Annotated in this window: 41 protein-coding genes (2 of these 41 cut by a window edge); 20 read left to right on the plus strand and 21 right to left on the minus strand. The window is 51.2% G+C overall.

Annotated elements, in window-relative coordinates; all coding sequences use genetic code 11:
• A protein-coding gene (locus FYJ73_RS04210) for a S41 family peptidase (RefSeq protein WP_206081682.1) crosses the window boundary here: on the plus strand, positions 1–278 show its final stretch. It extends 2,968 nt beyond the left edge of the window; 278 of the gene's 3,246 nt are visible here — the last part of the coding sequence; the start codon falls outside the window, past its left edge; the stop codon is at positions 276–278.
• Between the two features lie 92 nt (positions 279–370).
• Here the strand turns inward: FYJ73_RS04210 and FYJ73_RS04215 are convergent, their stop codons facing one another.
• Complete coding sequence (locus FYJ73_RS04215; protein WP_154533460.1) at positions 371–955, minus strand: hypothetical protein; 585 nt, start codon at positions 953–955, stop codon at positions 371–373.
• Between the two features lie 350 nt (positions 956–1,305).
• Between FYJ73_RS04215 and FYJ73_RS04220 the strand changes: the two genes are divergently transcribed.
• A complete protein-coding gene (locus tag FYJ73_RS04220) occupies positions 1,306–2,373 on the plus strand; it encodes an ATP-grasp domain-containing protein (RefSeq protein ID WP_154533461.1) in 1,068 nt (355 codons plus the stop codon).
• A 397-nt stretch (positions 2,374–2,770) separates the two neighbouring features.
• Here FYJ73_RS04220 and FYJ73_RS04225 read toward each other — a convergent pair whose 3' ends face one another.
• From FYJ73_RS04225 to lon, 5 genes are all read right to left on the minus strand, one after another.
• Positions 2,771–4,213: a C69 family dipeptidase gene (locus tag FYJ73_RS04225; RefSeq protein ID WP_154533462.1), complete on the minus strand. Its 1,443-nt coding sequence runs from the start codon at positions 4,211–4,213 to the stop codon at positions 2,771–2,773.
• A 41-nt stretch (positions 4,214–4,254) separates the two neighbouring features.
• Entirely contained in the window at positions 4,255–6,021 is a 1,767-nt protein-coding gene (locus FYJ73_RS04230) for a DEAD/DEAH box helicase (RefSeq protein WP_154533463.1), read from the minus strand.
• Between the two features lie 109 nt (positions 6,022–6,130).
• Entirely contained in the window at positions 6,131–7,414 is a 1,284-nt protein-coding gene (locus FYJ73_RS04235; protein WP_154533464.1) for an LptF/LptG family permease, read from the minus strand.
• 11 nt (positions 7,415–7,425) lie between these two features.
• Positions 7,426–8,553 (minus strand): tRNA guanosine(34) transglycosylase Tgt, encoded by a 1,128-nt coding sequence (gene tgt / locus FYJ73_RS04240; RefSeq protein WP_154533465.1) that lies wholly within the window; start codon positions 8,551–8,553, stop codon positions 7,426–7,428.
• A gap of 8 nt (positions 8,554–8,561) precedes the next feature.
• Positions 8,562–11,054 carry an endopeptidase La gene (gene lon, locus FYJ73_RS04245; protein ID WP_154533466.1) on the minus strand — a complete coding sequence of 831 codons (2,493 nt, stop codon included), beginning with the start codon at positions 11,052–11,054 and terminating at the stop codon, positions 8,562–8,564.
• A gap of 194 nt (positions 11,055–11,248) precedes the next feature.
• On the opposite strand from lon, the gene FYJ73_RS04250 reads away from it, so the two are divergent.
• Entirely contained in the window at positions 11,249–11,965 is a 717-nt protein-coding gene (locus FYJ73_RS04250) for a tRNA1(Val) (adenine(37)-N6)-methyltransferase (protein WP_154533467.1), read from the plus strand.
• Between the two features lie 376 nt (positions 11,966–12,341).
• Here FYJ73_RS04250 and FYJ73_RS04255 read toward each other — a convergent pair whose 3' ends face one another.
• Positions 12,342–13,388, minus strand: a complete 1,047-nt coding sequence (locus FYJ73_RS04255) for a YegS/Rv2252/BmrU family lipid kinase (RefSeq protein WP_154533468.1) — start codon at positions 13,386–13,388, stop codon at positions 12,342–12,344.
• 162 nt (positions 13,389–13,550) lie between these two features.
• Between FYJ73_RS04255 and spt the strand changes: the two genes are divergently transcribed.
• Positions 13,551–14,741, plus strand: coding sequence for a serine palmitoyltransferase (spt, locus tag FYJ73_RS04260; RefSeq protein WP_154533469.1), 1,191 nt, complete (start codon positions 13,551–13,553; stop codon positions 14,739–14,741).
• 763 nt (positions 14,742–15,504) lie between these two features.
• On the opposite strand, the gene FYJ73_RS04265 is transcribed toward spt, so the two are convergent.
• Positions 15,505–16,842, minus strand: a complete 1,338-nt coding sequence (locus FYJ73_RS04265) for an NADP-specific glutamate dehydrogenase (RefSeq protein WP_154533470.1) — start codon at positions 16,840–16,842, stop codon at positions 15,505–15,507.
• Positions 16,843–17,449: 607 nt separating this feature from the next.
• Here FYJ73_RS04265 and nrdD point away from each other — a divergent pair.
• From nrdD to FYJ73_RS04310, 9 genes are all read left to right on the plus strand, one after another.
• Positions 17,450–19,615 (plus strand): anaerobic ribonucleoside-triphosphate reductase, encoded by a 2,166-nt coding sequence (gene nrdD / locus FYJ73_RS04270; protein WP_154533471.1) that lies wholly within the window; start codon positions 17,450–17,452, stop codon positions 19,613–19,615.
• A 3-nt stretch (positions 19,616–19,618) separates the two neighbouring features.
• Complete coding sequence (gene nrdG, locus FYJ73_RS04275; RefSeq protein WP_154533472.1) at positions 19,619–20,080, plus strand: anaerobic ribonucleoside-triphosphate reductase activating protein; 462 nt, start codon at positions 19,619–19,621, stop codon at positions 20,078–20,080.
• 293 nt (positions 20,081–20,373) lie between these two features.
• Positions 20,374–21,633 (plus strand): DUF2264 domain-containing protein, encoded by a 1,260-nt coding sequence (locus FYJ73_RS04280; RefSeq protein WP_154533473.1) that lies wholly within the window; start codon positions 20,374–20,376, stop codon positions 21,631–21,633.
• 52 nt (positions 21,634–21,685) lie between these two features.
• Entirely contained in the window at positions 21,686–22,966 is a 1,281-nt protein-coding gene (locus FYJ73_RS04285; RefSeq protein ID WP_154533474.1) for a glycoside hydrolase family 88 protein, read from the plus strand.
• A gap of 12 nt (positions 22,967–22,978) precedes the next feature.
• On the plus strand, positions 22,979–24,766 hold the full coding sequence (locus FYJ73_RS04290; RefSeq protein WP_154533475.1) for a hypothetical protein: 1,788 nt from the start codon (positions 22,979–22,981) through the stop codon (positions 24,764–24,766).
• A gap of 108 nt (positions 24,767–24,874) precedes the next feature.
• On the plus strand, positions 24,875–25,669 hold the full coding sequence (locus FYJ73_RS04295; RefSeq protein WP_154533476.1) for a gluconate 5-dehydrogenase: 795 nt from the start codon (positions 24,875–24,877) through the stop codon (positions 25,667–25,669).
• Positions 25,670–25,678: 9 nt separating this feature from the next.
• Positions 25,679–27,049, plus strand: coding sequence for a PTS galactitol transporter subunit IIC (locus FYJ73_RS04300; protein ID WP_154533477.1), 1,371 nt, complete (start codon positions 25,679–25,681; stop codon positions 27,047–27,049).
• Between the two features lie 85 nt (positions 27,050–27,134).
• Positions 27,135–28,112 carry a 5-dehydro-4-deoxy-D-glucuronate isomerase gene (kduI, locus tag FYJ73_RS04305; RefSeq protein ID WP_154533526.1) on the plus strand — a complete coding sequence of 326 codons (978 nt, stop codon included), beginning with the start codon at positions 27,135–27,137 and terminating at the stop codon, positions 28,110–28,112.
• A 76-nt stretch (positions 28,113–28,188) separates the two neighbouring features.
• Positions 28,189–29,382, plus strand: coding sequence for a DUF4861 family protein (locus tag FYJ73_RS04310; protein ID WP_154533478.1), 1,194 nt, complete (start codon positions 28,189–28,191; stop codon positions 29,380–29,382).
• Positions 29,383–29,560: 178 nt separating this feature from the next.
• On the opposite strand, the gene FYJ73_RS04315 is transcribed toward FYJ73_RS04310, so the two are convergent.
• The 4 genes from FYJ73_RS04315 to dapF all read right to left on the minus strand — a co-directional run bounded on the left by FYJ73_RS04315 (position 29,561) and on the right by dapF (position 34,946).
• Positions 29,561–31,750: a glutamine synthetase III family protein gene (locus FYJ73_RS04315; RefSeq protein WP_154533479.1), complete on the minus strand. Its 2,190-nt coding sequence runs from the start codon at positions 31,748–31,750 to the stop codon at positions 29,561–29,563.
• 110 nt (positions 31,751–31,860) lie between these two features.
• A complete protein-coding gene (locus FYJ73_RS04320; protein WP_336509571.1) occupies positions 31,861–32,544 on the minus strand; it encodes a hypothetical protein in 684 nt (227 codons plus the stop codon).
• 207 nt (positions 32,545–32,751) lie between these two features.
• Entirely contained in the window at positions 32,752–33,990 is a 1,239-nt protein-coding gene (locus tag FYJ73_RS04325; protein WP_154533480.1) for an LL-diaminopimelate aminotransferase, read from the minus strand.
• A 71-nt stretch (positions 33,991–34,061) separates the two neighbouring features.
• On the minus strand, positions 34,062–34,946 hold the full coding sequence (dapF, locus tag FYJ73_RS04330; RefSeq protein ID WP_154533481.1) for a diaminopimelate epimerase: 885 nt from the start codon (positions 34,944–34,946) through the stop codon (positions 34,062–34,064).
• 326 nt (positions 34,947–35,272) lie between these two features.
• Here dapF and FYJ73_RS04335 point away from each other — a divergent pair, with 326 nt between their 5' ends.
• From FYJ73_RS04335 to asnB, 4 genes are all read left to right on the plus strand, one after another.
• The gene (locus FYJ73_RS04335) at positions 35,273–35,629 is read left to right on the plus strand and encodes a P-II family nitrogen regulator (protein ID WP_154533482.1); all 357 of its coding nucleotides are present in this window, start codon (positions 35,273–35,275) and stop codon (positions 35,627–35,629) included.
• Positions 35,630–35,722: 93 nt separating this feature from the next.
• A complete protein-coding gene (locus FYJ73_RS04340; RefSeq protein ID WP_154533483.1) occupies positions 35,723–36,991 on the plus strand; it encodes an ammonium transporter in 1,269 nt (422 codons plus the stop codon).
• Positions 36,992–37,205: 214 nt separating this feature from the next.
• On the plus strand, positions 37,206–38,444 hold the full coding sequence (locus FYJ73_RS04345) for an ammonium transporter (protein ID WP_154533484.1): 1,239 nt from the start codon (positions 37,206–37,208) through the stop codon (positions 38,442–38,444).
• Positions 38,445–38,541: 97 nt separating this feature from the next.
• Positions 38,542–40,263 carry an asparagine synthase B gene (gene asnB / locus FYJ73_RS04350; RefSeq protein ID WP_154533485.1) on the plus strand — a complete coding sequence of 574 codons (1,722 nt, stop codon included), beginning with the start codon at positions 38,542–38,544 and terminating at the stop codon, positions 40,261–40,263.
• Between the two features lie 151 nt (positions 40,264–40,414).
• Here asnB and FYJ73_RS04355 read toward each other — a convergent pair whose 3' ends face one another.
• Complete coding sequence (locus FYJ73_RS04355; RefSeq protein WP_154533486.1) at positions 40,415–41,950, minus strand: CCA tRNA nucleotidyltransferase; 1,536 nt, start codon at positions 41,948–41,950, stop codon at positions 40,415–40,417.
• A gap of 1,273 nt (positions 41,951–43,223) precedes the next feature.
• Between FYJ73_RS04355 and FYJ73_RS04360 the strand changes: the two genes are divergently transcribed.
• A complete protein-coding gene (locus tag FYJ73_RS04360) occupies positions 43,224–43,931 on the plus strand; it encodes an SIMPL domain-containing protein (protein ID WP_154533487.1) in 708 nt (235 codons plus the stop codon).
• A 639-nt stretch (positions 43,932–44,570) separates the two neighbouring features.
• On the plus strand, positions 44,571–45,770 hold the full coding sequence (gene pncB / locus FYJ73_RS04365) for a nicotinate phosphoribosyltransferase (protein WP_154533488.1): 1,200 nt from the start codon (positions 44,571–44,573) through the stop codon (positions 45,768–45,770).
• A gap of 274 nt (positions 45,771–46,044) precedes the next feature.
• On the opposite strand, the gene FYJ73_RS04370 is transcribed toward pncB, so the two are convergent.
• Genes FYJ73_RS04370 through FYJ73_RS04390 form a run of 5 tightly spaced genes read right to left on the minus strand, consistent with a single transcriptional unit; the run spans position 46,045 to position 53,709 of the window.
• A complete protein-coding gene (locus FYJ73_RS04370; protein ID WP_154533489.1) occupies positions 46,045–46,350 on the minus strand; it encodes a hypothetical protein in 306 nt (101 codons plus the stop codon).
• Positions 46,351–46,392: 42 nt separating this feature from the next.
• The gene (locus FYJ73_RS04375) at positions 46,393–47,946 is read right to left on the minus strand and encodes a PKD-like family lipoprotein (RefSeq protein ID WP_154533490.1); all 1,554 of its coding nucleotides are present in this window, start codon (positions 47,944–47,946) and stop codon (positions 46,393–46,395) included.
• A gap of 45 nt (positions 47,947–47,991) precedes the next feature.
• The gene (locus FYJ73_RS04380; protein ID WP_154533491.1) at positions 47,992–48,759 is read right to left on the minus strand and encodes a DUF4843 domain-containing protein; all 768 of its coding nucleotides are present in this window, start codon (positions 48,757–48,759) and stop codon (positions 47,992–47,994) included.
• Between the two features lie 8 nt (positions 48,760–48,767).
• Positions 48,768–50,333 carry a RagB/SusD family nutrient uptake outer membrane protein gene (locus FYJ73_RS04385; protein ID WP_154533492.1) on the minus strand — a complete coding sequence of 522 codons (1,566 nt, stop codon included), beginning with the start codon at positions 50,331–50,333 and terminating at the stop codon, positions 48,768–48,770.
• A 40-nt stretch (positions 50,334–50,373) separates the two neighbouring features.
• Complete coding sequence (locus FYJ73_RS04390) at positions 50,374–53,709, minus strand: SusC/RagA family TonB-linked outer membrane protein (RefSeq protein WP_154533493.1); 3,336 nt, start codon at positions 53,707–53,709, stop codon at positions 50,374–50,376.
• A 251-nt stretch (positions 53,710–53,960) separates the two neighbouring features.
• Between FYJ73_RS04390 and FYJ73_RS04395 the strand changes: the two genes are divergently transcribed.
• Positions 53,961–54,875 carry a glycosyltransferase family protein gene (locus FYJ73_RS04395; protein ID WP_154533494.1) on the plus strand — a complete coding sequence of 305 codons (915 nt, stop codon included), beginning with the start codon at positions 53,961–53,963 and terminating at the stop codon, positions 54,873–54,875.
• A gap of 201 nt (positions 54,876–55,076) precedes the next feature.
• Here FYJ73_RS04395 and lpxA read toward each other — a convergent pair whose 3' ends face one another.
• From lpxA to FYJ73_RS04410, 3 genes are all read right to left on the minus strand, one after another.
• Positions 55,077–55,853, minus strand: coding sequence for an acyl-ACP--UDP-N-acetylglucosamine O-acyltransferase (gene lpxA, locus FYJ73_RS04400; protein ID WP_154533495.1), 777 nt, complete (start codon positions 55,851–55,853; stop codon positions 55,077–55,079).
• Positions 55,854–55,914: 61 nt separating this feature from the next.
• Positions 55,915–57,306 (minus strand): efflux transporter outer membrane subunit, encoded by a 1,392-nt coding sequence (locus tag FYJ73_RS04405; protein ID WP_154533496.1) that lies wholly within the window; start codon positions 57,304–57,306, stop codon positions 55,915–55,917.
• A 22-nt stretch (positions 57,307–57,328) separates the two neighbouring features.
• On the minus strand, positions 57,329–57,671 hold the end of the coding sequence (locus tag FYJ73_RS04410; protein ID WP_154533497.1) for an efflux RND transporter permease subunit. 2,930 nt of this gene lie beyond the right edge of the window; the window shows 343 of its 3,273 coding nt (coding positions 2,931–3,273); the start codon falls outside the window, past its right edge — the gene reads right to left on this strand; its stop codon occupies positions 57,329–57,331.

Consider the following 57,671-nt stretch of genomic DNA (forward strand, 5'->3'; position numbering starts at 1 on the left):
GCAATGGTCACGGATTCCCCTTTGTATATAAGACCTTAGGCATTGGTAAACTCATCGGCGCGCCGGTGGCAGGTACGATGACGGCTGTCTGGTGGGAGACGTTGATGGACCGTAGCCTCGTCTTCGGCATTCCACAGGTAGGCTGCCGGGATATGAATGGGCAATATGGTGAGAACCATCAACTCGATCCCGATGTGGAAGTCTATAACACCCCTGAAGACTATCTCAACGGAGACGATGAACAGCTTGAGAAAGCTGTGGCGACAATGATGAAATAAAGGTTTCGCCTCTGGTCAGAATGTACTGACCAATCACGGGTATCGAGGAGTATGTCTCCACGACACCCGTGATTTTTTGACCTATAGGTCTATTATTTATGATAGATACTCATTGCATCTGTTGCATCTATATGGCTTGTTTTGCATAAAAGAGAAGAGATGGCTTCTAACGGCAGTTCTGTTCGTGGCATAAAGTTCTTTGAACACATATATTGCACAAGGCTAAAAATCATCTGTCTGGCTTCAGGATATTGTGTCTTTGCCAAGAGATTCATTGAAGTCAGAAGAAGGCGTCCTCTCCCAACTTTACCCTCAAAAGCGTAAGCCAATCTACGGTTGTTGGCAAAGTTGTCGATGCCCTTGATGATGGCATCGGATGGAGACAATTGCAATGAATCGATTACCATGACCTTGGCTTGCTTCACTAAGCGCCACCACTGCCAGTTGGAATGCGCTTCCGTTGGAAATGCCGCCAGGGCAGGACTTTGCGGATTGCAGAGAATGCCCATTGTACCTGCCTGCTTAGGGAAATGTACCGGACTCCAAAATACCGGAACAAACTTTCCCTCTATCCCATTGATTTGTTCTGGCCTGGGTGAAAGGAGCACGTCGCGTCCTTGTTGTAAGGCGTTGAGAGCATCTGATATATTATCCGTGACCAACACATGATCAGCCATTGCTATCTTGCCGATTTCTTTAGGTTTCTCCCATGGCAGAAGGTATTTGTCATAATCCGCCCATGTAGAATCTTGCTACGTAGCTCTCTGGTGAGAGGTCATGTATCTGTTGCGGTTCACCGTCGAAATAGTTCGTTTTGTTGGATTTAGTCTCCGAATAGAATTCGCTTCTATATAACTAAAAATCTACAGTTATATCAACAACTTGTTATCGCCAAAGGGCGATATGGCAGCTGAATAGTTACTCCTCGTTCAATAAGTATAAAAATATCTCAAAACATAGCAATAAAATCATGATATTGCGCTAATATTTGTATCTTTGCATTTAACAAATACAAAGAAACGAGACAATGATTCATATATTCAATCCTGAACATGACATAGCGTTAGGTGCGCATGTCGAGCAGTTTACCGCTCCTCATGCCGCCCGTCAGTTGCGCCACGACTTAGGTTTCTTGCCTATGATATGGGCAGAGGACGGCGACAAAGTCATCGTTGAAGACATAGAAGCGGCGCAGGAGGCTTTTCGGCATTTGGGATTGAAAGCTAAGGGAACATGGCACAGCTGGCACGATCTCTCCAGTGTGCTGGATACGCGTCAGCCTGATGAGATTGCGCCTTGGGGCTGGGATCAGGCTCTTTTTCACCGCATGGTGAAGGTTGGGGTATCACCTGCTCTTCTGCCTCTGTCCCACCGGTTGGATACAATCCGCCGAATGAGCCATCGCCAATGGGCTGCAGAACATGTGCTGCCCTCCATGCGTCTTCTGCCCAATACGGTGGGAGAGGCTACCGCGGTGAGCAATGTCAGGCAACTGACGGCTTTGCTCCATGATCATGGTCGCGTGGTGATGAAGGCTCCATGGAGCTGCAGTGGCAGAGGCATCAGGTATGTAGACGGACAGAATCCTGAATCGTTCGGCATTCAGTTGCGCAACTGGGCACAGAATGTGATTACTCGGCAGGGTTGTATCATGTTGGAGCCCTATTATAATAAGGTGGCTGATTTTGCCATGGAGTTCATTTCCGACGGTCGTGGCACTGTGCGCTATTGCGGCTTGTCGGTCTTTGACACACGAAGCGGTGCTTACTCGGGCAGCGTGCTTGACACCGAAGAAGAGAAAACAGCACGGCTGGGAGCCTGGATCAGCCCGGCACTGCTCCTCATGATCAAGGAGCAGTTGACGATGGTCCTCAGCAAAAGACTTGGCAGCAGCTATCGAGGGCCCTTGGGAGTGGATATGATGGTGGTCAGCGTCGACAATCAGCTGATGGTGCATCCCTGCGTGGAGTTGAATCTCAGACTCACCATGGGTCACGTAGCTTTGGCTCTGACGCGTCGCCTCGCCGTGACGCCGAAGCTCATGAGCATCGTATACACGGATAAGTATAGGTTGAAGGTGGGAGCCCCCATCTAACTCTGGCCCCTCTCTAACTCCCCCCAAGGGGGGAGAAAAGCAATAAGCCCCCCTCTAACTCCCCCCAAGGGGGGAGAAAAGCAATACCCCAAAGAAGCCCCCCTCTAACTCCCCCCAATGGGTGAGAAAAGCAATACCCCAAAGAAGCCCCCCACTAACTCCCCCCAAGGGGGAGAAAAGCAATACCCTAAAGAAGCCCCCCTCTAACTCCCCCCAAGGGGGGAGAAAGGCAATACCCCAAAGAAGCCCCTCTCTAACTCCCCCCAAGGGGGAGAAAAGCAATACCCCAAAGCTACCGTAGTGGTGACTTTGGGGTATTTGCTTATTATATAATGATGGATGTTGACTTATTCATCATTCAACATTCAACATTCATCATTCAACATTCATCATTCGTTTACGCACCGTGGAACAGATATTCCTTTTGCGTGTCGATGGCGATGCGTGTAAAGAGCTCGTTGACGAGCTGGTCAGCAACCTCAAGGGCGTGGTTGAAGAGTTGGTCGCTGAAAGCCTGCAACATGTCGTGAGCTTCCATCGGCCGCTCCTTATAGATGGCGAGATAGCGCTCCTCAAACTCTTTCTGCCGCTGATCGTTCTCAGCTTCGAGCTTGGCATAGGTTTCCTTGATCAGCGGTGCGTAGGCGTTGTAGTTGACCATGCCCAGTGTCATCACCTTGCGGAAGCGCCAGTAAGCAGAGGCTGAGTCGCAGTGATTGTCACCAATGCTATAGGCTTTCGGGAAAGAAGAGATGCCCTGATAGATAGGCAGGAACACGCCGAGGTCGGCCATGCCGTTGGCTACGTAAGTGATGCAACCGATTTCTTTCGGCAGCCACGGGCGCACCTGCAAGAGGTGAGTCTGTGTGGTGCGGAAGATCGACACGGGACGGAAAGGCTCCTTGCCGTTGTTGTGGAGATAAGGATCATGGTCCGTGCCGTCGTAATGGAAGCGGAAGGCATTGCGCAGACGGGCAATGGTGATCGGCTTTTCGGGCTCTGCGAAGACGGGAAACGTGTTTTTGGTCACATCCTGCTTCATGCCTGGGGTGAAGATTCCCTGCAGTCCCCATACACGTGGATAGTTATAGGTGGTATCGTCTTTGTCGTCCTTGGAGTAAGCCTCGTGGAAGTCAAACTCACCCTTTGAAGGGTCGTACAGTCCATGCTCCTGTGCGAACTCGATGAGATCCTTCGACGCGATATAGTTCTCCTTGTCGTTGGGATCATATTTGCGGAAACGGCTCTGGTTTCCCGTCACGAAGTACTTGTCGTTAGGCATACGGCAAGCCAGGAAACGGTGCCCGCAGCAGTTCTCGAGATACCAAGTCTCCTTATTATCGATGAATCCGATGCCGAAACCCTCAGCGGAACCATATTTCTCGATCAGCGCGCCGAGTCGCTCCACGCCCTCGCGTGCTGAGTGGATATAGGGCAGCACGATGTTGTAAGTGCAGTTCTCAGCGAGTCCATCCTTGACGTATGGATCAAACTCCAGTGCCTTGGGACTGCTGAAGATCGTCTCTGTGCTGCTCTCGCCGATACCCAGAGAGTTGAAGCCAGCGCTTCCCCACTCGTGATGGTATTGATAGTCGGGCAGGGCGGTATAGCCCAGCCGCTTCTTGGGCAACGGGCAGCGGAAGCCACTGTCGTCAGCGACAAACTCCTCAGGACCGTTGTCGGTATCGGGGAAGACCAGCCAGTTCTTGCAGCGCATGGCGTCGAAGTCCTCGGAACGGGCATAGATGTGTGATCCATCACCTGTGGCCTTGCAACCCACGACAATAGTCGTGCACTCCGAGGTCAAGTGACCCTTGATTTCCTTTTCTTTCTTTTCCATAGTCTTTGATGATTATAAGATCGTATGATATTTGTGATATCTTATTTCTTGCGACCCAGCGAGCGAAGCCATTTCAGCGGATGGCGCAGCACGCTGCCGATGCCCTTGCTCTGTGTCGGGGCAGACTGAGTTGCCGGTTGCTGCTGTGGACGTTTTTTCGACTTGGGTCTGTTGCCTTGTGCACCCTTCTTTCTGTAGTCCTGTGCATTGCCGTTTTGCGGATTGCGACCCTCGTCCTTCTGGCCACGCTGCCGGCGGTTGTTGCGTTTGCGTTCCTGAGCCTGACGCTCCTCGCCGCCACGGTTTCCGCCATTGCGTGTCTCGTTGTTGCGTTCGTTGCCGTTGCGACTGTTGTCATTGCGGCTGTCGGCGTTGCGGCTGTCCGTGTTGCGGTTGTTGCGGTTGCCCTTGTTGAGGGTCTGCTCGTTGTCAGCTCTGCTGTCGGTCATCGGGTTTTGCTCATTGGTCTGCACCTCCGCATTGTTGCGGTTGCCACGCTGCCGGCGGTTGTTACGACGGCCGTCGCCCTGTACGCCCTGTGCGCCCTGCTGGTTCTGTGCATTGCGGTTGGCACGCTTGGTGTCTTTGTGTGCAGTATGATCCCGGTCTTTGCGTCGACGGCTCTTCGCCGAAGTCTTGCCATCGCGTTTTGATATCGTGTACTCCGGACCTTCGCCGCATCCTTCGGGCAACGGGTTTTTCTTGATGTCCTTGTCGAGGAACTTCTCTATCTGATGGAAGGCATACATGTCGTCTTCGTTGACCAGCGTGATCGCAACACCGTCGCGGTCAGCGCGTGCCGTACGGCCGATGCGATGGACATAGTCTTCGGCATCGTGGGGAACGTCGTAGTTGATCACCATGGCGATGTCATCGATGTCAATGCCGCGTGCCAGGATGTCCGTAGCCACCAAGACGTCGATCTGTCCGCTCTTGAACTTGAACATCATATCGTCGCGCTCTGCCTGATCAAGATCAGAGTGCATCTCACCGCTGTTGATATGCAGACGGGTGAGTGCCTGGTTGATGTGCTTGACCTTTTGCTTGCTTCCCGAGAAGATGATGACGCGCTTGAGGTCACCGGCCTTGAAGATGTCCTCAATGATTTTGAGTTTCTGTGTTTCATAACAGATATAGGCGCTCTGCTGAATCTTCTCCGCAGGCTTGCTCACAGCCAGTTTCACCTCCACAGGATCCTTCAGAAGGCTCTGCGCCAGCTTTTCGATGTCCTTAGGCATCGTAGCTGAGAACATGATCGTCTGGCAAGTCTTGGGCAGCTGTGAGGCAATCTTCATGATGTCGTCAGAGAATCCCATGTCGAGCATACGGTCGGCCTCGTCGAGTACGAAAAAGCTTACCTTGCTCAGATCGACGTTGCCCAAGCTGATGTGGGAGATGAGTCGTCCCGGTGTGGCAATGACCACGTCGACTCCCGACTTCATACTCTTAAGCTCCTGGTCGTAGCGGTTGCCGTCATTGCCGCCGTAGACAGCTACACTGCTCACGTCAGGTGTATAATAGGCAAAGCCCTGCATGGCCTGGTCGATCTGCTGGGCGAGCTCGCGTGTGGGCGACATGATGACGCAATTGACGGCATTGTCAGGGTATCCGCCGTCGTCGAGTTTGGAAAGGATCGGCAGCAGGTAGGCTGCTGTCTTGCCGGTTCCGGTCTGTGCCACGCCAAGCACGTCGCGTCCGCTGAGGATTTCGGGTATACACTTCTCCTGCACAGGCGTGCACTCCTCGAAGCGCATGTCGTAGAGAGCGTCAAGGACGTTATCGCTTAAGTCTAATTCTTCAAATCTCATTATATATGCTTCTTTTTATCGTTTAATATAAATAAGGTGTATCACCTTACATGTTATTCTGAACAGTCTGTTATATATTATTTATGATTTATACACTATACATTACTCATCAATTCGGTGCCTGGCGATAACAGATCAGTGCGATGACGATGAAGATCAGATTGGGCATCCATGCGGCCAGGACGGGCGGGAAGCCCGCGTTGACGGCAAAAGAGGCCGACACTGTCTGCAGCATGATGTAGGTAAAGCTCAGTGCCAGACCGATACCTAAGTACATGCCCATGCCGCCTTTGCGTTTTCTGGCGGAAAGCGAGGCACCGATGATCGTCAGGATGAACGAGGCAAAGGACGAGGCGATACGTTTGTGATATTCCACCTCGTACTGCACCACATTGCCCGAACCGCGATTGATCTGTTTGGAGATGTAGTCTCGCAGTGCCGGCGAGGTGAAAGTCTCCTGCTGTCCTTTGGAATAGACGAGATCCATCGGTTCCATCTGTATGATCGTGTCCTTGGTCGCACCGGTGGTAATGTGCTCGCGCAAGCCCTTGAGCTGGCGGATCTTCCAGTTGCTAAGCTTCCAATGGAACTTGCTGTCAGAGATGGTGTCGTACTGCACCGTCATAGCGGTGAGGTGAGAGATGAGCTTCTTGTCCTTGAAACGGTCGAGACAGAAGCCATAGCCCTGCTTTTGCGTATCGTCGTAGTGCTGGATGTAGGCGATTACACCCGGCCCCACCTGCAACTGTACATTGTCGGCGGCGGTCTGCTTCTTCTTGTTCTTGTACATCGTCTCGAAGTTCTGACGTATCACGGTACCGTGGGGTATGACATAAGCCGAGAGATAGTACGACAGTCCCGCCAGCAGCACACACGTGAACATGTAGGGTCTGAGCAGCCGCTTGAACGAGATGCCCGTGGCCAACATGGCGATGATCTCGGAGTTGCCGGCCATCTTCGACGTGAAGAAGATCACGGCAATGAAGACAAACAACGCACTGAAGAGGTTGGCGAAGTAGGGGATGAAGTTGGCATAATAGTCAAAGACGATGGCCCGCAACGGTGCATGATACTGGGTAAACTTCGCCAGGTTCTCATTGACATCAAAGACAATGGAGATGGAGATGATCAGTGCGATGGAGAAGAAATAGGTGCCGATGAACTTGCGGATGATATACCAGTCGATCTTCTTGATATATCTGAAGGGATTGATATACTTCAATACCCGGAGGAAACGGAAGAGATGTCCGATCCACTTCAATATACGTTGCAGCAAACGGGTGTGGCGGGCTATCCAGCCAAAGCCTTTGTGCAGCCACGCCGGATGTCGGCTCATCCAGCGTGCTGCCTTGTAGCGTCGGCGGTGCTTGCGTATCTTGCTAAAACTTTTCATGGTTGCGATAATCAAATTCTTCTGCCCAGCTGGTCTATTACTGACCGCTTCCACTGCACAAAGTCGCCCTGCTCGATATGCTGACGGGCATCGGTGACAAGACGGAGATAGAAAGCCAGATTGTGGATGCTGGCTATCTGCATGGCCAACAACTCGCCGGCCTTGAACAGATGGTGGAGATAAGCCTTGGTATAGACTCTGTCCGTCTCACAGCCGTCCGGATCGATAGGGGAGAAGTCCATCTCCCATTTCTTGTTGCGCATGTTCATGGTGCCTTCATAAGTGAAGAGCATGGCATTGCGGCCGTTGCGCGTCGGCATGACACAGTCGAACATGTCCACACCGCGCTCTATGGCCTCAAGGATGTTTTGTGGTGTTCCTACGCCCATGAGATAGCGGGGCTTGTCCTTGGGCAGGATTTCGTTGACCACCTCGATCATCTCATACATCACCTCGGTAGGCTCGCCGACAGCCAGTCCGCCAATGGCGTTGCCGTCAGCATCCTTGTCAGCAACAAACTTCGCGGCTTCCTGGCGCAGGTCTTTATACGTACAGCCCTGCACGATCGGGAAGAGGCTCTGGTGATAGCCATAGAGGGGCTCGGTCTCGTTGAACCGCTTGATGCACCGGTCGAGCCAGCGCTGTGTCATGGCGAGACTCTTCTTGGCATAAGCATAGTCGCTTTGGCCGGGAGGGCACTCGTCGAGTGCCATCATGATGTCGGCGCCGATGACACGCTCGGTGTCCATCACGTTCTCAGGAGTAAAGAAGTGCTTGGAGCCGTCGATATGCGAGCGAAACTCACAGCCTTCCTCTCTGAGTTTGCGAATGCCCGTCAGCGAGAACACTTGGAAGCCGCCGCTGTCGGTCAGGATGGGGCGCTCCCATCCATTGAAGCCGTGCAGTCCGCCTGCGGCACGCAGCACTTCCAGCCCCGGACGAAGGTAGAGATGATAGGTGTTGCCCAAGATGATCTGTGCCTTGACCTGTTCGCGAAGCTCACGAAAGTGCACACCTTTGACCGAGCCACACGTTCCCACGGGCATGAAGATCGGGGTCTTGATCTGTCCGTGGTCCGTGGTGATGAGTCCAGTACGTGCGTCACTGGCGTTGTCGGTATGTTGAAGTTCAAATGTCATACTGATGTTTATTCGTCTTTCTTCTTGTTGTTGCTGTCGCCGTCTTCCTCGGGGATGGACAGGTCGACGGGGTTGGCCACGATCTCGTCGGTGAGGGCGAAGTCCCAGACATCCTGTACGTTCTCGACATAGTGGAACGCTACGCCCTTGCGATACTTCTCGGGAATCTCCTCAATGTCTTTCTTGTTGTCGCGGCACATGACGATGTCGGTGATGCCGGCACGTTTGGCAGCGAGGATTTTCTCTTTGATGCCACCCACGGGCAGCACTTTTCCACGCAGCGTGATTTCGCCCGTCATGGCAGTGTTCTTGCGTACCTTGCGCTGAGTGACGGCCGATGCGATCGACGTGGCAATGGTGATACCGGCCGAGGGGCCGTCCTTCGGCGTAGCGCCTTCGGGCACATGGATATGGATATTCCAGTTGTCAAAGATGCGATAGTCTATGTTCAGCGTGTCGCAATGAGCTTTGACATATTGCAGGGCGATGATGGCACTTTCCTTCATCACGTCGCCAAGGTTACCCGTCAGCGTGAGCTTGCCACCCTTGCCTTTGGACAGAGAGGTCTCGATGAAAAGAATCTCACCGCCCACGCTTGTCCAGGCCAGTCCCGTGACGACACCGGCATAGTCGTTGCCCTGGTAGATGTCGCGGTAAAAAGGTGGATTGCCCAGCAGTTCCTGCAGAGCGGCTGGAGTGATGGTGGTATATTCGAGCTTACCGTCCATGGCCTTTTTGAAGGCCAGTTTGCGCAGTGCCTTGTTGATCTGCTTTTCCAGCTGTCGCACGCCACTTTCCCGGGTATACGACTCGATAATTTTCTCCAGTGCCTGCTTGGTGAACTTCACCGGCGGGTCGATGGTGTCAAGGCCCGTATTCTTCAGTTCGCGCGGTACCAGATGGCGCTTGGCAATCTCTGTCTTTTCCTCCGTGATGTAGCCCGACACCTCAATGATCTCCATACGGTCGAGCAGCGGGCGTGGGATCGTATTGAGGTCGTTGGCAGTGGCAATGAACAGCACCTTGGAGAGATCGTAGTCTACATCCAGGAAGTTGTCGTGGAAGGCATTGTTCTGCTCAGGATCGAGCACCTCCAGAAGGGCTGATGCCGGGTCGCCGTTGATGGTATTCTGGGTCACTTTGTCGATCTCGTCGAGAATAAACACGGGGTTGGATGAACCTGCTTTCTGAATGCTTTTGATGATACGACCGGGCATGGCACCGACATACGTACGGCGGTGACCACGGATCTCACTCTCGTCGTGGAGTCCGCCCAGTGACATGCGCACGTACTTCCGCTTCATGGCTGCCGCAATGCTCTTGCCCAACGAGGTCTTGCCGACTCCCGGTGGACCGTAGAGACAGATGATCGGCGACTTCAAGTCACCGCGCAACTGCAGCACAGCGAGGTATTCCAGAATGCGCTCCTTGACCTTTTCCATGCCATAGTGGTCGTGGTCGAGGATGCGACGGGCACGTTTCAGGTCGAGGTTATCCTCGGTATATTCACCCCAGGGCAGGCCTACGAGCTGCTCAAGATAGTTGACCTGCACACTGTATTCCGGACTTTGTGGGTTCAACATGTCGAGTTTGTCAAGCTCCTTTTTGAAGAGTTTGGCCACCTCGGCGGACCATTTCTTGTTCTTGGCTTTCTCCTCCAGCTCATGCTTCTCAGTAGAACCGCCGTCTGAGCCAAGCTCTTCGCGGATGTTCTTCATCTGCTGCTGCAGGAAGTATTCCTTTTGCTGCTCGTCCAGATCCATATGTGTCTTTTGACGGATCTGGTTCTTCAGCTCATTGAGCTGGATATCGCGGTTCTCCAGTTTCAGCACTTCCACAAGTCGCTGAAAGACATCATTGACCTGCAACAATTTGATTTTGTCTCGCACAGAGAACGGCAGGTTGGTACATGCATAGTTGATACGCATGGTGTCGTCCCTCAAATTGTTCATCGGCACCGATAAGTCATCAGGAATCTCATCACTGACATGGACGAGTCTCTCTGTGGTAGATTGCAAATCAGCTATCAGGGTCTTATACTCGTCTTTATGTTTTTCCTTGTTATCAGGATAATGTTCGGGAATACCCTTCACAATACCCGTATAATAGGGTTTGTAGCTTGTGATCTTTTCAAGTTCACACCGTCCGAGTGCCTGAAAGATGGCTGTGATGTTATCGGCTGCCGGCAACTCGATCATCTTCACCAATCGCGCATAGACTCCGATATTGTAGAGATCTGACAATTTGGGCGAGTCGACATCGGCTTCACGCTGACAGAAAATGGCACAAATTGTACCATCATTGGCCTTGTCAAGCATTCTGGCCAAATTGAGACTGGTTTTTCTTCCTAACAGTATGGGCACCATAACACCAGGAAAGAGCACCATGTTGCGCGTCGCCAGCAGGGGTACTTCGTCCGGGGCTTGGGTGTAGAAGATGTTAGTGGTGTCGCCTTCGAAGTCAGCGAACATCTGGATGGTTGTATTTTGATTCTTATTCATGAATATTTTGTTCCTTGTTTCAAGCTGTATGAAGGATTGTCTACTACTTTTAATTTGCAAAGTTACAAAAATTATACCATATAGATTGAGTCTATTGGATAAAAAACACTAAACTGAGACAAACATTTGACCAACAATCAGCTAACAATCGTCTTTTCAGCAAAATAATTCGCTTAATTAAGCGTTTAAGCATTATGAGTCATAAAGAAAAAGAAGGGTTTCAGTTCCGACAGTTTTTCGTAGGACAACAACACTGTGCCATGAAGGTAGGTACAGACGGTGTGTTGTTGGGTGCATGGGCTAAAGGAGGAACACATATCCTTGACATCGGGACAGGAACGGGCGTCGTCGCGCTGATGATGGCACAGCGGTTTCCGTCCGCCAACATCGATGCCATTGAAATCGACCGTGAGGCGGCCGGGCAGGCGGCTGACAATGTGAGGTGCTCTCCTTTCGCTGACAGAGTCACCGTGACACACGCGGCTCTGCAAGATTTCCGTCCGTCAAGGTCTTACGACAGCATTGTCTGCAATCCTCCTTATTTTCTCAACAGTCTGAAAGCGCCGGAGGCTTCTCGCGCGATGGCACGTCATGCGGGGGAGAAGAGCCTGACGTTTCGGGACATCTTTGCTTTTGCAAAGGTATACGCTACCGATTCCGCTACTGTCAATGTTGTTGCTCCGACGCTCTCTCTGGAGGCTTTGGAGACTGAAGCTTATCTGCTGGGATTCAGAAAAGCCCATGAACTGCTATTGCGAACGACGCCACGAAAACTCCCCTCACGTGTGCTGGTCTCCTTCAGCCGCTCATTCCACAGTCCTTCCGAGCACTCCGAGCAGTGTCTGATGAATGCCGACGGCAGCAGAAGTGCCTGGTATCAACAGCTCACCGCAGACTTCTATGTCAAATAGAGTCTCTTTTTGAGAATAGGGAATCTACTACATAAAATAAATACAGCTCATGTACGGGAGAATTCTCACCTATATATAATAAGGTGTAGCGCCAACTGTTCTGCAAAAGAACTTTGAGGTTACCTTTTTACCCCCAGAATTTGAAAATTGAGAAAATTCTATCGGCTGGAATTAAAAAGGATTATTAGAACGAAAGTGTCTTTGCGGCTTATGTCCTCAAATTCTTATCAATTCACCAAGATGTACATGAAATTCTCTCATTCTCAAATTCTTGAGAACAAAGAATCTTTTAGGGAATACGACTCTTGAAGCATTTTACTCCCCTCTCCTTGGGAGAGGGGTAAGGGGGTGAGGCTGGGGTGGGGTGAGGCTCCAGTTATTTAATATTATTGATCGTCTTCCCAAATTTCTTTTGCAACAGTTTTGTCAATGCGATACCTCTGCGCGTCTGCTTGACGAGATCGTCGTGAAGCCCCGAGAGGTCATTAAAGAGATCTGCCGCACTCGATTGCAGGAGATTGGGGCTGCGCAAGCGTTTGTCGCCATTGGGGTTGACGATGATGCGGATGCCTTTTTCCTCGACATGCACATCAATGTCCTTGCCTGTCATCGCCGGATCGCCATCGTAGTGAATCACGCCGGGCTCCTCACGGTGAATGGTGAGGTGTTTGGTGCGAAAAGTCTTGATGCGAGAGCTTTTGTTGAGCGTCTTGCTGAACATGTCGATAGCAATCTGCGGAGCCTCAATGACGTTGAAAGGCTCCATGATCACCACGTCCATCAGTCCGTCGCTCATCGACGCTTGCGGAGCAATATAGGCGTTGTTGCCATATTGCGAGGCGTTGGCGCAGGTGATCAGAAAGGCTTTGTAGCTCTGCGTACCCGTGTCGTCTTTTAATATATAGGTCTCCGGCTTATATTTCAAGCCTTCCTCCAGCACTTTCTGCACGTAGGTCACCGGCCCACGCTTTCCTGCTTCGGCGAACTTCTGGCTGACAAAAGCATCAAAGCCCATGCCACAGGTACAGAAAAACGGCATGTCGTTGATCACGCAGTAATCGAGATCATGGATCACAAAGTCGTTGATGATGCCGAGGCTCTTCTTGATGTCGCGTGGTATGAGCAAGTGCCGGGCCAGTCCGTTTCCCGATCCGCAAGGGATGATACCCAGTGCCGTACGGGTATGAACCAAGCTACGTGCCACCTCATTCACAGTACCGTCACCACCAACAGCCACCACAGCATCCACGCCGCGATCACTGGCTGCTTTGGCCAACGATGTGGCATCACCGGGACCTTGCGTCATTTGAATATCGATGTCAAACAAGTCATGATTAATGTTATGAGTAATAAACTCAGGAATAACCCGTTTGCTCGTCGTCCCGGAAATGGGGTTGATGATGAACAGTATTTTCTTTTTCATAAGGGCAAATTTATGTAATATAAATGAAATCAAAGAAGAAAAGATCAATAAAAATTGCAAAATCTGATGATTTCTGCGCAAAAAGCACTGATTGTGCCATAAATTTTGTAACTTTGCAGCCTAAGTATAAACAACGTAGTGTTATCTACACCTATTTAAATAATGGGACAGTTACAAGAAAGATACAAGAACTACCGTGTACCACAGCAGTACATGGAGGAAGGCGTATATCCTTATTTCCGTGAAATTACCAGCAAACAAGGCCCGGAAGTGACCATGGAAGGTCATCAGGTGCTGATGTTTGGAAGTAACGCCTACACAGGTCTGACAGGCGACGATCGTGTGATTGCTGCCGCCGAAAAGGCTCTTCTCAAGTATGGTTCCGGTTGCGCAGGCAGCCGTTTCCTCAATGGTACCCTTGACATCCACGTACAGTTGGAGAAAGAGCTGGCAGAGTTTGAGCACAAAGACGCTGCTCTCTGCTTCTCTACAGGTTTCTCTGTCAATGCCGGAGTCATTCCCCAGTTGGTCGGTCGTGGTGACTATGTCATCTGCGATGACCGCGATCACGCTTCCATCGTTGACGGTCGTCGTCTGAGTTTCGCTACTCAGCTCCACTACAAGCACAACGACATGGAGGACTTGGAGCGCGTTTTGAAGAAGTTGCCCCACGAGGCTGTGAAGCTGATTGTCGTTGATGGTGTCTTCTCCATGGAAGGCGACTTGGCTAAATTGCCGGAGATCGTGGAACTGAAACATAAATACAACTGTTCGATCATGGTCGACGAGGCTCATGGTCTCGGTGTCTTCGGTGAGCAGGGCCGTGGTGTCTGCCATCACTTTGGCCTGCAGGATGAGGTAGACGTCATCATGGGTACGTTCTCCAAGAGTCTTGCTTCCATCGGTGGCTTTGTGGCTTCAGACTGGGATACTATCAACTATCTGCGTCACACTTCCCGCACCTATATCTTCTCCGCCAGTGACACGCCGGCCGCAACAGCCGCTGCTATTGAGGCTCTGCACATCATCCAGGAGGAGCCAGAGCGTATCCAGCACCTGTGGGATGTGACCAACTATGCGCTGAAACGCTTCCGCGAGGAGGGCTTCGAGATTGGCGAGACCGAGAGTCCTATCATTCCGCTGTATGTCCGCGACAGCTACAAGACATTCCTCGTCACCAAGCTGGCCTTTGACCGTGGCGTATTTATCAATCCCGTCATTCCGCCAGCATGTGCTCCGCAGGATACTCTGGTGCGCTTCGCACTGATGGCTACTCACAGCAAAGAGCAGGTAGAGCGCGGTGTAGAGATCCTCAAGCAGATCTTTGTCGAGCAAGGTATCATCAAGGATTAAACCGTTTTCATCCCACCGTTTAGTTTAAGGCTACGCTTTAAACGGGGGATAGGTGACGAGTGCACCAAAGCAAACAGTATTACAGAGCATATCTTAGCCCCGTCAGGATGTACTGACGGGGCTGATGCTTTTTAGTAGTATATCTACTTTCGAGAAGCTACTTATACATCAAAATACAAATAGCACTATTGATTTTGATAATATTTTATTCTTTGACTTGTTATATAAAGTGACATTTTTCCGCGCTTATAATCGCGATTTTACCCAGCATCACTCCAAGACGCCCCAATTTTCGCCATTTTTGCTATATTTTTATAACTGCCAGATAATCAGGAACATATACGGGAAATATTGATTTGTACTATCGAGTCACATTCACTCAACCAGCTCTCTACCACTAAAACGCCTATAAAAACACTACTTTTACCTTGTCATCTCACTTGTTTGACCCAGTCATCTCAGTTGTTTCTCACGATCAAACAAGTGTTTTCTACAGGTCATCTAACTGTTTTCTTCGTGACTCTCTCCCATTTAGACACATCAAAACCTGTTTTGACCACGTTTGATCTTCATTTTCTTTCTAGATTACAACCCAACGGTGAAAGGATTTTGTAAACTAATTTAAAAAGAGATGTGAAGTCTTTTATACATTAACATGTACAGCGGAAAGAGAAAACATTTCCGGGTCATATATAAAGAAAACGTCCCCTCATGGATATTAACCATGAAGAGACGCTTGATTTGTTCTGTTAGTTAGAATCTCTTATACGATGCCCTGAGCCATCATAGCCTTGGCTACTTTCAGGAATCCGGCGACGTTGGCACCCTTGACATAGTTGACATAACCGTCGGCCTCGGTGCCATACTTCACGCACTCGGCATGGATGGAGTTCATGATGCTGTGGAGCTTCTCGTCGACTTCCTCGCGGCTCCACTTCAGTCGCTCGGAGTTCTGTGTCATCTCCAATCCGGATACAGCCACGCCTCCGGCGTTGCTGGCCTTGCCCGGGCAGTAGAGGATCTTGCTGTCCTGGAAGACTTTCACAGCCTCAGGCGTTGACGGCATGTTGGCACCTTCGCTCACAGCGATGACACCATTGGCGACCAGTGTCTTGGCAGCCTCGCCGTCGATCTCGTTCTGCGTAGCGCACGGTGTGGCGATGTCGGCTTTCTCGCCCCAAGGCTTGGCACCGGCTACGTATTTGGCCGTCGGATACTCCTCGACATACTCCTTGATACGTCCGCGCTCGATGTTCTTCAGTTCCATGATGTAGGCCAGTTTCTTCTCGTCGATGCCGTCGGGATCGTAGATGTATCCGTCGGAGTCGGAGCAGGTCATCGGGGTGGCACCGAGCTGCAGGAGCTTCTCCATGGTGTACTGAGCCACGTTTCCGGCACCTGAGACAAGCACTTTCTTGCCCTTGAGGTCGATGCCCTTTGTGGCGAGCATGTCCTGAAGGAAGTAGACATTGCCGTAGCCGGTAGCCTCAGGACGGATCAGCGAGCCGCCAAACTCCTGGCCCTTGCCTGTGAGGATGCCAACAAACTGATGAGTGAGTGCCTTGTACTGGCCAAACATATAGCCGACCTCGCGTCCGCCCACACCGATGTCGCCGGCAGGCACGTCGCAGTCCGGACCGATATAGTTCCACAGTTCACGCATGAAAGCCTGGCAGAAGCGCATCACCTCGGCATTGGACTTGCCACGGGGTGAGAAGTCTGAACCGCCCTTTGCGCCACCCATGGGTAACGTGGTGAGTGAGTTCTTGAAAGTCTGCTCAAAGGCGAGGAACTTCAGAATGCTGACATTCACCGACGCATGGAAGCGCAAGCCACCTTTGTAAGGGCCGATGGCATTGTTGTGCTGGATGCGATAGCCCATGTTGGTCTGCACGTTGCCCTTGTCGTCAACCCAGTTGACGCGGAACTGAATGATACGGTCGGGGATGCACAACCGCTCAATGAGATTGGCGCGGTCAAACTCCGGATGTTTGTTGTACTCTTCCTCGATGGTACCGAGTACCTGGCTGACGGCCTGGATATACTCGGGCTGGTTGGGGAAACGTTGCTCCAAGCGAGCTACTACTTCTGTTGCTTTCATAATCTGGTTGTTTTCTTTATTGGATGTTTAAGTTTGCTCTCTTCTATATATAATAATGTGTATGTGCATGTATCTCCATGCAACTATTTCTTTATCTTTTGCAAAGGTATACCTTTTCTGTGAAAAAACCAACAAATAGACAAAATATTTATCGCAAAACACCAAATTTGTAACTTTATCCCCTTTTCATGCCTGCGAACAAAGACGGTTTTTTATGACTGCCGTCCACCCTAAGATGAACCTGTATCGCACTTTGTCATAAACTCCAAGAAAGGAAAGTCGTAAGTAGATGAATATCAATTCTTAGTTAGACTCCACTCATGTGACGGTTGAATAAGATGTAAAAAACGGCTCATTAAATTACGTGAAATGGGGAAGAATTATCTGTGTTGAACCATACAATCTCGTTTTTTTTTGCTTAACTTTGCACATGAAAAGTTGGAAACTATGGAAAACTTTATCTGCTCGAAAAGAAGAAATAATTTTCTTTTTTGGAAAACATTTGCAAGAGAGAAAACAAAAAAGTTTCCCATTTTAGTCAACGATCATGAAGACAAACAAAAAAAAGAAAACATTCTAAAACCATTTAGATAAAGCTATTAAAGGCATGGAAATGAACAACTTCGCCATTACCAAGCGTGACGGCTCAAAAGAAGCTTTCTCGCTCGACAAGATCATGAATGCGATCCTCAAAGCATTCAATTCGGTCAATGAACCGATCAATCTCGGAGCTATCTCCAAAATCCTCAGCCATCTCGACATTCAGGACGGCGTGAAAGTGGAGGACATCCAAAACCAAGTCGAGGAAGCACTCATGAGAGAGGGCTACTATCGTGTCGCAAAATCGTTTATCATCTACCGTCAGGAGCATAAGGAGGACCGTGAGGTGCTCGACAAGATGAAGTTCCTCTCGGACTATATGCAGGCCGAAAACGCTGCCACAGGCTCTAAATTCGACGCCAACGCCAACGTGGAGCATAAGAATATCGCCACTCTTGCCGGTGAACTGCCAAAGAAAAACTTCATCCGGCTGAACCGACGGCTGCTGGTTGAGCGCATCAAGAAGATGTATGGCAAGGAGCTCGCCGACGAATATATCGACAAGCTCACACACCACTTTATATATAAGAACGACGAGACCAACCTGGCCAACTACTGTGCCTCGATCACGATGTACCCCTGGCTCATCGGCGGCACGACCAGCATCGGCGGCAACTCCACGGCACCGACAAACCTCAAGAGCTTCTGCGGCGGATTCATCAACATGGTGTTCATGGTCAGCAGCATGCTCGCCGGTGCCTGCGCCACACCGGAATTCCTGATGTATATGAACTACTTCATACAGAAGGAATACGGCAAAGACTACTATAAGCACGCCGATGATGTCGTGGATCTCAGCCTGAAGAAGCGCACGATCGACAAGATCATCACCGACTGCTTTGAGCAGATCGTCTACTCGCTCAACCAGCCCACCGGTGCCCGCAACTATCAGGCGGTGTTCTGGAACATCAGCTACTACGACAAATATTACTTCGACTCTATCTTCGGCAACTTCTACTTCCCCGACGGCACGCAGCCCGACTGGGACGGGCTCAACTGGTTGCAGAAGCGCTTCATGAAGTGGTTTAACCAAGAACGCACCAAGACGGTGCTCACCTTCCCCGTGGAGACCATGGCCATGCTGACCGAGGACGGCGACTGCAAGGACAAGGAGTGGGCTGACTTCGCGGCAGAGATGTATGCCGAGGGACACAGTTTCTTCACCTATCTGAGCGACAATGCCGACTCGTTGAGCTCGTGCTGCCGACTGCGCAACGAGATCCAGGACAACGGTTTCAGCTATACGCTCGGTGCCGGTGGCGTCTCTACTGGTTCCAAGAGCGTGCTGACGATCAACCTCAACCGCTGCATACAGTATGGTGTGAACCACGATGGCGACTACCATGCCTTCCTCTCTCATGTCATCGACCTCTGTCATAAGGTGCAACTCGCCTACAACGAGAATCTCAAGGAGTTGCAGGCACACGGCATGCTGCCGCTCTTCGATGCCGGATATATCAACATCAACCGGCAGTATCTCACCATTGGCATCAACGGACTCGTGGAGGCTGCTGAGTTCATGGGCCTGCAGATCACGCCAAACGACGACTATAAGCATTTCGTGCAGGACATCTTGGGAATGATAGAAAAGTACAACAAACAGTACCGCAGCAAGGAGGTGATGTTCAACTGCGAGATGATCCCGGCAGAGAACGTCGGTGTCAAGCACGCCAAGTGGGACCGCGAGGACGGCTATTTCGTGCCGCGCGACTGCTACAACAGCTATTTCTATGTGGTGGAAGACGACTCGCTGAGCATCCTCGACAAGTTCAAGCTCCATGGCGCTCCCTATATCGAGCACCTCACCGGCGGCTCCGCACTGCACATGAACCTCGACGAGCATCTCTCCCAGAAGCAGTATCGTCAGCTTTTCCGCGTGGCCGCTCACGAGGGCTGCAACTATTTCACCTATAACATCCCCAATACCGTCTGCAACGACTGCGGTCATATCGACAAGCGTTACCTCAAGGAGTGCCCGGTCTGCCACTCCAAGAATGTCGACTATCTGACGCGTATCATCGGCTACCTCAAGCGCGTGAGCAACTTCTCCGAGGCCCGCCAGTCCGAGGCCCACCGTCGCTTCTACGCGGGCATCGACCGCCTGCCGAAGACACAGACCTTTGCCCTCGGCGAGCGAAGCAAGGCACATCAAACAGTAAAGGAGGAGAAGTAAGCAATGCTGAAGTACGTCAATACCGACATCGTGTTTCAGGAGATCCCGGACGAGACGACGCTGGCCATCAACATCTCACGGTGTCCGTGCCACTGTCCGGGATGCCACAGCAGCTATCTCGCCCAGGACTTCGGCAACCCGCTCTCCACCGATGCCCTCGATCAGCTGATTGCTGACAACGACGGACTCGTGACGTGTGTCTGTCTGATGGGAGGTGACGCTGAGCCGCAGTCGGTCAACCACCTCGCCGCCCACGTCCGGGAGAAGCATCCGGGGATGAGAGTGGGATGGTACAGCGGCCGTCTGCGCATCGACCATGCCATCGACAAGCACAACTTCGACTACATCAAGGTGGGGCCCTACATCAAGCATCTCGGACCGCTCAACTGTCGCACGACCAACCAACGACTCTATCATGTCGTCGGCAACCAGCTTCACGACATCACCGCCTCTTTTTGGAAGTAAGCGAAAAGGTCGAGACTAAAGGCGGAAGCCTTTCTGCCGTCTGGCACCATCGCGTTTTTTATCCTATCCGCAACCATTGGCTCTGCTTGGTTGCGGATTTGTCGTTGATAGAGGATGAGGATCTAATTTGGCGCAAACGTGGACAAAAGGACCAACTACGAGGACGCAATTGCTGACGAGTAAAGCATTATAAAGGATAGCCGGAACGCTGAAATAATGATTATTGCACTAAAAAAGTCATTTTTTCGCCGTCCGGCTATCTTTTTTTTTCTATCTTTGCAAAAACAAACATTATGAAGAAAACACTTTATCTATTACTTTTTGCCTTCATCGTATTAACGATACCCGCAAATGCTAAGAAAAAGACTGTGATCTCTGACCGCCAGTGGTGGGCAGGGCAGGCTTATAAGATGGCACAGCCCGTGCTGGAGAATATGGCGAAGGGCGAATTGCAAAAGAATATGCAGATGGAGTTCTCGCCGAGCTTTGACAACCGTAACCGCAAGGTGGCCTATATGGAATGCTTCGGCCGTCTCATGGCCGGCATCGCTCCATGGCTGGCTTTGCCCGATGACAACACGGAAGAGGGTAAGATGCGCAAGCAGTTGAGGGAATGGGCCCTCCAAAGCTACAAGAATGCCGTAGACCCAAAGAACCCCGATTATCTCTGTTGGGGCATCGGCGGACAAAATCTCGTTGATGCCGCTTACATCGCTGAGAGCTTTCTGCGTGCTTACGACGCGCTGTGGATGCCGCTGGACAAGCAAACCAAAGAGGAATACTTCAAAGAGTTCAAGAAACTACGGAAGATAGATCCACCCTATACCAATTGGCTCCTTTTCTCTTCTACAATCGAGAGCTTCATGGCCAAAGCCGGCGGGGACTACGACCAATACCGTGTCAACTCCGCCATCCGTAAGATGGAGGAATGGTATACGGGTGACGGATGGTACAGCGACGGGCCTGACTTCACCTTCAACTATTACAGTAGTTATGTCTTCCATCCAATGTATCTCGAAACGCTTCAGGCTATGGTAGATGCCAAGGCTAACACGCGTCTCGACTATCAGAAATACTATAACCGCGAGCTGAGCCGTTGCCAAAAGTTCTCTATCATCTTGGAGCGATTCATCTCTCCTGAAGGTACATTCCCCGTTTTCGGACGCAGCATTCCTTATCGCAACGCAGCCATGCAGCCATTGGCTTTATTGGCTTGGTACAAGCAGTTGCCCAAAGAACTCACCAACGGACAGGTGCGTGCAGCACTGACAAAGGTCATGCACCGCATGTGGGACAAGGGTGACAACTACAACGAGAAAGGTTTCCTTAACATTGGATTCTGTGGCCATCAGCCGCAGGTGGCAGACTGGTATACCAACAATGGCAGTGAGTATATGGCTTCACTGTGCTTCATGCCGCTCGGTCTGCCTGCCAATGATGCCTTTTGGACGGATGCCGCCCAACCTTGGACACAGGTGAAAGCTTGGAACGGACAAGACTTCCCGAAGGATCATCTGTGGAAGGATCAGATTCAGACACACGACAAGTGGTAAACTTTCTCGTATAAGAAAACCTACTATCATCAACCTATCTCAATCAAAAGACATGATAACGATCAAGAACAAATACCTCTGGATGGTGCTGATCGCCTTGATGCCTCTATTATCTTTGCAAGCTCAGTATCGTACTGAACGCAAAGCAAAAGCCAAGGCCACTACTGAGCAGAAGGCGAAAACACTCAATCAGATTTTTAAGGTCAACGACTACTGGCAAAAGAATCATACACCGGAGGCGACTGCTTTTTGGAATGTAGCCGCTTATCACACCGGAAACATGGAGGTTTGTAAATGGCTGACGCAAGAGCTGAGCAGCAATAAAAAACTGTCTGCGAAAAGGCGTAAACTGTTGACAGATAAGCTCAACGCATACCTTGCCTATAGTCTGCGGTGGGCGGAGCATAACCAATGGAAAGGAGCGACTGAGGCTGATACGGCTAAGTGGCTCTATAAAAAATACGGAGAAGACCAACAGCATGTGCTCTTCGGTGACTGGCAGATCTGTTTCCAGACCTACATCGACTTATATAATATGTTTCAAGTCCAGCAAGAAAGCAAGGGACAGACTCTCACAAAGATGGAGATCAGCAGCCCTGACTTGATGACGGCAAGAGCTAAGGAGGTGATGGGATACGTTGTCTCACACTCTGCTCACGACTATTGGTGGTGGGCTGACGCCTTGTATATGGTCATGCCCGTGATGATGAAGATGTACAAGCTCACGGGTGACGTGCGCTATCTCGACAAGCTCTACGATAATATCTGCTATTCCGACAGCATCATGCTGGACAAGGAGACAGGTCTTTACTTCCGCGACGGCAAGTATATCTATCCGATGCATAAGACCAACAGCGGCAAGAAAGACTTCTGGGCGCGCGGCGACGGCTGGGTGCTCGCGGGATTGGCTAAGGTGCTGCAGGACATGCCGAAGAGCTATCGCCACTACGATTTCTTCTTGAAGAAATATCAGCGGCTTGCTCTCGCTGTAGCAAAGATACAACAACCGGAAGGCTATTGGACCCGCTCGATGATGGATCCTCAGCAAGCACCAGGTCCCGAGACCAGCGGAACTGCGTTCTTCACCTATGGCATGGAATGGGGCGTGAACCACGGACTGCTCAATGCCAAGACTTTCAAGCCCGTGATTCGTCGTGCTCAAAACTATTTGACGACGGTCGCTCTTCAGTCTGACGGCAGTGTCGGATACGTACAGCCTATTGGGGAGCGTGCCATTCCTGGGCAGCATGTCGACAAAGACAGCCAGGCCGACTTTGGCGTTGGTGCCTTCTTGTTAGCGGCTACGGAGTCACTGCGTAGTCAAAACCGATAAAAGGAAACGTCTATGTCCATCGTTCTTCTCTCCATCCTTTCAATGCTGTCTGCGTTCATGCAATACGTGCGGAACGACTATCAGCCACTCGACAACCAGTATGCTGTGTTCAAAGGTGAGCACACGGGGGCTGCCGACGAACGAGGCGTGCGCACCAATGCCGACTTGAGCATGGTGGCAGCATTCATGGGAGAAGACTCGATGGCTCTGAAAACACTTGCCTTTGCAGTGCATACGCACAAGGCAGTACGTAAGCGTCCCTGTCTTGATGGCCGCTACTGGGGGTCTGTCTCAGCGAAGGATCATCAGTGGGAGAGCAGCCTTTGGGCAATGTCTGTGGCTTACTCTGCCTATTTCCAGTGGCAGAGATTGCCAGACTCTTTGAAGACTGACATCTACCACTTGCTGAAAGCAGAGTGCAACTACGAGTTGGAGCGGGATATCCCGACGGGTTATATTGGTGACACCAAGGCAGAGGAAAATGGTTGGGAAGTAGATGTGCTTGCAGCTACGCTCGGTCTTTTCCCCGATGATCCGCTGGCTTCGCAATGGTTCCAACGGATGCGTGCCTTCGCCGTCAACAGCTATTCCCATCCTACCGACGCTTTGGATACGACAGTGATCGACCCAGACTATGACGCTACACGCGTTTGTGATCTTTACAAGGGACCGAATCTCTATCCCGACTGGACGCTTCAAAACCACGATTTCTTCCATACTTCGTATCAGAATGTAGTCATCCAGGAACTCGGTGAGGCAGCATTGGCACTGCGGCTTTTCCAAGGTAAACGCCAGCGATGGACTTCGCGCGCTTTGCTCCACAATTGTGACAAGGTAACAGAGAACGTCCTCAACTGGCTCACTCTGCCCGACGGAGAGCAAGCCATGCCCAACGGCAATGACTGGAGCCTCTTCCTCTATGACCAAGTGACGAGCTACGCTACGATGGCCTGTATGCAAAGAAATGCCGACGCCCTCTATTTCGAGCGGCAATGCTTAAAGCGTATAGCACAAAGACAGCAGACCACCGATGATGGTTCTTTCCTTTTGAGACCGGATGTAGGTGCCCGTCGCATGGGCGTACAGGCTCATCGGCTGCTGATGACCGAGATGATGCACCGGCTTTGGCCTACAGAAGGCATGAGTCCGACGCGCTGGACAGACTTTGAGCGTCGTTACCATGGCAGCAAACTCTTCCCCTGTCAGCAAATCGTACGTACGCTCACTCCCCGCTGTTTCGCTTGCTTCTCGTTCAGCAAAGGCAAGAAAAGCTACACAGGATACCTCGCACCTATCCATGATGACATGACCGACAATCTCGTCATCCCCTACAGGCAATACAACACCGGCAATATTATTGGTTATTATCAACCTACAACAGGAAAGCCAAATGCTCGACTCGTCGGTGAGCCAACGATAGACATCAAAGGAGATTACTTCATCGTGAAGGCGACGCTGGCAGAAAATGACAGTTCCATTGTCCGTAGATTCACACTGCGTAGCAGAGCCGACGGGCTGGAATACAGCGATAATGTAAAAATGAAAACGGCAGACAGACTCAAAGACTATACCGGACTGCTCGCCATCTCCACAGACGAGTTTACGGGACGAAATCATCAGGTAGACTTCCAACCCGGACTGACACGTATCGACAATCAGCTCACCGTTCAATCTGATAGCCGTGTCAATGCACAATGGACAAAAGAGACGATAGAAAACTCCATCCGTTCCAAACGACTTGCTCCTTATGTGGCGGGGAAGCCCCAAACGCGACACCATATTATATATAGAATAGATTAGGGATTGGGTAAGATGAATATAGTATTTGAGTGGACTCGTACGTATTATATATTAGACAAAGAATGATCGATTCAAAAATATAACATTAACATAGAAAGGAATAAGAACATGATCAACTTTTCATTGCAAGGAAAAGTGGCACTCGTCACAGGTGCTGCTTATGGTATCGGAATGGCCATCGCAGAGGCTTACGCTGAAGCTGGTGCAAAGATTGCTTTCAACTGCCGCAGCCAGCACCATCTCGATCAGGCTATGGCTGACTATAAGGCCAAAGGCATTGAGGCTTTGGGCTATATCTGTGATGTGACCAAGGAAGACGACGTTAAGAAGATGGTTGCAGACATCGAGCAGAAGTTTGGAACCATCGACATTCTGGTCAACAACGCCGGTATCATCAAGCGAATCCCTATGACAGAGATGAGTGCTGAAGAGTTTCGCCAGGTCATCGACATCGATCTGACTGCACCTTTCATCGTTTCCAAAGCTGTCATCCCCGGCATGATCAAGAAGGGACATGGCAAGATCATCAACATCTGCTCAATGATGAGTGAGCTCGGCCGTGAGACGGTCTCCGCCTATGCAGCCGCTAAGGGTGGTCTGAAAATGCTGACACGTAACATTTGTTCTGAGTATGGCGAATACAACATTCAGTGCAATGGTATCGGTCCGGGCTATATTGCCACACCACAGACAGCACCTTTGCGTGAGCGTCAGGCCGACGGCAGTCGTCATCCTTTCGACCAGTTCATCGTGTCTAAGACGCCTGCTGGCCGATGGGGTACAGTTGAGGACCTGCAAGGTCCAGCTGTGTTCCTGGCATCCGATGCCTCTGATTTTGTCAACGGACATATTCTCTATGTCGACGGCGGCATCCTCGCCTACATCGGTAAACAGCCTAAGTAAGTCTGAACCATGGATGTCTTTAGCTATATTATCAGCTTAGGCGCATCGGTCATGATGCCGATCATCTTCACGGTGATCGGCTTGTGTATCGGCATGAAGTTCGGGCAGGCCCTCAAATCCGGACTCTATGTGGGTGTCGGCTTTGTGGGGCTGGGTGTGGTCACAGCCTTGCTGACTACCAACTTCAACGATCCGCTGAAAGCTATTTGTGACCTTTATCACCTCCAGCTCAACGTCTTCGACATGGGCTGGCCGGCTGCTGCTTCTGTTGCCTACAACACAGCTGTGGGAGCACTCATCATTCCGATCTGCCTGGGTATCAATGTGCTCATGTTGCTGACAAAGACAACAAGTACGCTCAACATTGACTTGTGGAACTACTGGCACTATGCTTTCATTGGTGCCGTGGCTTATTTTGTCATGGGTGAGAGCCTCGCCTGGGGCTATTTTGCCGCTATTGTGTGTTACATCATCACGTTGGTTCTTGCAGATATCACTGCCACGAAGTTCCAAAAGTACTATGATCTCGAGGGCATCAGCATTCCGCAACCATTCTGTCAGAGTTTTATGCCCTTTGCTGTCGTCATCAATAAAGCTCTCGACAAGATTCCGGGATTCTCCCGTCTCGACGTAGACGCAGAAGGTCTCAAGCGCAAGTTCGGTGTCTTCGGCGAGCCTTTGCTCCTCGGTGTCATCGTCGGTATTCTCATCGGAGTGGCAGCTCATTTCGACGTAAAGATGGTCTTGACTTTAGGCGTGACCATGGGTGCTGTCATGGAACTCATTCCCCGCATCACCAAACTGTTCATAGACGGCTTGAAGCCTATCTCTGTCAAGGCACAAGAGATGGTTGACAAGCGACTCCACGGACGTAAGGTGCACATCGGTATGAGCCCCGCGCTAGTCATCGGACACCCGACCACACTCGTTGTCTCGATTCTGTTGATCCCCACCGTGCTTGTCGTCTCCGTCATTCTGCCGGGCAATCAGTTCCTTCCGTTAGCCTCCTTGGCCGGTATGTTCTATCTCTTCCCGATCGTCCTGCCCTATACTAAGGGCAACGTAGTGAAGACATTTATCATCGGTCTTGTGGCTTTGATATTCGGCTTGTACTTTGTCACCGACATGGCACCTGACTTCACACTGGCAGCCAATGCTGTCTTTGAGGCCACCAAGGACAAAGCAGCGCAGATTCCTCAAGGTTTCACAGGAGGAGCGCTCGATTTCGCCTCGTCGCTCATCGGCTGGGTGATCTACAAGCTCACGTGCTATGTCCGCTATGTTGGTCCGGCCTCTCTGGTGTTGCTTACCTTAGCCCTGATGGTCTATAACCATAAGCAGATCGTCAAAAATGAAAAGTTGGCAAACAGCAACAAGTAAAGTTGGAAACAACAATATATAATAAGGTGTGTCAATCCATAAGAATGGCACATGTTCAATACTGTATTTGGAATAAGAAAATATGATGAAGAAGTTTATGATAGCGTTGTTTCTCTGTCTGGCAACAGTACAGGGCTTCGCACAAAATTGCAAAACCAATTTATATCCTATGAAGAGTGAAAATGCTTATACACACTATAATGTGCGCTATGCCACCAGTCCGGTAGATGCCAAGCACTATACCACAGACCGTCTGCGTCAGGAATACCTTATCCAAAAGGTCTTTGTACCCGGTGAGGTCAACTGGACTTATTCCCTCTTTGACCGTTTCCTCATTGGGGGAGCCGAGCCGACAACACAGCCTTTGACGCTGACGAGCATCGCACCGCTCTATACAGAGAAGACTACGGACAAAAAACGTTTGCTCGACAACCGTGAGATCGGCATCATCAACATCGGTGGTGACGGTACTGTGACGGTGGACGGCAAGAGTTATGACCTGAAATTTCAGGAAGCCATCTATATTGGCCGTGCTGACGCAAAGAACGATCATCAGATCGTGCTCAGCAGTAAAGACGCAACCAATCCGGCTAAGTTTTACATGAACTCAGCCTGTGCTCACCAGACCTACCCCACAAAAAAGGTGACACTCAAGGATGCCAACAACATCGTGGCAGGAAGTCTTAAGGAGAGCAATGCCCGTGTCATCCATCAGCTGATCATTGACGGTGTTGCCGGCGTGCGCACCTGCCAGCTTCAGATGGGTGTCACCGAGTTGCAAGAGGGTAGTGTTTGGAACACCATGCCTGCTCATACCCATCTTCGCCGCATGGAGACCTACCTCTATTATAAGGTTCCCGACGGCCAGCGTATCCTGCACGTCATGGGTGAGCCCAAGGAGACACGTCCCATGTGGCTGAGCAATGAAGAAGCCGTCATTTCCCCTTCATGGTCCGTGCACTGTGCAGCCGGAACCAGCAACTACACCTTTATCTGGGGTATGGCCGGTGAAAACCTCGACTACGGTGACATGCAGAAGGTGATGCCAAAGGATTTTGAATAGAATAGAAAGGCACATTCCACCTATTTTTGAATAATAGATTCATTTGAAACAAACAATGTTCCCATTCAGAAAACACATGAATCGACTTCTCAATCAGCAATACCAACCACTACAATCCACAAAGTTAGCAGCAGTTGGCGTGTCTTTGCTGTCATTTGTCCTGCTGATTCCGTCTACTACTCTTTCTGCAGAGCCTCGCTCCGAAACTCAGGTGAAGGTGCTGACCTTCCATAACCCTTCATCATTCCAGCGCGATGAAGTCGTGGAAGTCAAGGGCTGTGAACTCTGCAAAGCATTGGGAGTGAAGGCCGGAACATCCGTTGTCGTCAAAGACAAACGAGGCAACGAGGTGACTTCTCAGTGGGATCATGACGGCAACCTGCTGGTCGACGTCTTTGTTCGTCCGATGTCCACAACGACCTATACCGTTGCCGTGGGTCAGCCCTCGAAATACCGTCAATGGGTCTACGGCCGTCTCGTCCCGGAACGTAAGGATGATATAGCGTGGGAAAACGACCGCGGTGCCTATCGCATCTATGGTCCGGCACTGGAGAAGACCGGCGAACGCTCGTTTGGTACGGACGTATGGGTGAAGAACACCCCCGATCTCGTCATCAACGACCGTTATGCCGGTGATGAGAAAGGCGTATCCTATCATGTCGATCACGGCACGGGCTATGATCCCTACGATGTAGGTCCTACGCTCGGCTGCGGTGCGCCGGGCTTGCTTATCGACGGCAAGCTCAAGATGCCTTACTGCTGGAAGACCTACAAGATACTGGACAACGGGCCACTACGCTTCACCGTCGAGGTGAGCTATGGCAATGAACATCGCATCATCAGCCTTGACAAAGGCAGCAACTTCAACCGTATGACCGTCTGGTATGACCAGTTGCCTGCCGGTGCACGCCTCGCCACAGGTGTCGTACTCCATGACGCAGACTCTACTACTGTCGTCTTGGGCAAAGACTACGTGCAGTATGCCGATCCCACTGACAACATCTATGCCAACAACTGCCAGGTGTTTGTCGCCACACTCTTCCCTGATGGTGTCGACTCCACCTTTGTCTTGCCGCTCGATCATCCCGATAAGATCCGCTATGCCCACGCCTTAGGTACGCGTCCGCTGAAGAGCGGAGAGCGTTATACCTACTACTTCGGCTCTGCCTGGAGCCGCTATGATGTTCGCACCCAACGTGAGTGGCAATTGCGCATCGACGAGACACTCGAGTCACTGCGGCATCCTGTGAACTACATGTTCTCAAAGTAAAATACTACTGTTTTCATAGACATTCATTCTTCCATGAGTTCTGACCTTATACTTTAATGGTGAGGTCAGAACTTTTTGTATGTGTTATACCCGACACACAAAAAAAAGGTGCCCTTGCCTCACGGCAAAAGCACCAAGCAAACTTAAACAACCAATAAAAGAAATAGATTGTCCTTGCTTATCGGATGAACAGAAGCTCGCGATACTTCGGCAGCGTCCAAAGCTCGTCGGCAACTACCAGCTCCAGCTTGTCGATCTGATAACGGATCGGCTGGAACTTCGACTCCACGGTGTCATGGTAGGCGACAGCCTTCTCGCGGGCATCTTCTATCTTATTAGCGACCTTACGGGCATTGACAAGGTCTTCTACACCCTTCTCAATGATGGAGGTACGCTCAGCAATTTCCTTAATGATCTTCAGGTTGCGCTCACTGAGTTTCTTGCCTTCCTCAGCTCCGAAGATGTCCATCATGTTCTCCACATTCTTGGCCAACTGGCTCTGATAGTGAGTAGCTACCGGGATGATGTGGTTCATACTCAGGTCTCCGAGTACACGAGCCTCGATCTGAAGCTTCTTGGTATAGGTTTCCCACTTCACTTCGTTACGTGCTTTCAGCTCGTTCTCCTTCATCACGCCCATCGACTCAAACATCTTGATGCTTGCATCGTCGAGGTAGCGGTCAAAGATCACGGGGCAGCTCTTCTCGGTGTCCAGACCACGTTTCTCAGCCTCAGCAACCCATTCGTCGCTGTAGCCGTTGCCGTCGAAGTGGATAGGAGCGCAGGTCTTGATGTCAGAACGCAACACGTCGATGATGGCAGAGAACTTGTCTTCGCCTTTGGCAATGATAGCATCGACACGCTTTTTGAAGTCTGTCAGAGCCTCAGCGACAGCAGTGTTCAGTACGATCATGGCGCTGGCGCAGTTAGCCTCAGAGCCTACAGCACGGAACTCAAAGCGGTTGCCGGTGAAAGCAAATGGAGAAGTACGGTTGCGGTCGGTGTTGTCGCGCATGATATCAGGAATCTCAGGGATATCAATCGTCACGCCCTCTTTGCCCTTGATATTGAACAGGTCTTTCTTGTCAGCTTTCTCGATATGGTCAAGAATGTCAGAAACCTGCTTGCCAAGGAAGGAAGAGATGATTGCTGGAGGTGCTTCGTTGGCGCCCAGACGGTGAGCGTTGGTAGCACTCATGATAGAAGCTTTCAGCAGACCATTGTGCTTGTATACGCCCATCAACGTCTCGACGATGAACACCATGAAGCGAAGGTTGTCCTCAGGAGTCTTGCCTGGACCGTGGAGCAGGATGCCCGTGTCGGTAGAAAGACTCCAGTTGTTGTGCTTACCGGAACCGTTGATGCCGTCGAAAGGCTTTTCGTGAAGCAGTACCTGGAAGCCATGCTTGCGGGCAACCTTCTTCATCAGGCTCATCAACAGCATGTTGTGGTCGACAGCCAAGTTTGTTTCCTCGAAGATAGGAGCGCACTCAAACTGGTTAGGAGCGACCTCGTTGTGACGTGTTTTGCAGGGAATGCCAAGCTCCAAAGCCTGAATCTCAAGGTCTTTCATGAAGGCCTGAACACGCTCGGGAATGGTTCCGAAGTAGTGGTCGTCCATCTGCTGGTCCTTGGCAGAGCTGTGGCCCATCAGTGTGCGGCCTGTCAGCATAAGGTCAGGACGTGCGGCATAGAGATCCTCGTCGACGAGGAAGTACTCCTGCTCCCATCCCAAGTTGCTGATACACTTCTTCACGTCGGGATAGAAATAATGACAGACATCGGTAGCGGCAACGTTCACGGCGTGGAGCGCGCGCAGCAGAGGTGCCTTGTAGTCCAGAGCCTCACCGGTGTACGAAATGAAGATCGTCGGGATACACAGCGTGTCGTCGATGATAAACACAGGTGATGTAGGATCCCAAGCAGAGTAGCCACGTGCCTCAAAGGTCGAGCGGATACCGCCGGAGGGGAAGCTGGATGCGTCAGGCTCCTGCTGTACGAGCAGCTTACCGGAGAATTCCTCAATCATACCGCCCTTGCCGTCATGCTCGATAAAAGCGTCATGCTTCTCTGCCGTTCCCTCTGTCAGAGGCTGGAACCAGTGAGTATAGTGTGTGACGCCATTCTCGTCGGCCCACTGCTTCATGCCTGCTGCCACTGCATCGGCAATGCTGCGATCGAGCTGTGCACCGTTGTCGATAACATCAATAAGTTTGTCATACACTTTCGACGGAAGATATTTGTACATCTTCTGACGGTTGAACACTTTCTTGCCGAAGAATTCTGAAGGACGCTCTACCGGTGAGATGACCTCAACGGGCTTTCTGCGTGATGCCTCAGCGACGGCATCAAATCGTAAACTAGTCATATTTCTTAATGTTGATGTTAAAGTTCTTTATAGAGGTGGTGCCTCGCTGAGGAGGTCACCACGTTGTTTTTTGTTTTTATTAGCAGGCTGTTCCTGCTGTCGGTTGTGGGTTATGGATGCAGTGTGAAGCCGAAAGTGAAGTAAGCCTTCTGAGTGCTGGGGTTGGCATAAATGCCGGCGAAAAGTGGAACAGAGAAGGATTTGGTGATCTCGATGTCCTTGCAGGCCTTCAATCCTATGTTGGTGACTGCGAACCCGTTGGCAGTTGCGTAGAATGAGGTACTGAAAGGTACGGCACCTACTGTGGCGGTCCAGTCAAGAGAAGCCAGTTTGAATGGTGCGGCCAACTCTAAATAGGACGAGTAGGCTCTGTCTCCGTCTTTGTTCACTCCATCGTTTCCTGCGAAGTTGGTATACCAGTTGACAGCCAGCGGACCGAAGTCGTAACCGATGTTTCCTTCAAACACATGGCTCGTCTCGTGAGCCTTGTAAGCGAAGTACTTGTCGTTGGGCGAATTAAACCAGTAGTCTGTCACCCCAATGTGGAAGCCTCCTGTCGTGTAAGTAGCAGTGAGATCCAACTCTTTGGTGTCGTCTTTGTCAGACAAGCCCACGTTGCCCCATGCAGATAGAGAAAACCCTTTGTAAGCTATGCCCAGCGTTGGCTGGATGCTCACGTCGCCTAAGTCTTGTCCACGCCAGATATACTGGTTGACAACATCGGTACTGATCGTACCTTCTACTTTGTCCTGAGCCTTGCAGTGAGTGCTGTCATGGCAATGGCAGCCAGACACATCATTCTTCTTACCTTTTTCATAACGACTTATTTTTAATTGTTCATATTTTGGCAGTACGATCCTGAAAGACAGTCTGCCGTTTTCTCTCACTTGCGTTTCTCTCTGTTTCCTCTTCAAGACCGATGTCTTTCGACATGTGGGTCTCTCTCTGCATTTGCAGTTTCTTGCTGCCTCTCGCGGCTACTGCTGCATTCCAGATATATCTTACTTCTTCAGTGACCACTCGGCGATGCGTCGCATAGCCTCACGCACGTCTTCACGGTTGCCAAAGGACGTCAGGCGGAAATATCCTTCGCCGCTTGGTCCGAAGCCCACGCCCGGTGTGCAGACAACACCGCATCCGTAGAGCAGCTGCTCGAAGAACTTCCAGCTGTCCATGCCGTCGGGCGTCTTGACCCACAGATAAGGAGCGTTGACACCGCCATAGACCTTATAGCTGAGCTTGCTAAGCGTCTCGCGCATGATCTTTGCGTTCTCCATGTAGTAGTCTATGGTCTCTTGGATCTGTTTCTTGCCCTCTGGTGTGTAGATGGCTTCGGCGGCGCGCTGGCTGATATAGCTTGTTCCGTTGAACTTCGTGCTCTGTCGGCGATCCCATAACTGATTGAGATTGACGCGTTGCTTGCCGTCAACGGTCACGGCTGTCAACTCTTTCGGGATGATCGTGTAGCCGCAACGTACACCGGTGAAACCAGCCGTCTTGCTGTAGCTGTGGAACTCTATCGCGCATTTGCGTGCTCCCTTGATCTCATAGATAGAGTGGGGGATCTCCGGATCGGTGATGTATGCTTCATAAGCGGCATCGTAGAAGAGGATGGAATCATTGCGCAGTGCGAAGTTCACCCACTTGCGAAGTTCCTCTTTCGGAAGCACAGTACCTGTCGGATTGTTGGGGTAGCACAAGTAAATCATGTCCACGTGACGGTCAGGAATCTGTGGTACGAAGTTGTTGTCTGCCGTACATGGGAAATAGGTGACGTCTGTCCATTTGCCATTTTCGAAGACTCCTGCGCGTCCGATCATCGCATTGGAGTCGACATATACGGGATAGATAGGATCCGTAACGCCGATGTTGTTGTCCCAGCGCAGGATTTCCTGAATGTTTCCGGTGTCGCTTTTTGCGCCGTCGTTGACGAAGATCTCGTTGAGATCAATGTGGATACCTCTTGGCAGGAAATCGTTTTTCTGAATAGCCTCGCGCAGGAAGTCGTAACCTCTCTCCGGTCCATAGCCACGGAAAGTGGCCTTGTTGGACATCTCATCCACAGCTTTGTGCATAGCTTCGATGACCACAGGAGCCAACGGCCGCGTCACATCGCCGATACCCAGGCTGATTACCTTGACCTTGGGATGCGACACCTTGAAGGCGTTGACCCTTTTGGCAATGTCGGCAAACAAATAGTTGCCGGGTAATTTCAGGAAGTGTTCGTTTACTAATGCCATATTCTTAAATTCCTTTTATGTTGTGTGTTAAGTTTGTCATTATCGTTTTCTATGTCTCTCAGCATGTCTGCCTATTTATCTTCCGGCAATTCTATGTCGCCCTCAAAGGCGAAAGCAGCCGGTCCGGTCATATATACATGGTTGTCGTTCGGACTCCATGTGATGTCGAGATCGCCGCCGTCCATGGCGATGACAGCGTGTCTGCCACAGACACCGAGCTTTGCGGCGGCTACGGCTGTGGCGCAAGCACCTGTGCCGCAAGCCATGGTGATGCCGCTGCCCCGTTCCCAGACACGGGTGCGAAGCTTGCCTTCACCCACAAGCTGTGCAAACTCAATGTTGCATCGCTGTGGGAAGGCTTTCTCTCTCTCCAATAACTTTCCTAACGTTGTGATATCCATGTGCTGTACATCGTCCACGAAGATGACGTAATGTGGGTTGCCCATACTCACAAAGAGACTCTTGGGCTTTCCGTCTTCTGTCCGTAGGACGTGGTCAGACAAGGCTTTGACGCTGTTCAACTCGTCGGGTGTATGCCCGGTGAATTGCTCTTTGACATCAAAGGCAGGCTCTAACATATCTACTGTGACACTCTCCACTTTTCCAGCTTTCAGATGCAGGCTGAGGATCTTCACACCGGAAAGCGTCTCCAATCTGATCGTAGTCTTGTCGGTGATACCTTTCTCATAAAGATACTTGGCGATGCACCGGCTTGCATTTCCGCACATCATAGCTTCAGAACCGTCGGCATTGAAGATGCGCATCGCGTAGTCGGCTTTCTCCTCGTCCTTCGGTTTACCAATAAGCACCAGTCCATCGCTGCCAATGCCCGTATGCGGCTTGCTCCATGCGATGGAGGCTGCGCTCGGATCGGGGATACTATATAATAAGGTGTTGACGTATATATAGTCATTACCAGCCCCGTGCATCTTTGTGAAGTGAATGGTCTTTGACATAATGAAGCAATTTATTTCTTATTGATTGACTTAATGTTTTGAATACGCTGCAAAGTTAATACAAAAAGATAGAACCGCAAAGAAAAGCACGACATTTTTTAGAAACTTTTTCTATGAAAGTGTTAGATTGTAATGTCTGAAGGCGAAAATCATTACAGTTTATCAACGAAACCGGCATTTCGGAAGACTTTTTGCAAGCAATTAAAAAATAACACTAACAAAAAGAGCATTGTTTGTTGTCTGTATAAACAAATTGTATTAACTTTGCACCCGAAAGATTACATTACGTAAGCAACCATTAGTTTAACCATAAAGAAAGGTAAGTTATGAAGAAGATTGAAGCGATCATCCGTAAGACTAAATTTGAGGATGTAAAGGAAGCATTGCTTGCCGCCGACATCGAATGGTTTTCCTATTACGATGTCCGTGGTGAGGGAAAGATGCGCCAGGCCCGAATCTATCGTGGCGTGATGTACGATACGAGCAGTATAGAGCGTGTATTGATGAATATCGTGGTGCGTGACAAGAACGTCGACAAGACCGTCAAGGCCATCACCGACGCCGCCCGCACAGGTGAGATCGGCGATGGACGTATCTTCATCATACCGGTTGAGGACACCATCCGCATCCGTACTGGTGAGCGCGGAGACATTGCCCTGTATAACGCAGAGCAGGAGAAATAAGGCTTCTGCACGCTTTCTTTCCTATATAAAGAAGGTGTATGCAATAGAGAGAACATAGAAACACAATTAGGGTAACAAAAAATCAATCGTATTATGACAGTTCAAGATTTAAGCATTTCCATAGATACCGTATGGATGCTGCTTGCAGCCATGCTCGTATTCTTTATGCAACCAGGTTTCGCCTATTGTGAGGCGGGTTTCACCCGGCGTAAAAACACCACAAACATTCTGTTCAAGAACTTCGTCGACTTCATGCTGGGCTCAGTGCTTTTCTGGTTTGTCGGTTTCGGCTTTATGTTCGGTTCTGATGGTCAGGGCTTCATCGGCATGCCCAACTTCGGCGATCTCTCTTTCTACCACAATGCCAACGGTTTGCCTACAGAGGGTTTCCTGATGTTTGAGACCGTATTCTGTGCCACGTCAGCTACCATTGTTTCCGGTGCCATGGCAGAGCGTACGAAGTTCAACATGTATGTTGTCTATTCGTTCTTCATTTCTTTGATCATCTATCCTGTCGAGGGTCACTGGACCTGGGGTGGCGGCTGGCTTTGCAACGCTGCTGACGGCAGTTTCATGATGGACACCTTCGGTCATGCGTTCCACGACTTTGCCGGTTCCACGGTTGTGCACTCTGTCGGTGGTGTACTGGCTTTGGTGGGTGCCATCTTCCTTGGTCCCCGTTTGGGCAAGTACCGCAAGGACGGCAAGAGCAACGCTATTCCGGGTCACAGCCTGACGCTGGCTTCTCTCGGTGTGTTCATCCTCTGGTTTGGCTGGTTCGGTTTCAACCCGGGCTCTCAGCTGGCAGCCAGTGGTCAGGTCAACCGTGAGGCCATCAGCCACGTGTTCCTGACAACCAACATGGCAGCCGCCTGTGGCGGTCTGGCAACCATGTTCCTCACCTGGCTGAAGTATGGTAAGCCATCCTTCTCATTGACACTGAACGGTATTCTTGCCGGTCTGGTAGGTATCACAGCCGGTTGCGACTGCGTGTCAGTAGTGGGTTCTATCATCATCGGTTGCTGCTGCGGTATCGCACTGCCGTTTGCCGTTGAGTTCATCGACCAGAAACTTCATATCGACGACCCTGTCGGTGCCAGTTCCGTTCACTGGGTCAATGGTGTTCTCGGTACTTTGCTGACCGGTCTATTCTCCACCAGTGAGGGTGCTTTCTATGGTCACGGCTTCGGATTCTTCGGTGCAGAGGCCTTCGGCGTTCTTTGTGTAGACGCTTGGGCAGCCGCCTGCGGTATTGTACTCTTCTGGACGATCAAGCACACCGTTGGACTCCGTGTTGACAAGCGCGTGGAGGAAGAGGGACTTGACATCTATGAGCACGGCGAGAGCTGCTACAACGGATAGTTTCCACTTAACTCTAATACTTGAAGACTTCAGCCTCCCTTCGGGGAGACCGAGGTCTTTCCATCGGAACCCGTTTCCAAAGATCATCGGAACCCGTTTCCAAACTTTGTTATCATTACAACTCATTATTCATCAACTGATTCAAAAAGATTCTGTGTAAGTAACCATCAAGACAAGGACAGAAGCAAACGAATAGTAAAACAACTCAACCATTATGATTGATACAGGAAATACAGCGTGGATCACCACTGCCACTATCTTAGTGATGTTTATGACCGTTCCGGCCCTGGCATTGTTCTACGGTGGCCTCGTACGTTCAAAGAACATCCTTAGCATTCTCATGCAGTGTCTCATCTGCACTGCCGTGGGCAGCATTCTCTGGGTAGCCATTGGCTACAGCTGGGTATTTGGTACCAGTCTTCAGGGTACGGCTTTGGGAGGCGTGATCGGAGGTTTCGACAAGGTCTTTCTCCGTGGCGTGACCATTCACTCGGTGTTGGCGCCGGCCCATATCCCCGAGTTGACGTTTGTACTCTTCCAGTGCATGTTTGCCGTGATCACTCCTGCGCTGATCATTGGTGCGTTTGCCGAGCGCATGCGCTTCTCGGCTTTTCTGTTGTTCACGATTCTTTGGTCTGTCATCGTCTATTATCCCATGGCCCACTTCGTCTGGGGTGGTGGTTTCCTTCAGCAGATGGGAGCCATAGACTTTGCCGGTGGCACAGTGGTACATATCAATGCTGGTGTCGCTGCCTTGGTGACCGCTCTGATGCTGGGGCGTCGTACCGGCTATCGTCCGGGGCGTCCTATACCAGCCACCAACGTTCCCTTTGTGTTCATCGGTGCCGCCATGCTGTGGCTGGGATGGTTTGGTTTCAATGCAGGCAGCGGTCTGACCGCCGACGGTCTTGACGCCAACGCTTTCCTTGTCACTCATCTGGCAACAGCAGTAGCCGCCGTCACGTGGATGACGATCGACTGGATTCACAGCGGCCGTCCCACCTGCGTGGGCATGTGCACGGGTGCTGTGGCTGGCTTGGTGGCCATCACGCCGGCAGCCGGCAGCACGGACGTACTTGGAGCTATCTGTATAGGACTCATCACTTCCATGATCTGCTACTTCATGGTGGCCTTCGTGAAACGAGTCTGCGGCTACGACGACGCACTCGACGCTTTTGGCGTGCACGGCATCGGTGGTATCATCGGTTCTGTTCTGACCGGTGTCTTTGCCACCAAAGCGGTGACCGGTGGGGTCTGTGGCGCACTCTATGGCGACTGGCATCAGCTGGGTGTGCAGCTCATCGCTACAGTCTTCGGCATCGTCTTCAGCGGTGTGCTGACATGGATCATCTTTGTCATCATCGACAAGACGGTCGGCATGCGTGTTGACGCTCGTGTGGAGGAAGAAGGACTTGACATCTACGAGCACGGAGAATCAGCATATAATCTCTAACTGAAAAACACAGCTCCCTCGGGCATCGTCACTCCGGTGACGCTTGCTCTTGGGAGTTTCAACGTATACATTCACAAAATTAAAAGCTTTTACAACCATGTGTGGAATAGTAGGAATTTTCAACATTCAGGAGCAGACTCCTGATTTGCGCCAAAAGGCGTTGCGTATGAGTCAGAAGATCCGTCATCGCGGACCCGACTGGAGTGGTATATACACCGGCAGCTCAGCCATCCTCTGTCATGAGCGACTGAGCATTGTAGACCCAGAGAGCGGTAAGCAGCCACTGTTCTCGCCCGACAAGAAGGAAGTGCTCGCCGTGAACGGTGAGATCTACAACCACCTCGACATCCGGTCGTCTTTCCCCGACTATGCTTTTCAGACGGGCAGCGACTGCGAAGTGATCCTTGCTCTGTACCGTCAGTGGAAGGAGGCAGCGCACTCACTGACATCGGCCGAGTCCTTGCATGCTTCCATCGTCCGCATGATAGAGAAGCTCAGTGGCATCTTTGCCTTTGCGCTCTATGATGCCGAGGATGGCTCATTCCTCGTAGCCCGCGACCCTATCGGCGTGATACCTCTTTATATAGGTTACGATCCTGACGGCAAGGTATATGTCGCCAGTGAGTTGAAAGCACTGGAAGGACAGTGCGATCATTACGAGCCGTTCCTGCCCGGTCACTACTATTGGAGCAAGGATCCGGGCATGAAGCGCTATTATCACCGTGATTGGATGGAAGGAAAGACTCGCCCCAAAACTGCCCTGTCTTACGGTCAGGCCGTAGAGGAGATCCGTCAGGGACTGATGTCGGCTGTGAAGCGTCAGCTGATGAGCGACGTGCCTTACGGCGTGTTGCTCTCCGGCGGACTGGACTCGTCGGTGATCTCTGCCATTTCCGAGCGCTTCTCTTCCACACGTGTTGAGGAAGGCGGCGAGACACGTGCCTACTGGCCACGGCTTCACAGCTTTGCAGTCGGCTTGAAAGGTGCGCCGGACTTGGCCAAGGCTAAGCTTGTCGCGGACTATATCGGCACCGTACACCACGAGATCAACTACACCATTCAGGAAGGTCTTGACGCCATCCGCGACGTGATCTATTTCATCGAGACCTATGATGTGACCACCGTGCGTGCTTCTACGCCGATGTATCTCCTGGCCCGTGTCATCAAGTCGATGGGCATCAAGATGGTGCTCTCGGGCGAGGGTGCCGATGAGATCTTCGGTGGTTATCTCTATTTCCACAAGGCTCCGTCGCCGGAGGAGTTCCACAAAGAGACCGTGCGCAAGCTTTCCAAACTCTATCAGTACGACTGTCTGCGTGCCAACAAGAGTCTGGCAGCGTGGGGCGTGGAGGGTCGTGTGCCCTTCCTCGACAAGGAGTTCCTGGATGTAGCCATGACGATAGATCCGAGCTATAAGATGTGTCCGGGCAAGACCATCGAGAAGAAGGTGGTGCGTGACGCGTTCACCGACATGCTCCCCGAGGAAGTGGCATGGCGTCAGAAAGAGCAGTTCTCCGACGGCGTAGGCTACAGTTGGATCGACACCTTGAAGCAGATCACCGCTTCAGCCGTCAGCGACGAGCAGATGGCGCACGCTGCTGAGCGCTTCCCGATCAATCCGCCGCGCAACAAAGAGGAGTATTACTATCGTTCGATCTTTGCCGAGCACTTCCCCAGCGACTCTGCCGCCCGCTCAGTGCCCAGCGTGCCGAGTGTGGCATGCTCCACTGCTGAAGCCCTCGCTTGGGACGAAGCCTTCAAAAACATGAATGAGCCCAGCGGACGTGCCGTCAAAGATGTGCACGAGGACGTTGAGTAATCGTTGTTGTATAGTTGCAGGATTATTTCCTTCAAAAGTAAGATTCGTTTTCAAGGATACATACGTAAAAGAGGCTGCATCCGTTAGGCTGCAGCCTCTTTCTTATGGTCTATAGCCATGAGCAAGCTTTACCCAGCTTTGCTTAGTCTTCTTATACTTGTTTCGTTTTCAGTCCTAACGCCTTAGCTTTCTCCTGCAACAGTGCCATGAGGGGCTCGCGCTCGTTGGGTACGGTGTTGTCGAGTACAGCCTGCTTCAAAGCTTGTTTGAGCTGTCCTACCTCTCTTGAAGGCTTCAGGTCGAACATCTCCATGATCTCATTGCCGTCGATGCAGGGCTGCAGCAGACGCTTGTAGTCCTTCTCTTTCAGATCCGTGATCTTCTCACGCACCATGCGGAAGTTCTCCAGGAAGCGCTGCTTGCGTTGGCTGTTCTTGCTGGTGATGTCGGCTTCGCAGAGCATCATCAGGTCGTCGATGTCGTCGCCAGCATCATTGACCAGTCGTCTGACGGCACTGTCGGTGACCTCTTCGTCGGCGATGACAATAGGCCGCATGTGCAAGTCCACCAGTTTCTGCACATATTTCATCTTCATGTCCATCGGCAGCTTCATGCGCCGGAAGATCGCCGGCACCATCTTGGCACCTACATAGTTGTGGTTGTGGAAGGTCCAGCCCTGCACGTCGTCCCACCGCTTGCACTTTGCCTTGCCGACATCGTGCATCAGCGCAGCCCAGCGCAGCCAGAGACGGTGGTCGTCGAGATGCTGAAGGTCGGCTTTCCACTCCTCTTTTTGCTTTTCGTCGGCATCCTTATCCTGGAGTTTCTCCACAAGATAGCTCCGGCGCTCGTCCTGTCGGCGACAAACGTTGTCGAGGACTTCGAGGGTATGGTAGAAGTTGTTTTTATGTGCACGGCCCTTGCGTGTCTCCACATTGTCGAGTACGGTGAGCTCAGGGAGAATCAGCGTGAGCAGCCCCGCACGGTGCAGGTCCACGAAGCCACGGCTGGGTTGGTCAGCGAGAATGATCTTGTTGAGTTCCTCCTCGATGCGCTCTCCACTGATGATCTTCAGCCGTTCGGCGTTGCGTGTCAATGCGTCGAAGGTCTCGTCTTCGATATAGAACTTCAACTGTGTGGCAAATCTCACGCAGCGCATCATGCGCAGCGGGTCGTCGGAAAAGGTAATGTCAGGGTCAAGGGGCGTGCGGATGATGCCGTCCTCCAGGTCAGCGAGTCCGTCGAAAGGATCGACGAGCTCGCCAAATCGGTCGGCGTTGAGACAGACGGCCAGCGCGTTGATGGTGAAGTCGCGCCGGTTCTGGTCGTCCTCCAGCGTGCCGTCTTCGACATGCGGCTTGCGGCTGTCGTGGCTGTAGCTTTCCTTGCGTGCACCGACAAACTCCACCTCTGTGTCGTGGTATTTGACTTGTGCAGTGCCGAAGTTGCGGAATACACTCAGATGGGCGGCTCGTCCGAGCCGGTTCTTCAAAGTTTGTGCCACATCGATGCCGCTTCCGACGACGACCACGTCGATGTCGTTGGATGGTCTTTCGAGGAAGAGGTCACGCACATAGCCCCCTACAACGTAGCACTCTACGCCCAGGCCGTCGGCCACTTCCGATATAGTGTGAAAGATTTTTTTGTCGAGCAGCATAGCCAGCTCGTCGTCACTCAGCATTCTCATAATTTTCGTTTTAAGGTACAAAGGTACTGCAAACCGAATACAATACAAAAAAAAAGAATCAGAAAATTCGTTTTTTTTATATCTCACACGGAGACATAGGGACACAGAGAAGGCTTTGCCTTGTAAAGTATAAGTCTGTTACTCTGTCTTTTCTTGTTAACGCTCCGCTATGCGGAATAAAGAATATAACCGAATATCAAGAATACATATTTTCGATATTCGTTCATCATCGTCCTGACTTCGTCAATGCGTCACCCTGAATCGAGAATAAGTTTTTGGAAAATAGTCACGTACAGACTTTAGCTCCCCATGGAGCTATGGTGCTGAGGTGATGGGGGACAGCCTTACGAGCAAGCTCGTCGGCTGCCCCCCATCACCTCAGCACCACCCCCTACGGGGGACAAAGCCTGCCCGTGACGAAAATCGCTATCGCGTAAAATTGCGCAGAGCGCATAAAATATTCAGCACCCCCTAAATCTGCTCACAATTATTTTAGAAAGCCCTGATGATATCGTCGTGGTAATAATAACGCTCTATCTGTGCTTTGGGCCATGCATTCATGTAACGCGTTTTACTTTTACGTTTTACTTGCAAACGACTATTCAGCCGCTTTATTTTATGCGCTTGCGCAATTTTATGCCTTGGCAATTTTCTTCATGTATAGGCTTTGACCCCGAAAGGGGTGAGTCTCAACCAGTGGGATAGCCGTCGAGCTTGCTCGTAAGGCTATCCCGCTGGTTGAGACTCAGAGCTCCTCATGGAGCGTAAGCCTGTACATGATTTTCTTTTTTCTTTATCATCTGGAGATGCAAGGCAATATGAGTCAGGACAAAGACATTGACTGTCTGCCGGGCTGTTAAGGAGGGATATCATTCCATCATTCGGAATTTCGTCACCATCAATTGCTGAATTAAGCTTATAACTAACTGATAATCAATGATGGCACTTCATCCAACCAAAGATGTGATGAAGTCAGGATGAATATAACCGAATATGTATTTTCGATATTCGTTCATCTTCGTTATTCCATCGAAGATGGAGCATTCAACTTCAAGACATTGCATCTTCGGCCAAGAACGCGAAGAATCACACCTTCCCGCTCTTTTCGCATGTACTTTCCTCTCATCTCACACAGAGTCATTCCCGTTTTTCCTCTCACACAATCGGAAATCCTCACAAAGAATAGGGATTTCCCTTTGCGACTTTGAGGTCTATCTCTTAATTTTGCAACCATCAGATAGAAATCTAAATCAACCATTAAAAGCATAAGACCATGAAAGAACGTATTCTCTCTTCTGCCATTGTGGCCCTGGGCATCGTCTTGCTCGGCATCTTTCTGAAAGCCGGTATGGACAACTTCACAGAGAAAGACCGCAAGGTCACCGTGAAAGGACTCGCCGAGAAGGAAGTCAAGGCCGACAAGGTGACGTGGCCGATTATCACCAAGGAGATCGGCGACGACCTGCCCGAACTCTATGACCGTATCGCTGCCAAACAGAAGACCATCCGGCAGTTTCTGCTCTCCAATGGCATCCAGCCCGGCGAGATCAGCACGGGAGCACCGAAGGTTATCGACATGAACGCGGAGCAGTATTCGGGCAACGACAAGCCTTACCGCTACAATGTCACGGCGGTGATGACCGTCACCTCGACGCATGTCGACCAAGTGCGCCAGATCATCGCACGCCAAGGTGAGTTGCTCAAGCAGGGCGTTGCCGTGGTGGCAAGCGACTACGACGCGGCCAACTGCCTGAGCTATCAGTTGACTTCATTTAAGAAAATGAAGCCGAAGATGATGACCGAGGCCATTGAGAATGCTGAGCAGACGGCGCAACAGTTTGCCAAGAACAGCCATTCCAAGCTCAACAAGATTGTCAGTGCCGACCAAGGACAGTTCTCCATCGATGACCGAGACGTCAACACGCCTTACATCAAGCGAGTGCGTGTCGTCACCACCGTCACCTACTCGTTGAAAGACTAATCATCAGGCAAAGCACAACTTGTTGAAGAAACTGACAAAAAAACGGCTCTGAGACGGCGATTTTCAGAAGCAAGTCGTCCTTTGCCCGGATTTTCGCGATTTTCAGGGAGTTTTTGATAACACCCTGACTAACAGCAAGATATCGACACTTTGACGAATTGCATATCACAGAAGAGGCTCTTTGACAGGATATTCTTGAAAGAAATTCCTGTCAAAGTACCCTTTTGATGCAGTCATCTCAGTTGTTTTACCCGGTCATCTCAGTTGTTTGATAAGGTCATCTCAGTTGTTTGATGAGGTCATCTTACTGTTTTGACAGCGGCATCTTCGTTTTTCCGTCTTTCAAAGCCACTTTTCTGCCATTTTCACCATTGTGGTTTCTCTAGATTGCATCTTCGGAATGAAGTTGTTTTGTCAACACATTTCAATTCTAAATCACCTTGTCTGTGTTCCAATCACTACTACGTCTTTCTGAAATTCCAAAAGAAAAGAGCATACCGGCAGACAATATTCAGGATAGGAACACGTTATATTACAATTAGGCACTGGCAGCCACGACATGCTCATCGAGCCACCATTGATGTTCCTTGTCACCCAACTGTCCATTGCTCCTCAAAAAGTTTTATAGAAAATTATATTATGCGGCAAATCATCAACCATTTTACCGACGACGACCTATACAAATTCACAATGTGCTGTGCAGTGATCGACAACTATCCACGCGCATGGGTGAAGTATGAATTCAACGACCGTGACAACACCGTCTATCCCAAGGGATTTGCCGACCTCGTCATGGAGCAGGTGGGGTATCTCGAAAAGCTCACCATCACCGACGAAGAGATTGCCTTTATGCGGCGTAAATGCTATTATCTACCCGACTGGTTCTTCATCTATCTGCGCGGCTTTCGTTTCAGTCGCAAGTGGGTTCACGCCTGGCAGGACGAGAACGGGCATTTGCATATAGAGTTTGAAGGCGTTTGGGCAGAGACGATCTTGCTGGAGGTAAAGGTGCTCGCCATCGTTTCAGAACTGTACTATATCGTGTGCAACGAAAAAGACAAGTTTGACTATGACGCATATTACCATAAAACTTACCACAAGGCAGAGCGTCTGCTTGAGGCAGGATGTACCTATTCCGACTTTGGCACACGCCGCCGTGCGTCGTTCCAAGCCGAGGACACAGTGGTCAAAGCCATGAAAGACTGCCAGAAAGCGCGGCATTGGAAAGGCAGATTCGTAGGGACAAGCAACGTCTATCTCGCCATGAAATACGACCTTACCCCTGTAGGCACCATGGCGCACGAGTTCATAGCAGCCATAGGAGGTATGTACGGCCCACAGATGGCCAACCACATCGCCATGAATGCCTGGAGACATACTTTCAATGGAGCACTCGGCACATATCTCTACGACACCTTCGGGTGGAATATCTTCTCTCTGAACTTCTCCGAAGATTTTGCCAACCTCTTTAAGGGTCTGCGTGTCGATTCCGGCGATAACATAGAGCAACTGCAAAGGATCTGTGCTAAATACCGGAGCTTAGGCATCGACTCCAAGTCGAAGCAGGTCATCTTCTCCAACGCTCTCGACACCAACCGAGCCATTGCATTGCAGAAAGTAGCAGAAAAGTATGTGCAACCCTCGTTTGGCATCGGCACGCATTTCACCAACGACTTCGACAACATACGCCCGATGAACATCGTCATCAAACTTGTAGCTGCCAAGATCACTGAGTCGTGGCCATTCTACAACGATACCTGCAAGATCAGTGAAGACAGTGGCAAGCACACCGGCAACCCACAGGTGATCAGACGATTCATGGAGGCGCTGCACCTTTGAAAGGTAAAAAAGTAAAAAGTTACTTCATTCATCCATGGGAGTCCTCTACGACATATCCCTACCATTGTACAACCCCATGTCTCTCTGTCCTTGTGAGGCTAAGGTCTCACAAGGACAGAGAGACATGGGGTCATTCATAGTGTGTCCCCCTCCGGGGACATGCAACTAAGTAAACACCTGTTGATGTTTTAAATACCAGTTGCTGTTTTCGTCAAAATTTTATTATTTCACAATTATCTTTTTACCGTTGACAACGACAATGCCTTTGTAGTGCTCATCGACTCGCTGACCTTTGAGGTTGTAGCGGATATTTGTTGGAACTGTAACGGTTGTAGCATTCGTTGGTCTTCGGATCCCGGTCGGTGTACCAGAATCCCCACCAAGTGTTTTGTGTTCCGCTGCCATATTCGAGTACCTTTTTAGGAGCCAAGAGCGGGTGCAGTGCCGCTTTGAGTTCAGCGCCTTTCTTGCCTTTCAGCGTCTGTGCGTACTTGATGAGCTCAGCGCAGCTGATGGCGTGCGTAGAAGACAAGCCGCAAAGAAGTAGTGCAGCCGCGAGAAGGTAATGTTTTAATATCATGTTGTTATGGATATTACTTTTTTACCTTTTTTACTTTTTTGCTCATTCGTCGAGTATCGGCAGCAAAGTGGCATCGTCGCCCTCTTTCACGAGCGGATTGACATAACCCAAACTCTTGAGCTTGCCTTCACCACTAATCGTGAACGCGGGTGCGCCGGTAGGTTCACCGCCAACCATGTTGTAGAAATAGAGGTGATAAGTTCCTGATTTCTGCGTGCCGATGATGAGATAGTCAAATGACGAGCTGCCCGCGAAGTAGCGGTTGCTCACAAAGGTAATCTTCTCGTCGGCAGGAATCCCCTGCAGCGAGAGTTGCTTCTCAGCCTCTTCCTGTACGAGATTATAACTGTAGAGCTTGTTGTCGTCGACAGCGTAGCCGATAGTTGCCGTACGGCTGTTGAAGGCACGCAGGGAAGCCTTGGCAAAATGACTGTCAGGACTGATGGCGCGCACACTGCTGATGGTGGCTTTCGTCATGGCGCAGTCGATGGCATAGAGCAGTTTCTTTGACGCGTCGTTGTTGTCCTGCAAGAGAAAATAAGTCTTGCCGCCGGCAGCCTCGCAGAAGCCACAGTCGAGACAAGTCGCCTGCAGGTTAGTAGCCTCATAGCCGGGGACGGCAGAGATGACAGGCATCGACGTGCCGTTGTAGTCGAGTGCCTCGATGCTGTGTGCGGTAGAACTCCAATAGCAGATGGCGTAGAAGCTAGCGTTGCCGCCACTGGCCACATGCACGCTGGCAGGATCACCGTTGGCAAAAGCAAAGATGCCGGTGGAACCCGTGTAGCAACTATACACGCCGTTGCTGGTCAGATAATAGATACTGTACCATCCTCTCACGGTACGATAAGGGATCTCACCCTTCACCGGATCGTAGTGGGCGTTGGCAGGACTGACGACTGTTCGTCCGTCCTGCAGGCTCATGAAGCGCATGCTGTCGGCTTCTGTGGTGAGGCAGAGCATGTTCGCACCGGCGGGATTGCCTTGTGCGTCGACATAGCTCATGTTGTAGATGACATCCATGCAGCGTGGCGCTCCCGGCATGGCTTTGCCTTGATAGGTCTGGAGCACGTTGCTGACCAGCGACTTCTTTGAGGGATTGTAGAGATCGAGATCGGTGTTGCCCTCGCTGTTCTCCTTGAGCACATAGAAGCCCTCGGCCAATGCCGATGCCGTGTTGAGTGCCGTGACGAAGTGCTGGCTGTAGCCGGTAGACTTCGAAGTGACCGTGTAGATGAGTTTATAGTTGCCGTCGGGCAGACCCACTGGCATGTCAAGGTCGCGGTTGTGACTGAGCGTGTCGGCCTTGGGATAGGTCGTCGTGTTGGTGTTGGGATCGTAAGTACTCTCCGTGCCTTTGGAAGCGAGATAGTAAGTCCACAGATATTCCAAGTCGTTGTCGTCGAAAGAAGAACTGATCTGCGGCTTGATGACAAGCTTCTCGCTGCTGTAGGAAGCAATGCTATAGCTCTCAGCGATGCCCGAGAGACGGATGAAGGTCTTTCCCGGTGTGCCGTAGGTGGAGTCGTCGGAAACGCAGGAGGCGAGTAGCGTCAGCACCATGGCTACGGGGAGAAGGATATGTTTGAAGTTCATAAACGTCGATGTTTTTATGTATGAAACAGTTGGGAAGACAAGCCTTTAGAAGCCACCGGCGAAGTCAACCAGTGTGCCGTCGGCTTCTTTCAGCGGATCTAAGCCTTGCGCGGCGCGCTGCTGGTTGAGGGCGTCGAGCTCTTTCTGTAACTTGTTTTGATAATAGCGCATCAAGTCTTGGTTGTTGCTGATGCTGTTGATGTAGGCGTCATCCCAGTTCTTGCCGGTATGATCGATCATGAACTGGTGTTTCACCTTGCCCCAATTGCCGAACCAATACCACATCAGGCTGCCGAAGTCGCGCCATACCGATGGGCGGCTGAGCTCGTTGGTGATGGTGATCTGCATGGAAGCCTGAGTGAAGTAGCCCACTTGGAAGTTGACATTGGGCTTCAGCGCCACGTTGAGGATGAAGGTGGCGGTGTCAAGTGTCTCGTCTTTGAGCAGGATGATGGGCACTCGGGCATAGTTCTTTCCTGCGGGCACGGTGAGGTAAGACTTCATCGCCTCGTCGTCGAAGCCTACGTAGTGCTTGCCAGGTATGGCGTCGTGGTTGCCCGATGTGATCTGTTGCAACTCAAACGGACGGTTCTCATTGGAGAGCTTGCCCATGGTGTTGAGCTGTATCCACGCGGTATCCTTCGTTTTTCCTTTGCTGAAGACAAAGGAGTAGTTGACCACACCGCTGGTGTATTGAGTGTAGTCGAAGTTGAGCCTTGCCTGCGGGTCGCTGTACGTGGGCAGATCCTGCTCACAGGCAGAGAAGGCAGCGAGCAGTATCACCGCAGAGAGAAAAACAAATATCTTTTTCATGTCTTAGCCTATTTAGTGGTGGAAGAGGTGCCGCTGGAGGCGGCATTAGGGTCGAACTCGGTGTTGGGCAACGGCAGCACATACTGAGCTTCCTTCATCGGTGCAGTGCCGAAGAGCATCCATGTCACGCCCCAACGCTTGTAGGCATAGAAGGTTTGACCCTCGCCATAGAACTCGCGGGTGTATTCATATTCGAGTTCCTCTTTGACGGCATTGAGACTCTTGAAGTCGTCGGTGATGTTGACATTGTGCGACTGCATGTAGGTCTTGTACAGACTGTTGGCCTGCGCGAGATCGTCGGTGCTCTCGATGGCGATGAGATAGAGCTCGGAAAGACGCAGCATCGGCATGAGCTGAACCTTGGTCAACAGCGTGTTGTAGCGCGCGGATGTGTTGTAGTATGCCGTGTTGTAGAAGTATTTCGTCAGAGTCGGCACCTTCTTGCCCGAAGCGTTGTGGGCGTCGTGGTTCCAAACATAGAGATAACGGTTGTCGCTGGTGGTGTTGCGGCCGTTGTAGAGCTGCTTGTCGAGCATGTTGGTTGTGATATGCAGCGAGGAGCCCTCGTCGACGGCCAAGCCTCCGTTGCCCAACAGCGAGAATGCGTAATTAGAGAGCTTGCGGTTGCTCAGGGCGAAGACGCACTCGTCGGGCAGGGTCGCATAGGAGGTCAGCGAGCCATCGACAGTGATGCCGAGATCCTTGTTGCCGGCAAGTGTCATGAACGGCTGACCGTTGACCTGGGCGTTGATCACTGCCATGGCATCGTTGTAGGCCTGCTGGCGGTTGCCGACGTAGAGGTCGAGGCGGGCGAGGACACCCTTCACCGCATAGTAGTTGAGCCGGAACTGACGGTAGGTCATGAAGTCGTCGTCGAGTTTGGCAGCGTCGGTGCCTTGTTGGTTGAGGGCATCGATGCTGTATTTGGTGATAGGATCAGAAAGCTTCAGCAGGCTGTCGGCCTTGTCAAGATCGCGGTAGAGCATCTTAACATAGCTATTGAAGTCGTACCAGGCTGCCAACTCATGGATGTCGGACTTGGTGGCGTAGGGCAACTTGACGGCCGTGCCCTGCTGCTGTGGCATCTGTCCGAAGAGACGCAGCACGTCGAACTGGCAGTAAGCGCGCAGGGCGAGAGCCTCTCCCTCCATGACGTTGCGGGCATCGGGATCGGTGATGGCACCGTTGTCGATATGTTGCAGGATCTTGTTGGCCTGAGCCGTGACATTGAAGAGCCCGCCATAGATCGCTTTGATGGCACTCTCTGCGTCGGGCGAAGTATAGAAGTGGCTGTGGAAAGCATACGCTTCGGGCATCTGAGTCTGGTTGGGTGCGTCCCACAAACAAGCCAGACACTCCACGTCGGTCATGGTCAGCCGTTCGCCATAGAGGTCTGTTCCCGCCATCGTGCTGTAACATCCGGCAAGTGCGTCCTTGAAACCCTGATAGGAAGTGAAGAGGTCTTTCTCCCGATCCTCAGTCTCCGGCTTCACATCGAGCCAGTCAGAGCAAGAACCCAAGAGTGTTGCCAAGGCGAGAAACAACAGGGACCAATGAAAATATCTTGTGTTCATATTTATATAATATGGTGTATGGTTCTAAATGAAAAAACGATTAGAAGGTGAGCGTGACTGTACCCTGCACGTTGCGGGCATAGGGATAGCTGGTGCCTCGCTCATACTTGACCGACGACCAGTAGAACAGATCAGAGGCGTTGATGCCAAAGACGAGAGACTCCAGCCCCGTGTGGTGTTGCAGCCAACTGTTGTTCCAACGATATTGCAGGCTGACGCTCTGCAGCTCCAGCACACGGTCGTCAAAGACATAGCGTGACGTAGCGTGTGGTGTGGTCGTCTCATCGTCGAAGTTGCGGAAGAAAGTCTCGTCGCCGGGATGCATCCAGCGCGAGGAGAGCACACGCTCATCGACGTTTTTCGAGCCGATGACGTTCTTGGTCACTTCCACGCGGTCGCGCAGCGTAGAGTTGTAGAGCTTGCCGCCCCAGTGATAGCCGAAGGAGACGTTGAACGTGAAGTCGTGCCACATCACCATCGTGCGGAAGTTGCCTCGCCACAATGGCTGCGAGGGACCGAGATAGACTTTGTCGCTTGCGCTCCATGTGCTGGTGAGGTTGCCACTACGATCGTAGAACACTTCCTGGCCGGTACTTGGGTCTATGCCAGCTGAGCGTACAGCATAGATGGCATTGAGCGGGCGCCCCTCGTAGAAGAGATTGCTCACGTCGACATTCTGCGCGAGATACTGCTCATTTTGGTTTTTGATGGCATCAGAGAGCCTGATGATCTTATTCTTGTTGTAGACCATCTGTCCGCCCACCATCCAGTTGAGGCGCCGCTTGCTGTCACGGATGATGTAAGCGTTGAGCGATGCCTCGAAACCGTTGTTGCGCATCTTGCCCACGTTGGCCGTGTACTGCGAGAATCCGCTGCTCAAGGGCAGGTCCATGGCAGAGAGCAGGTTGCTCGTGGTCTTGATATAGTAGTTGAATTCAGCGGTGACGCGGTTGTCAAGAACACCAATCTCTGTGCCGATGTTGACTTCCTTGGTTTTCTGCCAGGTCAGAGAGCTGTTGCCCAGTCCCATCATTCGTGCGGCAGCCCAACTGAGATAGCGGTTGTCGTTGGAGTAGTCGTAGGTAGTGTACACGCTCTCAGTGGTGAAGTTCTGCGTTCCCGTGATACCATAGGAAGCCTTCAGGCGCAGATTGCTGAAGATATTCTGGTCTTTCATCCACTTCTCTCGGTGGATATTCCAGCCGATGCCGGTGCTCCAGAAGGGTGCGAAGCGTTTGTCGCTGCCGAACTTCGAACTGCCGTCGACACGGTAGCTGAGGTCGATATAGTAGCGGTTGTCGTAGGTGTAGTTGGCGTTGCCCGTGAAGCCTACCAGTCGTGTCTTGGTGCGGTCGCCCTTGGGATGACTGTCGAGCTGATACTGTGCAGCGTTGGAGATGAGGTTGAGATTGGAGTTGGAGAAACCTTCTGCCGTAAAGCTGTAGTTGTAGAGCTTCTCGTCACTCATCGAGTAGTCCACACCGACATAGATCTGATGCTTGTCAGCAAACGTGCGTGAGTAGCTGGCCGTCACGTTGGCACTGAAGAGGTTGTCGGTTCCGTTGCCGTAAGTGTACAGGCCTTTGCGCAGCTGTCCGCTGGCGGTCTGGTAATCGTCGGAAGTGAAGTAGGAGCTCTCGGCCGGCAGGAAATAGTCGGAGCTGCTGCGGTTGGTGGTCACACCGAGCTTGGCACGCAGTCGCAGTCCTTCCAGGATCTGCCATTCCACAGAGAAGTTGTTGATCAACTGCAAGTACTCGCTCTTGTTGATGGTGTTGAGCGAAGCGTCGTAGAGCGGATTGCCGATGAGATTCTTGCTGTGGTTGTAATCATAGAAAGTCTTGACGAGATTACCCTTCTCGTCGTACGGACTGTTGTAGGGCTCCATGTCGACATAGTCCTGGAACGAGCCGTACTTGCTTTCATTAGCGTGGTTGCTCGTCACGCTGGTGTAGTTGCGGAAGATCAGGTTCTTGACGCTGTACATCAGGGTGATGTCGCCATTGAGGTTCTTACGGCTGCTGCCCTTCATGGCTCCTTGTATGTCGTTGTAGCCTAAGGAGGCGGCCCAGCGGAAAGCGCCGGCGCCACCGTCGAACCGGATATTGTAGTTCTGACCCACGCCGGTGTGGACGGGCTTGTGGATCCAGTCGATGTCTATACCGTTGAGCACCTGTTGCAGACGCTCGTCGTAGTACTCGGCATATCTGAGCTTGTCGTCGAGCTTGTCGGGATCATACAGTCCGACCGCCTTTTCCAACCGCAGTTTGTCGGCTGCATGAAGAAGGTGATAACTGGAAAGATCTGGTATCTGCAGGCTGATGCCGGCTTTTGCCGTCACACGGAGACGGCCCTCCTTGGGTTGTTTGGTGACAACGACAATGACACCGTTGGCACCACGTGAACCGTAAATGGCTGTGGCGGCAGCATCTTTCAGGATGTTGATGCTCTCGATCTGGTCGTCGTTGTAGTCCATGAGTTTGGTCAGACTGATCTCGAAACCGTCGAGGATGATGAGTGGTGTGTTGACTGTCTGTTCAGCATTGGTGTTGAACTCCTCTACGTTCATTGGTAGGGTAGAGGTGCCACGGATGTCAAGGTTAGGCAAGACATTCGGGTTGCTACCCGCAACATTGTTGATGGGGAAGTTGAGCGAGGCGTCCACGTTCTTCAGTGTTTGCAGCAGGTTGCTGCCACGGAACATTTCCAGCTTTTCCTTGCCTACGGTAGAGACAGCACCGGTGTAGCTCTCCTTGGCTTTGCGGAAGATGCCGGTGACGACAACCTCGCCGACTTGCTTGACATCAGATTCCAGTCCGATGTTCATCATCTTGGTCATCTTCACGACACGGGTCTTCATGCCTACGTAGCTGATCTGGGCAGACTCGCCGCCACGCAATAGGTAGTCGAAGCTGAACGCACCGTTGACATCTGTCACTGTGGCGATATTCGTACCGAGAATCCTCACTTGTGCACCGATCACCGGCTCTTTCGTGGCCACGTCATAGACATATCCGCCGACAGACTCCAGCTTACCGGACTTGGGCTTTTCTGTTTGGTTCTCCGTGCTGTTGACCTTAGAGATGTTGATAAACTTTCCGTCGATCGTATATTTCAGCGGCTTTCCTTTCAACAGAAAGTCCACGATAGCCAGGAAAGGCGCGTTGTGTACCGTCCCTCGGACATGGTAAGGCTCCAAGTCTTCGTAGGTGAAGAGGAAACGGTAACTGGAATTCTTCTCCAACCGCGCCAGTGCGCTGGGCAGGTCTTCGTTGTTGAACTCCATGGAGAGCCTCACGTCATTCTGCGCGTTTGCTGTCAGCGCTGTCAGCATCAGCAACAGCGTCAGCAGTAGAGGCAGGACTGTTCTTTTCATAAGCGATGGTGTTTGGTTACTCTCAGAGTATGATAATGAATGATTATAGCGTGAAATATATTTAATGCTTGTGTGAATACGATGTCTTCTGTGCTTGTAAATGGTGCAAAAATACTAAAAAGAATTCAAAAATACGAATGGTGAGCGATAAAAACAAAAAAGAAGAGATTCTTTTTGTTCTTTCGCTTATTTACCGTAACTTTGCAATGCTTTAGGAAGCACATTTTCTAACTGATTTAAAAATACACAGTATGAAACCTACATTATTACTGCTTGCTGCCGGTATGGGCAGCCGTTACGGTGGTTTGAAACAATTAGACGGTCTGGGTCCCAACGGCGAGACTATCATGGACTACAGTATCTATGATGCGATTCAGGCCGGTTTCGGTAAGATCGTTTGGGTGATCCGCAAGGATTTTGAGCAGGACTTCCGTGAGAAGATCCTTTCTAAATATGAGGGACATATTCCCTGCGAGCTTGTGTTCCAGAGCCTCGACAAGATTCCCGAGGGCTACTCTGTTCCTGAGGGCCGCACAAAGCCATGGGGTACCAACCATGCTGTGATGATGGCCAAAGAGGTGATCCACGAGCCTTTCTGTGTGATCAACTGCGATGACTTCTATAACCGCGACTGCTTCAAGGTCATTGGCAAGTTCCTCTCTGAACTCCCTGAGGACAGCAAAGGTAAGTATGCTATGGTGGGCTTCCGCGTAGGCAACACGCTGAGCGACAATGGTTCTGTGTCACGCGGCGTGTGCTCGAAGAATGCCGAGAACCTGCTCACCGGTTGCGTGGAGCGTACTGAGATCGAGCGTCAGGCCGACGGCAATGTGGCTTATAAAGACGAGAACGGCAAGTGGGTGGAGATTGCTGACACCACACCAGTCAGTATGAACGTGTGGGGCTTCACTCCGGAATACTTCGAGTACAGCGACAAGTACTTTAAAGAATTCCTCGATGCACCTGAGACCAAGGCCAATCCTAAGGCAGAGTACCTGATTCCTTGGGTGGTGAACAAGTTGATCAATGAGGGTAAGGCTACCTGCGAAGTGCTCGACACGACGAGCAAGTGGTTCGGTGTCACCTATTCCGCTGACCGCCCGGGTACTGTAGCCCGCATCCAGCAGCTTGTTGACGAGGGTGTATACCCCAACAAGCTCTTCTAACAGCAGTTTTTCTTAGCGGATGACCAGCCTGCCGGCATGGTCAACTGTTATACAATGATAAAGCCCCGGGTGATGTTTTCATCCGGGGCTTTGCGTTATTGGCCACACCTTATTTATATATAGAGAGATGACAGAAAACAGCAAGAAGCTTGCGCTGTCAGTCTTTAATAAAAACAACAAGGCGATTTCGCCTTTCTTTTTTTATTTCGATATGATGCCGACCTGTGTGGAGTTCAGGAATTCGATGATATTGCGGACTTGTTCCCCGTCGGGCACCTGGTCACGGATCTGCAAGGCAGCGTCGAAGACACTCACCTTGCCGTTGAAGACAAGACGGTAAGCGTTGGCCACGTGTTTGCGGATACGCTCTTCGATATGCCAGGCTTCCATCATGGTGTTGTTGGGGCCTGCATACTCAATAGGGTTGCCGCCCGCAATGACATAGGGGGGAACATCCTTGGAGAAGCGGGTTCCCGCTTGGAGCATGGCCAGGTTGCCAACGCGCGTGCCGGCATTCTCTATGACCGACGATGAGAAGATGACACCGTCGCCGATCTGGCAGTCACCGGCAATCTTCGTACCATAGCCAAAGACATTGAAGTTGCCGATCTTGGTGTCGTGGCTGATATGTACACCCTCCATGAGCATGTTGTTGTTGCCAATCACCGTCTGTCCTCCCTCGTGCGTACCACGGTTGACGATGACGTTTTCGCGGATCACGTTGTTGTCACCGACAACCACCTCACTGCGCTCACCCTTGAAGGCAAAGTCCTGGGGAAGGGCACCGAGGACGGCACCTTGATGCAACTTGTTGTCCTTGCCTATCTTCGTGCCGTTGAGAATACTTACAAAGGGAAAGATGACACAGTTATCGCCGATCTCCACATAGTCCTCGATATACACGAAGGGGAATATCTTGATATTGTCACCGAGCTTCGCCTTGGGCGATACTACGGCTTTATCACTGATGTTGTTCATAATTCAAATTTGGTTTTTCGTCATTGAATCAATTCATCACTCAACACTCATCGTTCAACACTTATTTCGCTCCTCCGCCCAGGGCATAGTAGAGGTTGACGACAGCCTGCATCTTGCTGAAGTCGTCCTGTACTTTGTTGAGTTGTGAGTTGAGCAAGTTGCTCTCGGCGGTGATGACTTCGAGATAGGTAGAGCCTGCGCTGGCCATCAAACTCTTCGTGTCTTCCACGTTGCGCTTGAGCACGGCGATGCGCTTCTCTTCCAGTTGACTTTTTGCTTCAGATGTGTTGTAGAGCACCAGAGCGTTGCTGACTTCACTTCCTGCCGACAGCACACTGTTCTGCCAGGTGTTGTAGGCTTGTTTGTACTGATCCTCGGCTACGCGCAGTCCGGCTTTGAGCTGACCTTTGGCGAAGATAGGCTGTGTCAGCGATGCCACGGCCGACCACAGCATCTTGCCCGGATTGGTGATGCCCAAGCCACCGCTGTTGGTGAAGGCCCCTGTAGCGCTGATGGTCAGTGACGGGTAGAAACGAGCGCGGGCAGCCTCTACGTTATAGAAGCATTTGGCGAGTGCCATCTCGTTGGCGTGGACATCGGCACGGTTGCTGAGCAACTGAATGCCTACCCCCGTTGAGAAATTAGTGGGAAGATTCTGACTGTCGAGATCACCGCGTGGGATGGCATGAGCCTGCTGACCGAGCAGCAGCGAGAGACTATTCTCTGTCTCTCTGATCTGTCTTTTGAGATCTTCCTTCTGTGTCTGTACGCTCAGATAGTTGGCCTCGGCACTTTGCACGGCGGTAGAGCGCACCCCAGCTACCGACTGGTGTTGGATTTTCATGATCTCCCACGTGTCCTTGGTGAGTTTCTCCATGTCGGTGACGATCTGCAGCTGCTTGTCGAGCATGAGCAGGGTATAGTACATATTAGCCACATTGGCGATGAGCTTGGTCTGCACAGCCACCTGATAGTCCTTGGTCTGAAGCATGGAGACCTGAGCGGCACGCTTGGCGGCTGTGAGGTTGCCAAAGAGGTTGGCATCCCAGCTGGCACTGATGGGCAGTTGGTAGGTCTTGACGGCTTTGTTGTAATCCCATGAGGAGATGGTTCCCTGCGGCGTGAACGAGATGCCCGGCAAGAAGGCAAGTTTGGCAGCCTTGAGCTGCGCCTCTGCCATATCTACGTTGAGAGCCGCGTTGAGCAGGTCGGGATTGTTGGTCAGGCATGTGCTGATGAGCGACTGCAATTGTGGATCTGTGAACACCGAGCGCCACGGGATATTGGCGAAACTGGTGGTGTCGGTCACGGCAAGTGTGTCGGTGTTGCTCACCGCGTCGCGGACCAGCCCGGCCGTGTTGACCTGTGGCCGCTCATATTTGCCGTAAAGGCTCTTGCAGCCCGTCATGGCGACGGCTGCAAGACCTGTAAGTATGAAATGATATATCTTCATGATATAGAAACTCTACATTGTGTTACTTTGTATACGCGTCGATGTAAGGCTCTTGCTTGTCGGCGTGGGCATACTGCTCAAGCTCTGCTTTGACCTCCTCGTTCTCTTCGTCTTCGAACTTCATCGGCTTGATCTTCTCCTGCAACCACTGGAAGATGCAGAACAGAGCCGGCACGACGAAGATCTGAATCAGCGTACCGATGAGCATACCGCCGACGGCGGCAGCACCCAACGTCTGGTTGCCGTTCTTGCCCACACCAGAGGCGAACATCAGCGGCAACAGACCGATGACCATGGCCAACGATGTCATCAGAATAGGACGAAGACGGGCGGCAGCACCAAGGATGGCAGAGTATTTGATAGCC

Source organism: Hallella mizrahii (assembly GCF_009695775.1).
GTDB classification, from domain to species: Bacteria; Bacteroidota; Bacteroidia; order Bacteroidales; family Bacteroidaceae; genus Prevotella; species Prevotella mizrahii.

Bases quoted from the DNA above. Each gene is read 5' to 3' on its own strand.
- FYJ73_RS04215 (WP_154533460.1), bottom strand. From the start codon at position 955: ATGGCTGATCATGTGTTGGTCACGGATAATATATCAGATGCTCTCAAC.
- FYJ73_RS04220 (WP_154533461.1), top strand. From the start codon at position 1,306: ATGATTCATATATTCAATCCTGAACATGACATAGCGTTAGGTGCGCAT.
- FYJ73_RS04225 (WP_154533462.1), bottom strand. From the start codon at position 4,213: ATGGAAAAGAAAGAAAAGGAAATCAAGGGTCACTTGACCTCGGAGTGC.
- FYJ73_RS04230 (WP_154533463.1), bottom strand. From the start codon at position 6,021: ATGAGATTTGAAGAATTAGACTTAAGCGATAACGTCCTTGACGCTCTC.
- FYJ73_RS04235 (WP_154533464.1), bottom strand. From the start codon at position 7,414: ATGAAAAGTTTTAGCAAGATACGCAAGCACCGCCGACGCTACAAGGCA.
- tgt (WP_154533465.1), bottom strand. From the start codon at position 8,553: ATGACATTTGAACTTCAACATACCGACAACGCCAGTGACGCACGTACT.
- lon (WP_154533466.1), bottom strand. From the start codon at position 11,054: ATGAATAAGAATCAAAATACAACCATCCAGATGTTCGCTGACTTCGAA.
- FYJ73_RS04250 (WP_154533467.1), top strand. From the start codon at position 11,249: ATGAGTCATAAAGAAAAAGAAGGGTTTCAGTTCCGACAGTTTTTCGTA.
- FYJ73_RS04255 (WP_154533468.1), bottom strand. From the start codon at position 13,388: ATGAAAAAGAAAATACTGTTCATCATCAACCCCATTTCCGGGACGACG.
- spt (WP_154533469.1), top strand. From the start codon at position 13,551: ATGGGACAGTTACAAGAAAGATACAAGAACTACCGTGTACCACAGCAG.
- FYJ73_RS04265 (WP_154533470.1), bottom strand. From the start codon at position 16,842: ATGAAAGCAACAGAAGTAGTAGCTCGCTTGGAGCAACGTTTCCCCAAC.
- nrdD (WP_154533471.1), top strand. From the start codon at position 17,450: ATGGAAATGAACAACTTCGCCATTACCAAGCGTGACGGCTCAAAAGAA.
- nrdG (WP_154533472.1), top strand. From the start codon at position 19,619: ATGCTGAAGTACGTCAATACCGACATCGTGTTTCAGGAGATCCCGGAC.
- FYJ73_RS04280 (WP_154533473.1), top strand. From the start codon at position 20,374: ATGAAGAAAACACTTTATCTATTACTTTTTGCCTTCATCGTATTAACG.
- FYJ73_RS04285 (WP_154533474.1), top strand. From the start codon at position 21,686: ATGATAACGATCAAGAACAAATACCTCTGGATGGTGCTGATCGCCTTG.
- FYJ73_RS04290 (WP_154533475.1), top strand. From the start codon at position 22,979: ATGTCCATCGTTCTTCTCTCCATCCTTTCAATGCTGTCTGCGTTCATG.
- FYJ73_RS04295 (WP_154533476.1), top strand. From the start codon at position 24,875: ATGATCAACTTTTCATTGCAAGGAAAAGTGGCACTCGTCACAGGTGCT.
- FYJ73_RS04300 (WP_154533477.1), top strand. From the start codon at position 25,679: ATGGATGTCTTTAGCTATATTATCAGCTTAGGCGCATCGGTCATGATG.
- kduI (WP_154533526.1), top strand. From the start codon at position 27,135: ATGAAGAAGTTTATGATAGCGTTGTTTCTCTGTCTGGCAACAGTACAG.
- FYJ73_RS04310 (WP_154533478.1), top strand. From the start codon at position 28,189: ATGAATCGACTTCTCAATCAGCAATACCAACCACTACAATCCACAAAG.
- FYJ73_RS04315 (WP_154533479.1), bottom strand. From the start codon at position 31,750: ATGACTAGTTTACGATTTGATGCCGTCGCTGAGGCATCACGCAGAAAG.
- FYJ73_RS04325 (WP_154533480.1), bottom strand. From the start codon at position 33,990: ATGGCATTAGTAAACGAACACTTCCTGAAATTACCCGGCAACTATTTG.
- dapF (WP_154533481.1), bottom strand. From the start codon at position 34,946: ATGTCAAAGACCATTCACTTCACAAAGATGCACGGGGCTGGTAATGAC.
- FYJ73_RS04335 (WP_154533482.1), top strand. From the start codon at position 35,273: ATGAAGAAGATTGAAGCGATCATCCGTAAGACTAAATTTGAGGATGTA.
- FYJ73_RS04340 (WP_154533483.1), top strand. From the start codon at position 35,723: ATGACAGTTCAAGATTTAAGCATTTCCATAGATACCGTATGGATGCTG.
- FYJ73_RS04345 (WP_154533484.1), top strand. From the start codon at position 37,206: ATGATTGATACAGGAAATACAGCGTGGATCACCACTGCCACTATCTTA.
- asnB (WP_154533485.1), top strand. From the start codon at position 38,542: ATGTGTGGAATAGTAGGAATTTTCAACATTCAGGAGCAGACTCCTGAT.
- FYJ73_RS04355 (WP_154533486.1), bottom strand. From the start codon at position 41,950: ATGAGAATGCTGAGTGACGACGAGCTGGCTATGCTGCTCGACAAAAAA.
- FYJ73_RS04360 (WP_154533487.1), top strand. From the start codon at position 43,224: ATGAAAGAACGTATTCTCTCTTCTGCCATTGTGGCCCTGGGCATCGTC.
- pncB (WP_154533488.1), top strand. From the start codon at position 44,571: ATGCGGCAAATCATCAACCATTTTACCGACGACGACCTATACAAATTC.
- FYJ73_RS04370 (WP_154533489.1), bottom strand. From the start codon at position 46,350: ATGATATTAAAACATTACCTTCTCGCGGCTGCACTACTTCTTTGCGGC.
- FYJ73_RS04375 (WP_154533490.1), bottom strand. From the start codon at position 47,946: ATGAACTTCAAACATATCCTTCTCCCCGTAGCCATGGTGCTGACGCTA.
- FYJ73_RS04380 (WP_154533491.1), bottom strand. From the start codon at position 48,759: ATGAAAAAGATATTTGTTTTTCTCTCTGCGGTGATACTGCTCGCTGCC.
- FYJ73_RS04385 (WP_154533492.1), bottom strand. From the start codon at position 50,333: ATGAACACAAGATATTTTCATTGGTCCCTGTTGTTTCTCGCCTTGGCA.
- FYJ73_RS04390 (WP_154533493.1), bottom strand. From the start codon at position 53,709: ATGAAAAGAACAGTCCTGCCTCTACTGCTGACGCTGTTGCTGATGCTG.
- FYJ73_RS04395 (WP_154533494.1), top strand. From the start codon at position 53,961: ATGAAACCTACATTATTACTGCTTGCTGCCGGTATGGGCAGCCGTTAC.
- lpxA (WP_154533495.1), bottom strand. From the start codon at position 55,853: ATGAACAACATCAGTGATAAAGCCGTAGTATCGCCCAAGGCGAAGCTC.
- FYJ73_RS04405 (WP_154533496.1), bottom strand. From the start codon at position 57,306: ATGAAGATATATCATTTCATACTTACAGGTCTTGCAGCCGTCGCCATG.